53 protein-coding genes and 2 pseudogenes (1 of these 55 cut by a window edge) are annotated in these 57,040 nt (G+C 56.5%); 15 read left to right on the top strand and 40 right to left on the bottom strand.

The annotated features are described in order from the left end of the window. On the top strand, positions 1–589 hold the 3' end of the coding sequence (locus tag ACFQ95_RS14080) for a glycoside-pentoside-hexuronide (GPH):cation symporter (RefSeq protein ID WP_422831907.1). Its footprint begins 770 nt before the window's first position; the window shows 589 of its 1,359 coding nt (coding positions 771–1,359); the start codon falls outside the window, past its left edge; the stop codon is at positions 587–589. A gap of 712 nt (positions 590–1,301) precedes the next feature. On the opposite strand, the gene ACFQ95_RS14075 is transcribed toward ACFQ95_RS14080, so the two are convergent. The 4 genes from ACFQ95_RS14075 to ACFQ95_RS14060 all read right to left on the bottom strand — a co-directional run bounded on the left by ACFQ95_RS14075 (position 1,302) and on the right by ACFQ95_RS14060 (position 4,984). Beyond that, positions 1,302–2,303, bottom strand: a complete 1,002-nt coding sequence (locus ACFQ95_RS14075) for a hypothetical protein (protein WP_422831906.1) — start codon at positions 2,301–2,303, stop codon at positions 1,302–1,304. 260 nt (positions 2,304–2,563) lie between these two features. Continuing rightward, positions 2,564–3,211: a hypothetical protein gene (locus ACFQ95_RS14070; RefSeq protein ID WP_422831905.1), complete on the bottom strand. Its 648-nt coding sequence runs from the start codon at positions 3,209–3,211 to the stop codon at positions 2,564–2,566. A gap of 2 nt (positions 3,212–3,213) precedes the next feature. Continuing rightward, the gene (locus ACFQ95_RS14065; RefSeq protein ID WP_422831903.1) at positions 3,214–3,492 is read right to left on the bottom strand and encodes a hypothetical protein; all 279 of its coding nucleotides are present in this window, start codon (positions 3,490–3,492) and stop codon (positions 3,214–3,216) included. Positions 3,493–3,622: 130 nt separating this feature from the next. Further along, a complete protein-coding gene (locus ACFQ95_RS14060) occupies positions 3,623–4,984 on the bottom strand; it encodes a TniQ family protein (protein ID WP_422831902.1) in 1,362 nt (453 codons plus the stop codon). Between the two features lie 118 nt (positions 4,985–5,102). Between ACFQ95_RS14060 and ACFQ95_RS14055 the strand changes: the two genes are divergently transcribed. Next, the gene (locus ACFQ95_RS14055; RefSeq protein ID WP_422831900.1) at positions 5,103–6,020 is read left to right on the top strand and encodes a TniQ family protein; all 918 of its coding nucleotides are present in this window, start codon (positions 5,103–5,105) and stop codon (positions 6,018–6,020) included. 93 nt (positions 6,021–6,113) lie between these two features. Here ACFQ95_RS14055 and ACFQ95_RS14050 read toward each other — a convergent pair whose 3' ends face one another. The 4 genes from ACFQ95_RS14050 to ACFQ95_RS14035 all read right to left on the bottom strand — a co-directional run bounded on the left by ACFQ95_RS14050 (position 6,114) and on the right by ACFQ95_RS14035 (position 11,542). Continuing rightward, positions 6,114–7,607 carry an ATP-binding protein gene (locus ACFQ95_RS14050; protein WP_422831898.1) on the bottom strand — a complete coding sequence of 498 codons (1,494 nt, stop codon included), beginning with the start codon at positions 7,605–7,607 and terminating at the stop codon, positions 6,114–6,116. Then, positions 7,600–9,900: a hypothetical protein gene (locus ACFQ95_RS14045; protein WP_422831896.1), complete on the bottom strand. Its 2,301-nt coding sequence runs from the start codon at positions 9,898–9,900 to the stop codon at positions 7,600–7,602. Before ACFQ95_RS14045 ends, ACFQ95_RS14050 begins: the two co-directional genes overlap by 8 nt. Next, entirely contained in the window at positions 9,893–10,798 is a 906-nt protein-coding gene (locus tag ACFQ95_RS14040; RefSeq protein WP_422831894.1) for a hypothetical protein, read from the bottom strand. Before ACFQ95_RS14040 ends, ACFQ95_RS14045 begins: the two co-directional genes overlap by 8 nt. Positions 10,799–11,302: 504 nt before the next feature. Further along, positions 11,303–11,542 (bottom strand): DNA-binding protein, encoded by a 240-nt coding sequence (locus ACFQ95_RS14035; protein WP_422831892.1) that lies wholly within the window; start codon positions 11,540–11,542, stop codon positions 11,303–11,305. Positions 11,543–11,997: 455 nt separating this feature from the next. On the opposite strand from ACFQ95_RS14035, the gene ACFQ95_RS14030 reads away from it, so the two are divergent. The 3 genes from ACFQ95_RS14030 (at position 11,998) to ACFQ95_RS14020 (ending at position 13,469) form a co-directional block, all read left to right on the top strand. After that, complete coding sequence (locus ACFQ95_RS14030) at positions 11,998–12,309, top strand: HU family DNA-binding protein (RefSeq protein ID WP_422831890.1); 312 nt, start codon at positions 11,998–12,000, stop codon at positions 12,307–12,309. Positions 12,310–12,416: 107 nt separating this feature from the next. Further along, the gene (locus tag ACFQ95_RS14025) at positions 12,417–12,869 is read left to right on the top strand and encodes a helix-turn-helix domain-containing protein (RefSeq protein WP_422831888.1); all 453 of its coding nucleotides are present in this window, start codon (positions 12,417–12,419) and stop codon (positions 12,867–12,869) included. A gap of 90 nt (positions 12,870–12,959) precedes the next feature. Further along, positions 12,960–13,469: a hypothetical protein gene (locus ACFQ95_RS14020; RefSeq protein ID WP_422831886.1), complete on the top strand. Its 510-nt coding sequence runs from the start codon at positions 12,960–12,962 to the stop codon at positions 13,467–13,469. A gap of 18 nt (positions 13,470–13,487) precedes the next feature. Here the strand turns inward: ACFQ95_RS14020 and ACFQ95_RS14015 are convergent, their stop codons facing one another. Beyond that, positions 13,488–13,862 (bottom strand): helix-turn-helix domain-containing protein, encoded by a 375-nt coding sequence (locus tag ACFQ95_RS14015; RefSeq protein ID WP_422831884.1) that lies wholly within the window; start codon positions 13,860–13,862, stop codon positions 13,488–13,490. 377 nt (positions 13,863–14,239) lie between these two features. Further along, entirely contained in the window at positions 14,240–14,488 is a 249-nt protein-coding gene (locus tag ACFQ95_RS14010) for a helix-turn-helix domain-containing protein (protein ID WP_422831883.1), read from the bottom strand. A gap of 82 nt (positions 14,489–14,570) precedes the next feature. Here ACFQ95_RS14010 and ACFQ95_RS14005 point away from each other — a divergent pair, with 82 nt between their 5' ends. Both ACFQ95_RS14005 and ACFQ95_RS14000 read left to right on the top strand, forming a co-directional pair. Continuing rightward, positions 14,571–15,017, top strand: coding sequence for a hypothetical protein (locus ACFQ95_RS14005; protein ID WP_422831882.1), 447 nt, complete (start codon positions 14,571–14,573; stop codon positions 15,015–15,017). A gap of 152 nt (positions 15,018–15,169) precedes the next feature. After that, positions 15,170–15,355 (top strand): hypothetical protein, encoded by a 186-nt coding sequence (locus ACFQ95_RS14000; RefSeq protein ID WP_422831881.1) that lies wholly within the window; start codon positions 15,170–15,172, stop codon positions 15,353–15,355. Between the two features lie 265 nt (positions 15,356–15,620). On the opposite strand, the gene ACFQ95_RS13995 is transcribed toward ACFQ95_RS14000, so the two are convergent. The 8 genes and pseudogenes from ACFQ95_RS13995 to ACFQ95_RS13960 form a co-directional block, all read right to left on the bottom strand. After that, the gene (locus ACFQ95_RS13995) at positions 15,621–17,498 is read right to left on the bottom strand and encodes an amidohydrolase (RefSeq protein WP_422831879.1); all 1,878 of its coding nucleotides are present in this window, start codon (positions 17,496–17,498) and stop codon (positions 15,621–15,623) included. After that, positions 17,491–17,763, bottom strand: a complete 273-nt coding sequence (locus ACFQ95_RS13990; protein WP_422831878.1) for a XapX domain-containing protein — start codon at positions 17,761–17,763, stop codon at positions 17,491–17,493. Before ACFQ95_RS13990 ends, ACFQ95_RS13995 begins: the two co-directional genes overlap by 8 nt. 56 nt (positions 17,764–17,819) lie before the next feature. Continuing rightward, positions 17,820–18,188 carry a DoxX family protein gene (locus ACFQ95_RS13985; protein ID WP_422832121.1) on the bottom strand — a complete coding sequence of 123 codons (369 nt, stop codon included), beginning with the start codon at positions 18,186–18,188 and terminating at the stop codon, positions 17,820–17,822. Continuing rightward, positions 18,139–18,336, bottom strand: a complete 198-nt coding sequence (locus tag ACFQ95_RS13980) for a hypothetical protein (protein ID WP_422832119.1) — start codon at positions 18,334–18,336, stop codon at positions 18,139–18,141. The genes ACFQ95_RS13985 and ACFQ95_RS13980 overlap by 50 nt, the downstream gene beginning before the upstream one ends. 33 nt (positions 18,337–18,369) lie before the next feature. Continuing rightward, complete coding sequence (locus ACFQ95_RS13975) at positions 18,370–19,026, bottom strand: hydrolase (RefSeq protein ID WP_422831876.1); 657 nt, start codon at positions 19,024–19,026, stop codon at positions 18,370–18,372. Between the two features lie 30 nt (positions 19,027–19,056). Continuing rightward, positions 19,057–19,254 carry a catalase-related domain-containing protein gene (locus ACFQ95_RS13970; RefSeq protein WP_422832118.1) on the bottom strand — a complete coding sequence of 66 codons (198 nt, stop codon included), beginning with the start codon at positions 19,252–19,254 and terminating at the stop codon, positions 19,057–19,059. Between the two features lie 60 nt (positions 19,255–19,314). Then, positions 19,315–19,512: pseudogene (locus tag ACFQ95_RS13965) on the bottom strand (catalase); the annotation flags it as partial. A gap of 4 nt (positions 19,513–19,516) precedes the next feature. Beyond that, positions 19,517–20,353, bottom strand: a complete 837-nt coding sequence (locus tag ACFQ95_RS13960) for an alpha/beta fold hydrolase (protein WP_422832116.1) — start codon at positions 20,351–20,353, stop codon at positions 19,517–19,519. A gap of 711 nt (positions 20,354–21,064) precedes the next feature. On the opposite strand from ACFQ95_RS13960, the gene ACFQ95_RS13955 reads away from it, so the two are divergent. Next, positions 21,065–21,376 carry a hypothetical protein gene (locus tag ACFQ95_RS13955; RefSeq protein WP_422831875.1) on the top strand — a complete coding sequence of 104 codons (312 nt, stop codon included), beginning with the start codon at positions 21,065–21,067 and terminating at the stop codon, positions 21,374–21,376. Positions 21,377–21,751: 375 nt separating this feature from the next. Continuing rightward, positions 21,752–22,402, top strand: a complete 651-nt coding sequence (locus ACFQ95_RS13950) for a YceI family protein (protein ID WP_422831873.1) — start codon at positions 21,752–21,754, stop codon at positions 22,400–22,402. Position 22,403: 1 nt separating this feature from the next. On the opposite strand, the gene ACFQ95_RS13945 is transcribed toward ACFQ95_RS13950, so the two are convergent. Together ACFQ95_RS13945 and ACFQ95_RS13940 are read right to left on the bottom strand one after the other, a co-directional pair. Further along, positions 22,404–24,059 carry a phospholipase D-like domain-containing protein gene (locus ACFQ95_RS13945; RefSeq protein ID WP_422831871.1) on the bottom strand — a complete coding sequence of 552 codons (1,656 nt, stop codon included), beginning with the start codon at positions 24,057–24,059 and terminating at the stop codon, positions 22,404–22,406. A gap of 128 nt (positions 24,060–24,187) precedes the next feature. Next, on the bottom strand, positions 24,188–24,862 hold the full coding sequence (locus ACFQ95_RS13940; protein ID WP_422831870.1) for a LuxR C-terminal-related transcriptional regulator: 675 nt from the start codon (positions 24,860–24,862) through the stop codon (positions 24,188–24,190). Positions 24,863–25,083: 221 nt separating this feature from the next. Between ACFQ95_RS13940 and ACFQ95_RS13935 the strand changes: the two genes are divergently transcribed. After that, a complete protein-coding gene (locus ACFQ95_RS13935; RefSeq protein WP_422831869.1) occupies positions 25,084–26,436 on the top strand; it encodes an MFS transporter in 1,353 nt (450 codons plus the stop codon). Positions 26,437–26,452: 16 nt separating this feature from the next. Here the strand turns inward: ACFQ95_RS13935 and ACFQ95_RS13930 are convergent, their stop codons facing one another. The 3 genes from ACFQ95_RS13930 to ACFQ95_RS13920 form a co-directional block, all read right to left on the bottom strand. Further along, the gene (locus ACFQ95_RS13930) at positions 26,453–28,909 is read right to left on the bottom strand and encodes an ATP-binding protein (protein WP_422831868.1); all 2,457 of its coding nucleotides are present in this window, start codon (positions 28,907–28,909) and stop codon (positions 26,453–26,455) included. Continuing rightward, positions 28,906–31,797 carry an ATP-binding protein gene (locus ACFQ95_RS13925; RefSeq protein ID WP_422831866.1) on the bottom strand — a complete coding sequence of 964 codons (2,892 nt, stop codon included), beginning with the start codon at positions 31,795–31,797 and terminating at the stop codon, positions 28,906–28,908. The genes ACFQ95_RS13930 and ACFQ95_RS13925 overlap by 4 nt, the downstream gene beginning before the upstream one ends. 78 nt (positions 31,798–31,875) lie before the next feature. Then, positions 31,876–33,687 (bottom strand): ATP-binding protein, encoded by a 1,812-nt coding sequence (locus ACFQ95_RS13920; RefSeq protein ID WP_422831865.1) that lies wholly within the window; start codon positions 33,685–33,687, stop codon positions 31,876–31,878. 1,268 nt (positions 33,688–34,955) lie between these two features. On the opposite strand from ACFQ95_RS13920, the pseudogene ACFQ95_RS13915 reads away from it, so the two are divergent. Together ACFQ95_RS13915 and ACFQ95_RS13910 are read left to right on the top strand one after the other, a co-directional pair. Then, positions 34,956–35,339 (top strand): annotated as a pseudogene (locus tag ACFQ95_RS13915) (universal stress protein); the annotation flags it as partial. A gap of 109 nt (positions 35,340–35,448) precedes the next feature. After that, positions 35,449–35,535, top strand: a complete 87-nt coding sequence (locus tag ACFQ95_RS13910) for a hypothetical protein (protein ID WP_422832114.1) — start codon at positions 35,449–35,451, stop codon at positions 35,533–35,535. Positions 35,536–35,600: 65 nt separating this feature from the next. On the opposite strand, the gene ACFQ95_RS13905 is transcribed toward ACFQ95_RS13910, so the two are convergent. From ACFQ95_RS13905 to ACFQ95_RS13880, 6 genes are all read right to left on the bottom strand, one after another. Continuing rightward, entirely contained in the window at positions 35,601–36,638 is a 1,038-nt protein-coding gene (locus ACFQ95_RS13905; RefSeq protein WP_422831863.1) for a zinc-dependent alcohol dehydrogenase family protein, read from the bottom strand. A gap of 134 nt (positions 36,639–36,772) precedes the next feature. Next, positions 36,773–37,537, bottom strand: a complete 765-nt coding sequence (locus tag ACFQ95_RS13900; RefSeq protein ID WP_422831861.1) for a Crp/Fnr family transcriptional regulator — start codon at positions 37,535–37,537, stop codon at positions 36,773–36,775. A gap of 163 nt (positions 37,538–37,700) precedes the next feature. After that, on the bottom strand, positions 37,701–38,420 hold the full coding sequence (locus ACFQ95_RS13895) for a Crp/Fnr family transcriptional regulator (RefSeq protein WP_422831860.1): 720 nt from the start codon (positions 38,418–38,420) through the stop codon (positions 37,701–37,703). A gap of 578 nt (positions 38,421–38,998) precedes the next feature. After that, the gene (locus ACFQ95_RS13890; RefSeq protein WP_422831859.1) at positions 38,999–39,763 is read right to left on the bottom strand and encodes a diguanylate cyclase domain-containing protein; all 765 of its coding nucleotides are present in this window, start codon (positions 39,761–39,763) and stop codon (positions 38,999–39,001) included. Positions 39,764–39,793: 30 nt separating this feature from the next. Further along, on the bottom strand, positions 39,794–41,293 hold the full coding sequence (locus ACFQ95_RS13885; protein ID WP_422831858.1) for an ATPase domain-containing protein: 1,500 nt from the start codon (positions 41,291–41,293) through the stop codon (positions 39,794–39,796). Continuing rightward, positions 41,290–41,688: a hypothetical protein gene (locus ACFQ95_RS13880; protein ID WP_422831856.1), complete on the bottom strand. Its 399-nt coding sequence runs from the start codon at positions 41,686–41,688 to the stop codon at positions 41,290–41,292. Before ACFQ95_RS13880 ends, ACFQ95_RS13885 begins: the two co-directional genes overlap by 4 nt. Positions 41,689–42,257: 569 nt before the next feature. On the opposite strand from ACFQ95_RS13880, the gene gph reads away from it, so the two are divergent. Then, entirely contained in the window at positions 42,258–42,992 is a 735-nt protein-coding gene (gene gph, locus ACFQ95_RS13875; RefSeq protein ID WP_422831854.1) for a phosphoglycolate phosphatase, read from the top strand. 258 nt (positions 42,993–43,250) lie between these two features. On the opposite strand, the gene ACFQ95_RS13870 is transcribed toward gph, so the two are convergent. The 11 genes from ACFQ95_RS13870 to ACFQ95_RS13820 all read right to left on the bottom strand — a co-directional run bounded on the left by ACFQ95_RS13870 (position 43,251) and on the right by ACFQ95_RS13820 (position 54,849). After that, positions 43,251–43,673 carry a VOC family protein gene (locus ACFQ95_RS13870; protein WP_422831853.1) on the bottom strand — a complete coding sequence of 141 codons (423 nt, stop codon included), beginning with the start codon at positions 43,671–43,673 and terminating at the stop codon, positions 43,251–43,253. A 173-nt stretch (positions 43,674–43,846) separates the two neighbouring features. After that, complete coding sequence (locus ACFQ95_RS13865; protein ID WP_422831852.1) at positions 43,847–44,611, bottom strand: enoyl-CoA hydratase; 765 nt, start codon at positions 44,609–44,611, stop codon at positions 43,847–43,849. Positions 44,612–44,671: 60 nt separating this feature from the next. Continuing rightward, entirely contained in the window at positions 44,672–45,520 is an 849-nt protein-coding gene (locus tag ACFQ95_RS13860) for an acyl-CoA thioesterase (protein ID WP_422831850.1), read from the bottom strand. A gap of 17 nt (positions 45,521–45,537) precedes the next feature. Continuing rightward, positions 45,538–46,746: an acetyl-CoA C-acyltransferase gene (locus tag ACFQ95_RS13855; RefSeq protein ID WP_422831848.1), complete on the bottom strand. Its 1,209-nt coding sequence runs from the start codon at positions 46,744–46,746 to the stop codon at positions 45,538–45,540. Positions 46,747–46,755: 9 nt separating this feature from the next. Further along, positions 46,756–49,155, bottom strand: a complete 2,400-nt coding sequence (locus ACFQ95_RS13850; protein WP_422831846.1) for a 3-hydroxyacyl-CoA dehydrogenase/enoyl-CoA hydratase family protein — start codon at positions 49,153–49,155, stop codon at positions 46,756–46,758. Between the two features lie 21 nt (positions 49,156–49,176). Next, the gene (locus tag ACFQ95_RS13845) at positions 49,177–49,617 is read right to left on the bottom strand and encodes a DUF2147 domain-containing protein (RefSeq protein ID WP_422831844.1); all 441 of its coding nucleotides are present in this window, start codon (positions 49,615–49,617) and stop codon (positions 49,177–49,179) included. A 70-nt stretch (positions 49,618–49,687) separates the two neighbouring features. After that, positions 49,688–51,484: an acyl-CoA dehydrogenase C-terminal domain-containing protein gene (locus tag ACFQ95_RS13840; RefSeq protein WP_422831842.1), complete on the bottom strand. Its 1,797-nt coding sequence runs from the start codon at positions 51,482–51,484 to the stop codon at positions 49,688–49,690. 49 nt (positions 51,485–51,533) lie between these two features. Beyond that, the gene (locus ACFQ95_RS13835) at positions 51,534–52,235 is read right to left on the bottom strand and encodes a TetR/AcrR family transcriptional regulator (protein WP_422831841.1); all 702 of its coding nucleotides are present in this window, start codon (positions 52,233–52,235) and stop codon (positions 51,534–51,536) included. 217 nt (positions 52,236–52,452) lie between these two features. After that, on the bottom strand, positions 52,453–53,316 hold the full coding sequence (locus ACFQ95_RS13830; RefSeq protein WP_422831840.1) for a fumarylacetoacetate hydrolase family protein: 864 nt from the start codon (positions 53,314–53,316) through the stop codon (positions 52,453–52,455). 55 nt (positions 53,317–53,371) lie between these two features. Next, positions 53,372–54,118, bottom strand: coding sequence for an SDR family NAD(P)-dependent oxidoreductase (locus ACFQ95_RS13825; protein ID WP_422831838.1), 747 nt, complete (start codon positions 54,116–54,118; stop codon positions 53,372–53,374). Beyond that, entirely contained in the window at positions 54,115–54,849 is a 735-nt protein-coding gene (locus ACFQ95_RS13820) for an SDR family oxidoreductase (protein ID WP_422831836.1), read from the bottom strand. Before ACFQ95_RS13820 ends, ACFQ95_RS13825 begins: the two co-directional genes overlap by 4 nt. Before the next feature lie 163 nt (positions 54,850–55,012). Between ACFQ95_RS13820 and ACFQ95_RS13815 the strand changes: the two genes are divergently transcribed. Beyond that, a complete protein-coding gene (locus tag ACFQ95_RS13815) occupies positions 55,013–55,756 on the top strand; it encodes a FadR/GntR family transcriptional regulator (RefSeq protein WP_422831835.1) in 744 nt (247 codons plus the stop codon). A gap of 103 nt (positions 55,757–55,859) precedes the next feature. After that, a partial coding sequence (locus ACFQ95_RS13810) for a UxaA family hydrolase (protein WP_422831833.1) occupies positions 55,860–57,040 on the top strand: 1,181 nt, incomplete at its 3' end.

The raw sequence follows: 57,040 nt of genomic DNA, 5'->3' as shown, positions 1-57,040 counted from the left end.
CACCAAGTACGTCCTGCGCGACCTCTCTCAATTCGTGGTCATTATCGGCGTCACAACGATTCTCGGCACCCTTGTTTCAGGTCTGCTTACACCATTTATGGTCAAGAAACTCGGCAAGAAGACCACCTGCCTATCTGGGCTCGCTCTGACCTCAGTCGGTCATGGCGGCCTGTTCCTGTTCTCGTCGTCGGACATGGCTCAGTTGTACTTGCCCCTGGCCCTCATCGGCTGCGGACAGATGATGGTGGGCATGACCACCTGGGCACTCGCTGCGGATACTGTCGAATACGGTGAATGGCGTTCCAGCATTCGCATCGAGGGGCTGACCTACTCGGTCTTTTCTTGCGCCAGGAAGGCAGGACAAGCGTTGGGTGGTGCGCTGCCGGCATTTCTGCTCGGCTTCACCGGCTACGCACCCAATGTCGTTGCGCAAAGTGACCGGGCGCTTCTTGGCATTCAGGTCAGCGTCTCTTTGCTTCCTGCACTCGCATACCTGTTGGCGTTTCTTGTGATGCTCTGCTACCCCTTGGACGATCGGCGTTTCATGCAGATCCTCCAAGAAATTAAAACCTCTCGCGAAGCTGATTAAGTCTTTATAGTCAATGAGCCTTCGGGCTAGGATGAGTTTGAGGACGGCCGCGCTACAGATCGAAAATTGCGCTGCAAACCGCAAATACTCAACTTGCTCGCCATGACCGGTATCGACTTCACAGCAGTCGTTCCCGCGAATTTGGCCAAAGTCGGTAATCAGCCTGAAGCAGCCCACCAGCGTGTGCTCAGCCCCTCTTGATGGCGAACTAGCCGGCGAGAAAGTCGCCTAGCAGAGCCATCCCGCGCCCTAGTTCAACTAGGGCGAACCAGATCGAGTAAATTTGTTCAGAACTATTTTCTCTAAGCGACCTTGAATGAACCAAAAAAATTCAGAACTCTATTCTTCCATTCAGAACTTTATTACGTTGAACCAAGACCTGGTAAAACGGAAGAAAGTTCTGAACAGAATTTGCAAGATTTCAGTCTAGAGCGAAGTTCAAATTTTTCTGTTTAGAAGTGGAATAGTTCTGAATTCCGGCCCGGCAGCACGGCATCTTGATTTAAAGACAATAAAAAAGTCCTGAACAAGCAAGAAACGCGTTTGGCTGACGTACTTTTGCACATGCTAGGAGACCACAAGTGGCGCCCTGACTAAAGCGGCCATCTGTCGCAAATCTCCTCTCACTAACAACAGCGTGTCGCCCAATTTTCTCTAACGGATTCAGCACAAAATGCTGAATCGAAACCAGCTTCACTCCGTCTGCAATTCGTCATTCTCTAAGCGAACTTACATGCACGAGAGCTCGATTCAGCCGGCGCACCGTGGTCCTCTTGATCTCTGCCAACAGTTGATCTTTGGTTGTGGATCGAATGACTGGTGGGGCCGTCGGTAGGCTCATGGAGTCCAGTGTGACTCTTTTGAACGCCGCCTCGAAGACAACGGGGTGCGGAAGCTCAAACTGAACATCGGCAGGCCCAGAGTAGAGCCGGAGACAAGAAACAACGTTTCTTATCGATGCCGAGACCAGTAGAAGTGAGGCGGCTACGGCACTCGCGTCCCAATTCACCGCGCATTCAATTGACTGACGACTCCTGCTTCCGTTGCGGTCATTGGCGAACTTCTTGATCACACGGAAAGAGCCGCCCCACTTGCTGCTTCCAAGAGCCATCATGTTTTCTTTTTGCTGGGGGAAATTATCTGAGGCATCCAATCCGATCTCTACAGAAAATCCACCATGCGCAACGCGGAAGCCATGCTTCAAGCTGTTGTATTCGTCGATCGACGACTGTTGCGTGTGGTTTAGCGCGAGCAACTCCCATAACTTAGCAAACGAAGCGACCGCCTCTTCCACGGCATCCGTTCGCGGTGCACTACAGCGAAGAATTTCCCGAGAAATATTCGACCATGACAGCATGCGAATCCGCCTGTTTAGCATCAACAGATCATCACCCTGCTGGATCCTGTTGAGCACCGTGCGCAGTTCACTTGTGGAGCATTGAGCAACCCAGGCATGTGGACAGTTCTCGGCCTGGAGAAGAGCTCCTATCAAGAGGAAAAGCGTCTCCGCACCGTGAAAGAGTGCTAAGCGCAGACTTGTTGCCGCTCGCATTCCATGATCAGGATCCTCTAGATCGGGCGCTGATCGTTGCGCGATGTACGAAAAGTAACCGTGGTCGATAGACTTTAAGAAAGAAGTAGCCGCATGTTTGATGTCACTTTCCCAAAGGCAATACGGCTCGTCGCAGATCGCATAGATTACGTTTGTTCGCATGGATTCCTAATCTTAGGTTCAACCTTCCGCCAGCGGAAAGCGATCCCCGCGTGAGACATTCGATCGTGAGCGACCAGCAGTGCTTGGCGTCCTCGTCAAAGCACTTATGGCCCGCCCGAATGGGAAGCGGCAAATCCTGAGTTGTACCGACAGTTGCCGTGGTACGAAGCCCGCGAGGAATTCAAGAAGAGTGGGAGCTTGCCGGTGCGGCTAACCAGTGCAACCGCTACATACAAAAGGGGCTACCTGGAGGACGGTAATCAACGTCTAATTGAGTATGAATGGCGAACCACTTTAATGCCGGAAGCTGTCGGGCTAAGAGTCACGAATTCATTAACTGGTCCGGTATTTTCAAAATTTGAAACAAAGTTATATTTCACCGCCTGAGGATAATCTGCTTGAGGGTCTGGCTGTATGCTTGTTAAAACGCGACCACGCGATTTTCCGTATTTTACGTATTCTTGTTTGTATGTTTTTATGAATAGGTCCAATGGGTATGTCGATGTGTCCCCGGCTAGTTCCCAGGCCTCATTGTATTTTCCCGAGTCTAGTGCTGTGAACCATTGTTTGATAACAATGTCAAACTGAACGCTGCTTTCGACTCTGTTGGAGTTGGGTAATAGGATATCGCCCGCTTGAAGCTTTTGGGATACAGATTCTCCAAGTTTGATAGGGGCATGCCTGTTTAGCAACTCTACTGCCCATTCACGCAGTTGCTGATCGTCCTCTTTCTTTGGTTCTTTTAAAATCGATACAGCAAGTTGAACATAGTCTCTACTGACGGTTTGTGATGCGAGTTGCTGTTGAATTAACCAGCCAAATAAAGCAACAAGCAGTGGTACGGCAACTGATCCAACAATCTTAGAGGCTTGTTCCACTTGATCAAGGATCGTCTTGTTGTTCTGCATAGTTATTTGAAGTGGGGTAGGTTATCTTTGGATTTGTACTCGATGATGGCTGTGATTGTGTGGCGCAACGCATCCTTGGATAAAAATTCGACATCATCTGGGCCAAGCGGTGGTGTGGTGTTGATGAATACGGAAATGAATAGCAAGGATAGGTTCATCGCCGACAAAATTACTACTTTGATGGTTATGCGATGTAGCCCTATTGAAAACCAGAAAGGATTGTCAACCATTGCAATTATTAATTTTTTCCTCTCAATTAACTGGGCCTGAATAGCATTCATCTGGCAACTCTAGCATTGACCGAGCCTAATTAAGCGATCGCACCCAGATCAAAATTTCAGTGCCATGCCGGACCGCATTTGCAAACTCCGACATGGATATCCAGCGTGCAAACATACAGCGGGCGCATGCTTAAAAGAGGCCAAGCTGCCTCACCCTTGTGGCAGGGATAGAGGCCATGATTTGATGCAAGAGTTCTCGCCGATGCTTACGAAGCAAAGTGACGTCTTTCGGGGCTAGGTCCACGAGCGCCTCCCTCGAAATTCCAGGGAATTTTGATCGATACACAATCAACGTCAGCGCCGCCTTATCCACTCGTTCCGTCAATAAGCGACTACGCCAACACCGCCTCAGCTCCGGATCTGCTTCCAACCATCGGACGATATCTCCTCTCGACGCGCTTAACAAGGTCATGGCCTCCTCATAGCTTGCCGCCACATCGAAGGCACGACGAACATGCTCTGGAGTCGATTGGGCATTGAGGGTCGTATCGGCTGCAAACAAAAGAAGCTGTCCATTCGCGCCTTCGGAGACGCCCTTCTGGCAAATCAAGAAAGCGGATGCAGCCTCCTCAGGAGTTGACCATTCCAACGCGGCCCACGCAACGATCCAACGGATGGGATGGTCTTGCTTCTGGCGCCACAGCAGTTTGGGTAGCCATTCTCCGGATGCCAAACAACTCATACCACAGCTAGCGTTTTGGCACCAAGCTCCTATCGCCCCAGCCCTGAACCAGTGTTCAATTCGATCGTGCCTTACTGAATGCGTTGAGTGGATGATCCCAAGCCGTTGCATCCGGACTAAAGCCGCAACACGCAGCGCCCTTGTATCAATGCTTTCCATCGTGGAAATTTGGCTGGCTAGAGCGTTGATGATCGCGTCAGCGACCATGAACGAACGATCCTCCTGTGGAGTTTCCGAGCCGCCGCTGAGTGCGGAGGGAAGCAACCATTTCTTCCCCGACCCGACATACGTGTTTAGCTTCACAGCGTGACGATGACATACCATGCTTGTAGGCCACTGATGCTGCACATGCCAATAGCTTCGCCCTAAACGATCTTGATCGCAGCGAACGCAGAACTTACACCACTTCAACGGATAATCCAATGGCATTGATCTTGTGTGACACAAGAGCGTGCGCCATAACGTTTGCGCAGCCGAAACTTGGTTCCCTGATGCCCCAACTTGCTTTGAAGCCATCAGCTCGCGAATAGCCTCCTGTCTTTCGTGTGATCTTGCTGCAAAAGGGAAGAACAGCCCGGCAACCGTATGCCTCCTCAATAAATTTTCCAGCGATTGATCGCCATCCGAAAAGCGCCGAAGTAGCTCACTTGCACGACTTGGCAACACATGTTGCCTCGAAGCATGGCTGATACCAAACAGTTGCCTTGATGTGGCCTCAGAGGTCAGATTTGCACTCAAGCCATGAATGGTTGCACACCAACTGTAGACCGTCTCATCCTGCTCGATGCAGGGCACATACGCCAACGACATCGTGATCACCCTCCGATCGAATAGGTTCCTTTGGGCCTAGCGCCCAGGAAGCATGGCTGATGCTGCTTGAGCACTTCGCATTTACCTCGATACAGAAATTCCGACACCCTCTCCCGCCATGACTCAAGCGCCTCCGGAAGTTTTTCCTCGCGACAAAAAAAAGCCCTTCCACTTTCCTGTTGTACCGATGTTCCCCGAAGGAAGCACGCCATATTCCATATTGGCTGCACTCAACTATTTAAGCTTTAGAAAACGCCTCGTTGACTTCGTCAACCCGTTTCTTACGATGGGGAAATACGCCGATGCCCTAAACGGCTTGAACGCAAAGCGGATTTCAGCAGCAGCCTTTGGCAGAAACTTTCCTCTGGAGAAATTCCTAGCGAAATACACGCTTTTCCCGGTCTATGAAAAGGTTACAGGCCACACGCCTGTCCTCGACAGAAGGATCCGAAATGTCGATCAAACAAACTGGCATCACCTCCGGTTCTCCGCATTTCTTGAAACAGACAGTCATATGTCTTGGTGCAATGAATGTCTTGACGAGGACGTCCAAACTTTTGGGATGCCTCTATGGAAAGTGATGCATCAGGTTTGGTTTATCGATCACTGCCCTCGCCATAAGACACCGCTGTTAACGTCGTGCAACCACTGTGGACAGGCCTTCAAACAACATCAAAATTGCTGGCTATTGCCTTCAGAAGATTGTCAATGGTGTGGCAGCAAAGTGACGCCAGAACCCGAGCCGAATCGCTGCGACGCCTACTGGCGGCTGGTGAGATTCATCGAAAATTGCTTCTATGACGATGTCGACAATCCGATACCCTTCTCCCTCGTTCAAGAAACCTGGCATCGATGGAACACATGGGAAAGACGATGGCGTCACTTCTCACCCGAATGGGATCTAGTGGCTCCGAAGTTCTTTGACGCATGGCGTGACGATCCTCTGGCTACGCATCTTCGTTACGGTCGTCAACCAGACGAGCACGCGATACTGACCTGTCTAATCGGATCGGACGTAATGCAGAACTTGAATTAACCAATGAGGGCGAAGGTTCTCGTTCTCTTTGAAGGGTTTCGTTACGTTGCATCGGAAGCCCACTTTCTCAGCAAAAAAATCCAGAGAGAGAGCCTACGTTTTTCTCGGCTTTTTCTCCGCTACCTTGGCCTTCTTCTCGCGTGCTTGTGCTTCAACTTCCTCCTGCATTTGCTCTGCAGCGGCGAGCAATTCAGACGATACCCCTAATGCCTGCAACTCATCGGCGGAGAGCTCGCTGACATGCTGCAACTTCTTCGTAAACTTGCCCAATTCACGTGTTTGAAATTTCTTGTACTGCGTTGCCGCTTTCTTTAGCGCATCTACCGTCACCGCGCTTGGAACCTTAAAGCCGCCTTGATCTTGGAGATCCCCATCCTCGCTACCAACGATATCCTGCATGTATACAGTCGATGGATCTGTGGTCCGAACTTGTTCGGCGATCGTTAGAAGCTCCTTGAGGCTGGGCGACTTCAAAGCAAGACGGCAGTCTTCCATGGTCAGCGTGACCTCGGATCCACTGGCCCGGCGAAGCGCGACTTTCTGGCATTCAACATTGAGCTGCTGAAGCAACGCGGGAATGCCCGCACTATGTTCGAATTCAAACTTGGCGCGATCGGCTGCGTCCAGCGCGCAATGTTCCACCACGCTGAACCGGCGAATCCGTGGGCAAAGATCTTCTTTCCACCATGCCTCATCTGAGCTTTTGCTCGGCCTGAGGGTATGGATCCCGCCGACCGAGAATCGACGCATAACTTGAGAAAACATCTGAAGGTGGCGAAAGGCAAGAGGATTTCCAACCAAGAGAATGGCCACGCCTAGGTTCATCAGACTTAGATAGAAAAGGATGAATTCGTTGGACCAAGGACTGTCCTGAAAATTTCGCTCTTGTTTTTCATCGATCACCAACAAAGCGACACGATGCACTGTCAGGACCTTGCAAACGAGAACGAGCAAGGTGTCGATGTTCACTGTACGTTTGTATAGCTCTGCGTAGTCCGTTTCTGCCACATGATCCACTGCGAGCAAAATGGCCTTGAGCAATGCCCCCCGTGAGCCATTGCTCGGCTGGTCTACATATAAATAGATCACCTGACGCAATTTCTCCCACCCACAGACCGCCGAAGGACCATAGTCGACCACCTGTCTCGGTGCCACCAAGGAAAGAACTCTTTTGACTACGGCCGTCTTCCCCATCCCTGTGATACCGGCCAGAATCATGGCGGCGGCATCCAGCCTCGGGTAGCTGGTGATTTCCTGAATGCCAGGGGCAAGGCCGATCGCATTGGTTCTCCGCTGCTCTTCACGTCGCGTCGGATTTCTCTGAACAAGCGCACCTCTGATCAATCCCTGGAGCGATGCGCCAACCGGCAAGAGCATTCTGGTGGGTGCGAAGTGCTCTGTCGAAAATGCCAGCAGAGGTTCCCTGTATAAAGGCGGCAAACTCTTCCAAGGACTCTTAGACAGTGGGGTCTTCGACAGACGGTTTGCCATAACTGTCGGTGTCATGAATGGCGACAGTTCCTCAAGAAATGGATTCTCGCCCATCAGCAATTCGGGATGGTCCAGGTATTTTTGAGGATCATTCATCGTGCTGCTCCGAGGCATTCAGTTCGTCCATCGCAGACGCGTCAGGGTTGAAGGCGACGTCCTCAACGACCACGGGAGTTGGAATCGGACCAGAGACCTCCACGGTCATTTCCTTGTCTTGTTGCTCCAGCAACCTCAACAGTTCGAGCTCTTCGTCCCGGTGCTGGCGTAGGTTGGCTCTGAGCGAGCTCTTTGACGGTTTCCCTCCCAATGCACGCACTTCTTCTTCTAGCTCTTCGCCCGCCATCTTGGTGGTGTTCTCCCGTCGCAGCACACGGTCCAACGCATACTGGTCCCGTTCCCCAATTTCTGCGTCGGACCGGCGCACCATGTCCTCCAGCATCTGGACCCACTCGGTCAATGTCATCTTCTTCAGAAAGGTCGAGTCACGACATTGATTGGTCAGTGGAAACAGCCCTTCCTTGGTCGAGATCCACACCGTAGAGAGGTCCTCCGGGCTCATCTTCACTTTCAGATGAATAGGAGACCCCGTGCGCTTGACCTGTGCCATGAGCCCCATCTCAATCAGTTTCGGCCCATTGAAACGCATGCGCGGCAACATCTGCTCTCGGCCAAAAATCTTGGCTTTTAGATAGAGCCCATTTTTGCGAATCACAGCAGGCACGTCGGGTAACGTGAATGCCCGAAATGCTTCGACATCGACAGGGACGTCGAGCGCCATGCCGCGATCACGCAGCCACTTGGCAATGTTTACTCTCGTCGGCTTGATGGGCGGGTCTTCCAGTAGCATTTCAAAAGGCGCGAGATCCGGTACTTCCTCTTTGGTGTTGTGGTCCAAAATGTGGAGGATGAGCTCTCGCATGTACTCGAAGTAATTCCAGAGCGCGTCAATCGCCGGATGATCTTCTCCTCGATTTCTGCGACGCCCGTGGGTTGAGCCTGGCAGTTTGTGGTCAAGCAGTTTGTGATCCTTGTGATGCTGGGATTCGACGGGACCTTTTCGATCACCCCGCCCGGTCTCGGCGTACACGATGCCGAAAGCAAACTGCTTCTCCGCCTCCGAAGTCACTTCCGCCTTCAGTTCGCCGTGGTCGGCAATCACCATACGCATCAGCATCGCCGGCCAATCTTCACTTTTAATGGTGACGCCAAACCGAGCACAGAACGCGACCTTATCGCTGGCCGAATGCAACAGAGTCTGCAGGGCGGTGGCAGGGGAAGGAGCTTCCCATCCACAGTACACACCCGTGATCAAACCTGTTCGCCCCTCTTTCAATATTGAACGGGTCATGGGTGGCAGTTTTTTCAGCCGCCCCGAGAGTGAGCAGAGATGTGCATCGTTAGATGTCCCATCGAACATACCCATCTGGCCTAACATCGCCACCAGGTCCTGAGTAGAACCACCCCGCGCGTGATGTTTCTGTCGCCGCGCCTGAGCCGGAAGCAACATGTCTTTGGCACAGGTTTTGGAAAGCTTTCTCCCCCAGTACAGAAACTGATTTATCGTGGGCCTCTGTTCCGGAGGCCACAAGGTCACTCGCGTCCGCCCCTCACGATCAACCTCGTGCGTAGCCCAGTAGCGACTACACGTCAGGTAATAGGCATCTTGCAGGTTACGCTCAGGGCTCACTAATTTGTAGCCCTGCGCGAGCTTTTTCGCATCGCCGTCCACCAGAACATACCCCTTGGATGGGACTCGTCCTTCTAGAAACCTTGTGGATGGCCTCCCCATCTTGACCCGTTGCGTCTTCGGCTGTCCCGAATTGCCACACCGGTCATAACCCGGCAATAACGCATTGGCTTGAGACCCGCGGGCCCAGTAGAGGTGCAAATAGTGACGTACGGAAGTGGCAGATACGTTGAACAGACGTGCGCATTCGCGAATCCGCTGGCGCAGCCTTTCGGGATCGGCTAGTACCTCACTCGGTGCGAGAGAGAGATCACTTGACTCCTCACGCCTAATAAGAAACAGCACGATGGTGAGGTGAGCGTCCCGCTTGGCCATGTCGCGCTTGACCTGCGATTCGGCCGCGTCGCCTGCCAATGAAAATAGTGCACTATCCGAGAGACGTAGCTTAGGGTTTTCTTTTTGCTTGTGGACAAATACCTGCTGCAGTGAAACCCACTCACTGACGACGGTCAGCTTCTCGACAAAGGGGGCCTTGACATAGTCCTGCATCCGATTCGGATTCGCGTCACTCAAGCGCGGTAATGCAATCAACCATACTTCCCCGGCCTCATGTCGAAAGCCGAGTACCCGGCAGAGACCCGGCAGAAATTGAGAACCGTCCGCGCTCTCCAAGATGTCGTTGATGCGAACGGGGCTAGCCACGGTCGCCTCCTAACGTCATCGAGCGCTTCAGCGCTTCTCGCAGCACTCGGCCGCCAGGGATCAGCGGATGGAACAATTCCAGCGGAAGCGAGATGTCATGGTCGACGTCCTGCGTCCAAATGGCGAGATGGACTAGCTTGAAAACGGTGTCGACGTGCATGCCTTCTGCTTTGGCGACACGCATGACCGTCTCGTGGGGGGAACGGTTGGTATACCCCGAATGCAGCGCCTCGACCAGGCGTTGGTAAACGCGAGACCGCCGTGCAACCTCGACTTTGGCTCGCGACATCGGGGGAAATAGTGCATCGAGGTTCACCCCCAATGGCTTTGGCAGTTGCTCGGGATGAAAAATCTGCCGGGGAATTTCCGCCACCCGGCAATATTCGCCGGAGAGGGCTAAACGCTCCCTGATGCGCTCATTAGATTTTTTGTCTTCATAGAGATCTTGTGGCTTGCACTCGGTGGCATGCAGCTTAAAGAAGCCGTCACCATCCGGCCAAGTGCTCAAAATGTCCAGCGTCGCGACATACGGAATTGAGGTCCCGGGAAATACGCCATGGTCGATGCCAAGATCCTTGGCTATCGACAGCAAACCAGGGAGCTTACCCACGAGGTTCCTGTGACGTATCCCCTCGATGGGGTGTGGATGAGGACAGGGCCAAGCTGGGAACTGCTCCCGGATGTCGCTTGCGCCCAACCATTTCAGGAGCAGGATGGTGGTGCGCTCCCCCATCGCGAGACAGTGGTGTGGGCGACCAATATCCGGGCCGGGCAACCGACCGATGGCTGACACCGGCGAGCTGGTTTTTTTGGTAACTTGGAGCCACGCTTGGTAGGCGGCCTGGTGTCCTTGACCACGGCCAACAGCGATCCATTGCGTCAGCTTTGACCACGTCATTATTCTTGACGGGGCCAGCCGTGGTTTTGCTTTTCGCAAGCGGCCCACGTTGCCTCGGCTTTGGACAACGTTCAAACCTCCGGGCCTATGTGCCCGGGCGCCTAGACCTCCAATAAAGAGGATCAAATTTTTGCTCATTTCTCGTCCGGAAATTAACCGGTTCGGGGCGAGGCACCACCTGCCCTTGTGCCGGCATGGCTTGACATTGCCGGCAACGAGAAAGATACTTACGACCAAGGGTCCTAACCTAGGTGCAATTTCTTTTGTTACCGGCGACGCCAGTCATCTCGAAAATGACTGGCGTTTTGCTTTTGTGCTTGGCTTCGTTAGATGTATTGCATCAATGCAGGCCCTTTATTCAATTGAAGACAAATGTGATTGCGCAGGCAGGCTCGCCAGTAGCCGACCGATTAAAAACAGAAGTCATCGCATACTCTCCGCTATCGTCTTAGACGTTTTGGCTTCGGCTAGAAGACCGCGGGATTTCTAGCGTCGTGAAGACGCTCAATGTTCTGGGAATGGTTGCAGTGAGAGATTGCTGGCCACTTTTTGCCTGAGACCAAGCAACAAAGCGACTCGGTGACTTTCCCCGCGCCGACAACGACTTTTGCCGCTCAAGACAGCGTACACCGTGGATCGCTCAATGCCATGGGATGCGGCCCAGTCGCTATAACTCACGCCGTTGCTGGCAAACCAAGCACGTACTTCAGCGATGCGTTCAGGGGAGATGTCTTCGGTACTCATTCAATCGAGTTTATCTGAATCGTCTCTGTGCAAAGAACACTTTATTCAGTGCGATTCAATTAAATCGACAAAACCGGCGAAAGACTCATTTCGAATGAATGAGTGCACATTAAATAATGTGCCAACTATGGCCAATAACTTATTGAATATTCCATCAATTTTTTTATTTTATCCCTAAACAATCATTCTCGCAGCACGTCTTCCGATGCCCATTTTCTCAACTCTAGAACTCAATTGGTTTTGCTGCAAAAGTGCGTTCATCCGAGCGATCAGAATGAAAAATCTAGCTAGCCGTAGTAGCTTTTCTTTCACTTTTAACAAAGGCATGAGCACCTTCCGCTTACATTGGATGAGCAATCGGATCTCGACTGATGGATGATCTCTCTGAAGGTTGTGACGTCCGACTCACTCGAGTGCTACGGATAAACTGATTCTTTTCAACTTCTACAATTGCCATGAATCGCACCGAACTCGTCGAAATCCTCGCCTCCAAGAACGATCTGTCCAAGACCGCTGCCAATGCGGTGTTGGAGACACTCATCGAAACCATCCAGGTTGCCGTCAAGAAAGGCGATGCCGTGCAGCTGGTCGGCTTCGGCACCTTCAAGTCGGCCAAGCGCGCCGCGCGCACAGGCAAGAACCCCGCCACTGGTGCCGCGTTGAAGATCCCTGCAGCCACCGTGCCTAAGTTTGTGGCCGGTACCAAATTCAAGGCAGTGGTCGATCCCAAGGCCGCCAAACGCAAAGCTGAAAAGGCTGGCAAATAAGCCTCGTTCAGCCCTAACGCAAAAGCCCTTCGACGGCCCGGCCTCGAAGGGCTTTTGTTTTTGTGGTGCTAAGCTCCACAACCTCTTGAATAGCTCAAGCTCAGACGATGACCAATTTCTCCAGTGCCCTCCGTAACGAAATCCTGCGCGTGGCGCGCAAGGAACTCAAAACCGAGTTGACCAGTCTGCGTAAAACCGTGAGCACACAGCGTAGCGACATCGCCGCATTGAAACGCGATGTCAAAAACCTCACCTCGCAAGTTAAGAGCTTGCTCAAAGATGCCACTCGCCGTGCGGCAACCGAGAAGCCCAATTTGCCAGAAGTCGAAGCCTCCACAAGAGCGCGGCGCCAAGTTAAGTTCGACGCGCAAGTCCTGCTTACGAAGCGTGAGCAACTGCAGATCACTCAGCAACAAATGGCCCAACTTCTTCAGGCCTCGGCCCTGTCGGTGTACAAGTGGGAATCAGGCAAGGTGCAGCCGCGGGCCGCACAACTCGATCGCATTCAGGCTGTGCTCAAGTTGGGCAAGAGAAAGGCACTCGCGGCCCTTGCTCGGTAGTGTTCCCAACGTTCTGACGCGCCCTGAAGGGCATAAAGGCGGAACAGTGGGGATGTCACTGAAATCCGCACAAGAAGCTGGAGGTTCTATATGGGTGCGAATACGCCAACTCCACCGACAGGTTTTCAATCTTGGCTTGACTACGCCATCGCTACGATGGATGCCAGAGGCGCATTCTTGGATCGTGTCTTCAGCGAGGGTGAAATTCTGCCCACGGACACCATCCGCGTTGCCGCCCAAGAGGAGCTTGATCACCTCAAGCAAAGAATAGCCATGCCCTGGATCAGTATGCTGGAGAACTGGCAGGCTTCACTTTCAAAACGGCTGGGCCGTCCCGCCGAAAACGTTGTCGAGGACAACCTATTGGCCGCCGACTTTGCCAATTCCGGTGTTCACGTTCAATTCGAGGATGGTTCTGATCTAAAGTTCAGTCGAGCATTCCATGTAGGCGAAACACCGGCCGATGGGAACATTCATCGAGTTGCCGTGTTCTCCGGTCACTGCGGATACCACGAGTTCTGGATCGGACCCGGTGATCAGATTTCGACAATTCCAATATCTGCGGATGGAAATTGGGGCCCTGACGAAGATCAGACTTAGGGGCGAATTTTGGCTCCTTTAACCGTGGGTAGCGCCCAGGTTGCCAATCAGCACTTCTGCTGAGATGCCGAGAGTCCTCAACCGCCGAATCATGGCCAATGAAAGCGGGCGAGTCCCATTGAGAACTTCGTACACGCGGTTTGGCGGGCCAATGTATGGTCTCATATCTGCAACGGTCATGCCTCCTTGCTCCATCCGGAACTTGATGGCCTGGATGGGAGATGGGGCGGCGATAGCGTAGCGTTTGCCTTCATAGCTTTCGACCAGCAGGCCCAACACCTCCAAGCGCTCCCCCTCAGGCGAATTGGGATCAGGATCCATGTCGATCAATCGAGAAACCGTCGCCAGCATGGCCCTGTAGTCCCTTTCGGTGCGGATGGGACGAACGTCCATAACGGTTCCTTTCATTTGCCCTGGTCCAGAAACGCCTCATTCATTGCGCCGTAAAGAGCACGCGTGCCGATGAGTTTGACATATGGCCACAACACACTGGCCATTTGATATCCAATTTAAGCCCGCCAGAAGTTTTTGGTGGTCATCAACTGATTGGCCAGGCTACGCAGATTACTCCAGCATGTTGTTCTAGGCCCGGCCGTCTCTGCGTAGACCTGTTCAACAACTCTAGCCAGCAAGGGCAATGACAACTCGTCTAAAAGTGTCGCCATGTGGGCGACATACTTCGGCGGCGCTTCGCCCGTGCGGACGGCCACGGCAAGGACGTCCGCCGGCAAACACCGTGCATAGCTGGTGCTCGCGGTTCGAGCCGCCAGCTAAAGAGCAGAAGACGGCCCCTCATGTTTCCGTACTCTCGGGTGCGCAGGAGAAATCTTCAGCGACAAGCCCAGCGAAGTCAAAAGCGCGTTGATTCGCGAGATGCTGAGGTCTTTCATGGTTCCTCGTTCCACTTGGTTGATCGTAGTCCTGGACAGCCCCGACATCCTGGCCAGCGTTGCCTGAGACCAACCGACGTCTAGTCGCCGGGTCCTCACAGCTTGACTCAGTTCATGAACAGAAAACATGACTCCAGAATCGCACCCAAGGGATGCGATGTCAAATATATTGAACACGACGTTTGCGTCTGGTCGTCGCGCCTCTACGCACATGAAAACTGACGGTACCAAGCTTGCTGGACTTGAAAGTTGGGAGCGACTTCCGTTAGGCTCTCCACAAGTCGCGTATGGTTGGCTTCAGTACAGGGTGGCAAGGATGATTTATTTTGAGAACGAACGAGATGCACCGCCCGTGGAGCAGCAGCCCCGCGTCGGTCTGACGAGCTGGCGGATCTTTGAACTGGCTGACGATACGAAACGCATCCTGACGTGCCTGCCCACGGGGATCGCACGCATCACGACGAGAATCGTGGGGATCAATCCCAAGATCCGCATTGCGGTCACATCCTCTGGGCGCGTGTATGAGTTCTTAGCGGCGCCCGAGATGGATCCCACTAACTACTCAGCGCTCGTTCTGAATGCGGTTCGGGTCGGAGTCGGTCCTGCGACTGACATCAGCGACGACGTCTGGGCCCTGTTTCAATCGCACGAACATTAGCGCGGCATGCCCAGATCACACATCGCACTACGGTTTAACCACAACGTAAATATCCGAGATCAAGCCCCCTCGTCGCTTGTCGTTAACTGAAGAGCCCTCTCACCCAACCCTTGCACACTCGGTGAGAGTCACGATTCTTTTGGAGAAACGATATGACCATCCGACATAAATTTAAAAGTCCTGCCTTCGATGCGATCTATCACGCGGCCGCCGATCTCCATAGCGTCCAAGCCATCGATGATGCATCGATGAAGCGTTTCGAGACATCCTGCCTGGTATCCGCTTCAGGCCTCACCCCCGCGCAGATCAAAGATCTGCGCACCAGGTTCAAACTTTAGCGAATCCATGTTCGCGGCATTTCTGAACACCGATCACTCGACGATCCGAAGATGGGAGTCCGGGCAACAGCGGCCCAGTGCTATGGCTCAGAAGCTACTGAGCGTCGTCGACAAACATGGGTTAAAGGTATTGATGGCGTGAAACTTTTCAACGACCTTCGGTGTCAGAGTGACGCACTCAAGATTGAATGCCCTGCATCACGTTTGGACTTCGCAATAGGCCTGCCAAGTGCTGACCTCTTAACTGAATCAGGAAACATGGTGCTTACACAGCCCAGCAGGCACACCCTAGTGCTCCCCAGAAGCTCTTGAATTCAGAAACAGGCGCATCGCTGGCCCATGACTTCGCGTGCTGATGTCCATGCACTTGACAGGCGGTAGCACAAGCGCACGCAGTGTTCTGCATCGCGGCCTGTAGGGGTTTGCCTTCGGCCTCGCCCCAAGCGCCATAACCTCTAAACGTGCGGACCGGTGACCAATCTGGCATTGCCAGCGGCGGCTCTGAATCGTCGTGCGTCGCGAAGTCGCCCGCACCCCACACCACGCGGCCACCCACCACGGTCAGCAGAGAAGTCGTGTCGATCAACTCGCTCTCCGCGCAGGTGAAGAAGTCGCGATCGGGCACCATCAGATCGGCAAGCATGCCTTCTTCGATCCGGCCCTTCTTTCCTTCCTCATTGCTGAACCAGGTCACTTTCTCTGACCACATCCGTAGCGCGGTCTCGCGATCCAAACAGTTGCGTTGGGGATAGAGCTGCATCCCACCGACAGTCTTTCCTGTGATGAGCCAAGAGAGCGAAACCCATGGGTTGTACGAAGCCACCCGCGTCGCATCCGTGCCTGCGGAAACCTTCAAACCCTTTTGCAGCATCTTTGCCACCGGAGGCGTTGCTTCCGCGGCGCCATGCCCATACCGCTCGACGAAGTATTCCCCTTGGTACGCCATGCGGTGCTGCACGGCGACGCCGCCGCCCAGCGCGGCAATGCGGTCCATCGATTGTTCGGAGATAGTCTCCGCGTGATCGAAGAACCAGTTCAAACCTTCGAGGGGAGTGTCCTGGTTGACCTTCTCGAAGACATCCAGCGCACGGCTGATCGTTTCATCGTAGGTCGCATGCATGCGCCATGGCCAGCGGTTCTGTGCCAGGATACGAACGACCTCTTCCAGGTCGTCCTCCATCTCCGACGGCATGTCAGGGCGAGGTTGGCGGAAGTCTTCGAAGTCCGCGGCCGAGAACACCAGCATCTCGCCCGCACCGTTGTGGCGGAAGTAGTCGTCACCTTGCTTGTACTTGGACCCGGCGGTCCATCGCAGGAAGTCGTCTTTCTCTTGCTTGGGCTTTTGGGTAAACAGGTTGTAGGCCAGTCGAATGGTCAACTGTTTCTCTTTCGACAACTGTTCGATCACCTCGTAATCTTCGGGGTAGTTCTGGAAGCCACCGCCGGCATCGATCGCGCCCGTCACACCCAGCCGGTTGAGCTCGCGCATGAAGTGCCGCGTGGAGTTGACTTGGTACTCCAGGGGAAGCTTCGGGCCTTTGGCTAAAGTCGCATAGAGGATGGCCGCGTTCGGCTTGGCCAGCAAGAGTCCATTGGGGTTGCCCGCACTGTCGCGCAGGATCTGCCCGCCTGGGGGCTCGGGCGTGTCCTTGGTGTAGCCGACTGCGCGTAGAGCCGCTGCGTTGAGCAACGCGCGGTCATAGAGGTGAAGGATAAAGACAGGCGTGTTCGGCGCGACAGCATTCAGCTCCTCGAGAGTAGGAAGGCGCTTTTCTGCAAACTGGTGCTCGGTGAACCCACCGACGACGCGGACCCATTGAGGAGCGGGCGTGACATCCACCTGTCGCTTCAACATCGCCATGGCATCTGCCAAGCTGCGCACGCCATCCCAGCGCAACTCCATGTTGAAGTTCAAGCCACCGCGGATGATGTGGAGATGGTTGTCGATCAAGCCGGGCAGCACACGCTTACCCCTGAGATCGATGACCTTGGTTTGTGGGCCTGCGAGGGCCATCACTTCATGGTCACCACCGACGCGGAGGAATCGACCGTCTTTGATGGCGACCGCTTGTGCGGTCGGCTGTGCGCGGTTCAAGGTGGTAAACAACCCACGGTGAAGAATCAGATCAGCAGTTTCAGACATGTTCGGAACCTTTCGTTGACTTAGCCTCAGCGCATTTCGGTAGTTCGCCGAACATGTGCGGTGTCACTTGGTGACGCAGCCAGGACGTCTGCACACTTTCGGTCTTGAAGACCTGTTTGACGAGTGGTGGAATCTGCTCGCCAAGCAAGATGCCGAGAAGTCCGACCAACGCGATCACCGGCGGTGCAGGCGAGCGAACGTTGAACAAGGCATAGATCACACCGACGAGTAGACCGACGGCCAGCGAAACCAGGTATGTTTTCATGACGGGGAGTGAGTTGGTTGGAGATTGAGGCGCGCTGAAGGGGCATCTCGTTTGTTCTAGTGAGATGGTGCTTGCGGCATCGTGCGTTGATAGAGATCGTTCAGCGCAACCAACACGAGCCCGCCGCATAAACCGAGATGTTCGAAGAAGGCGTTCATGACCATGCCTCTCTCTGCGCCGGGTATCTCCCAGAATCGGTTCGCGAGAAAGGTCGCCGCCAGAGTGAATGCAGCAAGTGCAAACGCGCCCAACCATCTGTACTTGCCCGAGAGAATGAGTGCACTAGCACCTAGCTCCAGAAGAATCGTGTCGATCGCAGCCAATTCCGCCGGGCGTAGCCCGAAATGCTTCATTTCTGCTACTGCACCTGGGAAGTCAAAGGCTTTGACGAGGCCTCCTTGAAGGTAGGCACCGCAAAGGGCCAGCAGTGCAATGCGATAGACCCAGCGTGTGAAATCTGTTCGAGCAGCGGTTCTCGATTCGCCAGTGATTTGCATAATGCGTCCAAGCAGCAAGCTGTGATTGATAGACCGACGGCAGCTTTTCGCCGACGAGAATGCCTAGAAGCCCCACAAGTGCTATCACCGGTGGGGCGCGATCTTTCACTTAGCCTTCGTGGGCACCGAACATCGTCTTGGCGTAGTTGATGCCGATGCCGTAGCTTCCGCCGACCTTCTTGGCGATTCCAGTCGTCAGATCGTAGGTGTCGCCACGAGCCCAGTCGCGTTGCAGTTCCAGCAGATACTGTAGTGACGTCATTGGCTGTGCACCGGCTTGCACCATGCGCTCGACGGAACGCTCGTGGGCTTCGGTAGAGACGTCACCGCAGGCATCGGTGATGACATAAACCTCGAAGCCCTGATCCAGCGCTGAAAGTGCCGGGCCGACGATGCATACGCTCGTCCACAAGCCAGCGAGCACGATGCGTGGCTTTCCAATGCGATTGACTTCGGCAATGACGGCGGCATCTTCCCATGTGTTCATGGAAGTCCGGTCCAGCATTTCCTTGCCGCCAAATGGGGCCGTCACTTCGTCGAACATCGGTCCAGAAAAGCTCTTCTCGGCAACCGTCGTCAGGATGGTCGCAACTTTGAAGCCAGCGGCAGCTTGCGCGACCAGCGACGCATTGTTGCGTAGCTCAATAGCAGGGATGGAATGCGTAGCAAAAGCCATCTGCGACTGAAAGTCGATCATGATGAGCAAGTGATCGCTAGGGTTCAGAAGTTTCTTACCGGGAACTGCTTTGGCGGTGGGGGTACTCATCAATAGCTCCTTAGAAAGTTTTGGGAAAAGTTAAATTAGGCCAAGCGCCATTGCGACGCCGGCGCCGTAGATGGGATCGATGCGGCAGCAGTTCTCTACGTGGCGGCTCTGCACCTCAGGGCTCGTGCCGTGCATTGCGCGGGCCGTGTCATCAAACAAACGCTGACGCTCTTCGGAATTCATTAAGTTAAACAGCGCGGCGACTTGACTGTAGTCGTCCGCGTCGATGCGATGCTCTCCGTGCGTGGCCGAGCCATGCAGCTCGGGTGCGGGCTCTGCAGCTTGCTGGGTGTCGGGCCATAAACCATAAGCCCCTGACCCCTTTGCTTGCATGCGCCGCTCGGCGATAACCTCACGGTTGAAGTTCGCAAGCATTTCGAGCATCCAGAGGTCTTGAAGCAGTGCTGGCCCACGAGGTTCAGCGGTCTGGATGTTGACGTTGTCAGCCACCGGCGCACCGTTGGCGTGGGTCAGGCACTGCTTCATCGCATCAACCCTTGATGAAGGCCAGCAGGTCAGCGTTGAGCACGTCTGCATTCACGGTCAGCATGCCGTGCGAGTAGCCCGAATAGACCTTCAGGGTGCCGTTCTTCAGCAGCTTAACGGCTTTCAGTGCCGAGTCGTGGATCGGCACGACTTGGTCGTCATCACCATGCATCACCAGTGTGGGAACGGTGATGGCCTTCAGATCTTCAGTCTGATCGGTTTCAGAGAATGCCTTGATGCCTTCGTAATGGGCTTTGGCGCTACCCATCATGCCCTGACGCCACCAGTTTTGGATCACACCTGGCAGTGCCTTGGCACCGGGTCGGTTGAAACCATAGAACGGACCGGCAGGCACATCTTGGAAGAACTGCGCACGGTTATCTGCAACGCCCTTACGGAAGCCATCAAAGACTTCCAATGGCAGGCCTTCGGGATTGCTGGCGGTCTTCAGCATCAGTGGAGGGATGGCTGCGACCAGAACCGCCTTGGCAACGCGACCGGCAGGTTGGCCATGTTTTGCGACATAACGAGCCACTTCACCGCCACCAGTGGAATGGCCGATGTGAACGGCGTTACGCAGGTTCAGGTGCTCGACGACGGCGAAAGCGTCGGCAGCATACGCGTCCATGTTATGGCCTTCGCTGACTTGGGCGGAACGGCCATGACCGCGACGGTCGTGTGCGACAACACGGTAGCCACGTTGCACAAAGAACAGCATCTGCGCATCCCAGTCATCGCTGGACAGCGGCCAACCGTGGTGGAACATGATGGGCTGCGCGGTCTTGGGACCCCAGTCCTTGTAGAAGATGGTCGTGCCGTCCTTGGTGGTGATAGTGCTCATTTCTAGTCCTTTCGGGGGTTGGGAAGTGGTGGGAGTTGCTGCCTGCGCATCGCTTGCAGGTGTCAACGATGCAGCCAGAGGCAGGGCGATTGCAGTGCCGAGGCCGGCACCTAACGCGAGTACCTGGCGGCGTCGGGGAGCGATGGGTTCGAAGTCTTCGAAGTTCATATTCAGTCCTGTTCTCAAGTAATTAACTGAAGGGGATGTTAGGTAGCAGTGACTGCATCACCCAGCCCCTTTCGATGCGATGTTCATCTCTCTGTTGAGGCAGAGCTTTAACGACTCGATGCGTTGTGGCCGCTTTAATCCAAGGAGTCCCTTTCAATGCGGCTTCTATGAAGGGCCTCTCATGAGCGGGGGGCTTCCAGCTAGCACTTGTTAATGCGTCACTTCAGGACTGTCGATGTTTCCGCTCTATCCATTGAAGCTGCGCGAGTGGACTGGCTAGGCCGTAGCACCATTGAGAGCAAAGCTATCTTTCAAAGGAGAGATGAAGAGATAAGGTGAAAGCCATAAGCTCAAACCGGAGGGGGGCAAATTTTTTGTGTGGGTGGTTTGTGCCGACATAAAGAAGTATTTCTAACCGCCCTTTGTTGAACCTCAGTCTCCATCCAGTCAACCCAGTGATCATCCGAAACATGAGTTTGAGAACAGTGGTTGGAGGCGGTGGCTTCGGAGTCTCTGTAAATAACCTGATCTAAAGGACGTTCTATGAAAACCCAAAAGCTCTATTCAATCTGGGCGGTCGCATTCGCTGCAATCTTTTCTTCTGCCGCGTTTGCAGCGGATGACGGTGGTCTGCCAAAGCCAAGCCCTGACACGGCTCCCGCAAAGTCTCGTGTTGAAGTAAAGAGCGAGCGAGCCAAGGCAGCGAAAGCCGGTGAACTTTCGAAAAACTCGAATGCATATCCCGTCGCTTCGAAGGCAGAGCCTGCTTCGAAGAAAACACGCAGCGAAGTGAAGGCTGAGACCGCTGCAGAGAAGAAGGCGAATGGCGGTTCACTGAAGACACCTCGCGAGTAACCGAGCCGTTCAGTCATCGCAGTGAAATACCTGCCTGGTGCTGTACTAAAACAAGAGCCTCAAAACACTAGTGCCATCACGGCATCCGGGCAATTTCCAATGTGCCCTTCTGGGCACATCCAAGCGTGAATCACCCTTGACGAATCGCTCCCCGCGAATAGCGTGGTCAGTCATTCGCACTCGTTGTGCTCACGCTCGCAAAGGCCGAAGCTCTCCAATTCATAGAAGTGCATCGACTACGAAGCTGACGCAACAGGGTGCGACGTCAGAGCTCTCTGATCGATAGCCAGCCCTTCTCTTGAAGGCCGCACGCGGTGTCAACATGAGCTTCCTCCATGACCCAGAAAACACTCCGAGATAGGAAGTAGAACGATCATGAGAAACATGCTTGTCACGTTGAGTGTCGTTTGCTTTTTTGCAGCGTCTTCGAACGCGAGAACAAATCAATCTCCATCTGTCGCCCCAGAAGCTCCGGCCGGTTTCGGTGGCCCGCCGCAGCCTGGAGGAAACTATGTCCTAGACCCCACCCATACTTTTGTTCTGTACGAGATGGGCCACTATGGAACCAGCACGAACCGAGGTCGCTTCAGTACGAAAGATGGCCTGGTGCGTGTTGATAGTTCGGGCAGTCTGGCGAGTATGGAGATCTTGATGGACATGGCGAGCATCAATACTGGCGTGGACATGTTGAATCGCCATTTGCAGAGCACCGATTTTCTGAACATCGCGGAGTACCCGATTGCGCGATTTTCGGCAGACAACGTGAGGCTCGACGCGGAGTTCAAATCGGTTGAAGGCCGGTTGGAAATGTTGGGGCAAACACATCCCGTCATGCTTCGAGTCGTGCGGTTCAACTGTTACATCAGCCCCGTTCACAATCGCCAGGTTTGCGGGGGCGATTTTCAAGCTGACATCATGCGCAGCCAGTGGGGAATCACATGGGGATTGCAGTTTGGCTTTGAAGATCGTGTTCGATTGCTCATTCAAGTCGAAGCAGTCTTGGTGTCAGCGAAGCACCCCCGTTGAGTTAAAGAAGATCTTCCGGCACGAAGGGCGCAGTGATTTCGAGGCGCAGCAGATCCCACCAACTCGCGTCTGGTTCTGAATGTAGAACCGTGGCTTCACCCTTGTGGATGCCGTGCCATTCCACCCCCCCCATGGGGCCTGCTTTAACTGTCCAAACACCTTGTTCGCGCAACACCTGCGCTAAACGGAGCATCTGGCTCGAAAGTGTCTGGCTCTGGATAAAGAGACCAAGCTCAGTGTTGGAACGGTCCGATCGAGGATCAAAGTTCATTGACCCGACGAACAGCAGCTCTGCGTCGACGACTGCGGTTTTGGTATGCAAGCGACCAATTGACGAACCGAAAAGCGGAAGGCGTGGGCTATCGGCGATCTTTCCACTGTTGATCTCGTCGACTTGCACACCCATAGCAACGAGCTTGGAACGATAGCGCCGATAGGCTGTGTGGACCAAGGGCTCGTCGTTTGAAGAAAGAGAGTTGGTAATGAGTTCCACACGTACGCCTCGACTGCGAGTGTCCTTCAGAACCTGCAGTCCATATGGACCAGGAACAAGATAAGGCGAGAACAGCAGGACAGACTTCTTTGCCCGACGGATGGCCTCGACAAACGTATAGCGAACGCTGTCGACATCTTGTAGTGGAACCCCGCCGTACTGAGCTTTATAACCTCTCGCTCTATCTGGGGAATCGGCATACGCGTCCGCCTGAGCCCATATCAAGCTGAGGCGCCTGGCTTTCAGCTCTTGTGAAACAGGGGCATAGCCTAAGAGGTCATTTGGTGAAGGCGGTCGTGGTGGCGGAGTGGTCGAAGCGCTCGTGAGCGCCTGGAAGAGTGTTAAGCGTTCACCATCCGGCCGATTCGGTGCGACAAGCGTTTGGAACGACACCGCGCTGGTGCTATTCCAGAATTTGTCGAATAGCTCCCCTAGCCTCGGAACCAATGCTCCGGCGACCAATATGTCTAAGTCCAGGAAGTTCTCTCCCGGAGTCTGGTAGTAGTAACGGCTGCCAATGTTGCGTCCACCTGCAATCGCAATTGCACCATCGACGATGAGCAATTTGTTGTGCATCCTTCGCTGCACCTTGTCGAATTGAAGTAACGAACCGAGCATTCGGAAGGCAACGTTTGCGCTACGAACTGGGATCGGGTTGTATAGCTTGAGTTCGACGTTGGGTGTCGCCGAGAAAGCGTCGAGTAAGACGTCGTCACCCCCGGTGTACAGGTCGTCAAGCAATAGACGAATACGCACGCCTCGCATTGCCGCCTCATGTAGTGCCTTGAGAAAGTAGCGGCCAGTCGCGTCCGCTTCCAAGTGGTAGTACTGGACGTCTATCGAATGCTGCGCTCGTTCTATAAGGGAGAGGCGAGCGTCTAACGCAAAGTCCCCGCTCGGAAAAAGGCGGAAACCACTAAGCTCCTTGTCGGGTTGACCCGCAGCGACGATTTGAGCAAGGGGCGCGGAAGGGCCGGCGACCCGAAAGTGTGATGTTGTGTCCGCGGCATCTTTTTCCAGGTTTGCGCAGCCGATGACAAAGATGGCAATGAAGAACAGCCCGCAAACCTTCATGAGCCGGTCTCTGGCGTGCGCTAACTTAGCCTCTTTCCAATTGATGAAGCGATCGTGGCTGCTGTTAGCTGGGCTGCGTCTATTGGTCAATCTCTGTTTGAGGCATAAGCCAGATCGACCGCCTTGGGTCATCGGGGGGCGCTGATTCAACGATACACGCATGGGGTGGGACGCGATTACCTGGCGTATGGGTTAGTCCACGGACTCGCCCCCGGGTACTACGCGCGCAAAGCCACCTGTTCTTTTCCAGCCGGTCTGGGCTGTCTACTTACGTCATAAGTTCCGCTATCGATTGATATCGACGGAAGCTTTAGCATACCTCGGCGCTCGGCAACTGCCGCTGCGGCGGTTCGCGAGCTGCTGTCGAGCTTATGCAAAATGGCTTTCACGTGCGATTTCACCGTTCCCACAGAGATATCCAAGTCTCGTGCAATTGTCTTGTTGGCACAGCCTTCAGCCACCAAGCGCAGAACTTCAAGCTCGCGAGAGGTCAGTTTTTCGAAGTCTATTTCTTCGGCCAATTTCGCGGCCGCCGCAGCGCTTAGAAATCTCTTGCCACTATGAACGTTCCGAATGGCTGCCGCCACTTCAGCAACCCCGCAGTCCGCCGTGAGGTAGCCCCTTGCTCCGGCAGAAATTGCATGGCGGATTTCGCTGCATCCGGCTCGATGAGAAAGGACCACAATGGGTTTCGCCATCGCCTTTTGACGTGCATCGAAACTGGTCGCCGTCAACATTTTTAAGGCGGGCTCATAGTCGGCGACGATCACGTTGGCCTCTGCATCCAAATCTACGACCTTCAGCTCCTCTCGTCTCAAGGTAAATTTGACACCTTCTGTGAGCAGCGTTTCTCCGCAGAAAACAGCCACTTTAATTTGCTCAGAATTAAGCATGTTTGCCCTCTATTTTGTTCTAGCGAGCATCCATTAGTTGGATCAAATTGGCTAGTAAATCGATGTGAGTGAACGTGATCTGATCACTCAGGGATGGCGCATTGGACTCACGAGTGTTAATACTTGTTAGATTTTGGGAGACCCGCAGTGTTTGAGGCGAGTGACTGAACAGGCCTCGGATAAGCTCCGGCCTTCTTTCTCGCTGTTCCTAGAAGAATTCAATGCCCGTCTCTCCACTCGAGAAGCGCGCGATCGCACATCGTCTTGATGCTTTGCCGATTACGTCGCTGCACGTTTTGATAATCGCACTCTGCTCTGCCGGGTTTGCTTTCGATTTACTGGAGATGGCACTTGGAAGTGTTCTGTCTGCGGTGTTCTCTGCGACACCGCAGCAAAGAGGCTCTCAGGAGCTCGCTTGGCTTCTCTCATCTGTTTACGTCGGTGCTGTAGTCGGGGCACCGCTGTTGGGATGGGTGGCCGATCGACATGGGCGCCGCAAGGTTCTGACCGGTGTTCTGCTGTGGCTTGGGGTGTCGTCCTTTGGTGCAGCCATCAGCGCGGACATTACTCAGTTGACCTTGTTTCGAGGCGTCTCTGGTTTAGCCCTAGGCGCCTTTCCTCCCTTGGTGATCGCCTATCTGACGGACTTGCTCCCGCCAGCAAGACGGGGGGCGCTGATCTTCGTGACCATTGCCCTTGCAGCCCTCGGCCCGGCCATCGGAATCTTTGTAATCCGCTGGTTGACGCCGATGAATCTGTTAGGCCTGGAGGCGTGGCGTTGGGGTTTCATCATTGGAGGCGCGGGGGCACTCTTAGTTGGTGCGCTTTCTGCTGTTCTTCCTGAATCTCCGCGCTGGCTTGAGTCCCAAGGACGCCTCGAACAAGCTTTAGCGGCGCTGGGACGGTTTGAGCGCTCAGCTCCCCTATGGAAGAGCCCTACTGATGTGCGACCTGGGAACAGTTTGCCGGCAGAAGCTGTGCCACTGGCCAATCCCGAGGAAGGGATGGCGAAGCATAAAAAATGGGCGCTGGTCGGTTTGTTGTTCTTGCTTAGTCCTTGGTCAACCGTTGCGTTTCCTTTGCTGACTGGCGCGGTCTTAACTCAAAAGGGGTTCAACTTGGCTGACACCCTTCTGTATGTTGGCTTGGCTACTTTTGGTCCGCTAGTCGGCTCGCTACTTACAGCGCATACCGTTGATCGTATCGAGCGTCGCCTCGCGCTGGGTCTGTGCGCTGTTTTTATGGCGATTAGCGGTGGCTGTTTTGTGATGGTCAACACTCAAGCTTGGCTGATCTTGAGCATTGTGAGCTTCAATGTTTTTTCATCGCTCTATGTGTCTGTGCTGAATGTGTACGGAGCAGAGCTGTTTACAACCGCATCTCGGGCATCGTCAATTTCGGCCGCCTGGGCTATGAATCGCATCGGTGCGGTTGCCGCGCCGCTGTTACTGATTCCGCTACTGCGCAGTGGAGGGGCGAACACCATGTTTGGTGCAATAGGCGTTGCTTTAGCCCTAAGTCTGGTGCTGCTGGTCGTTATGCCAAGAGGACGACAATTAAGGGCGTTAATCTAGTCTAGAAGGCATTGCTCTAGAGGCCTTGCAACAAGGCTCTCGCGGCTATCAAGTCAGCGGTGTCCTGCCCTTCGGTGAAGCGCGCCGTTACGGTGCCGAGGATAGTGGCAGCCATTTCTACCCGGTTGCCGATTGCAAGTAGTCTCGCCTTGCTCATTGTTGCACGCAGCTCCCACGCCAGGGCTTGTTGGCGTTGAGCAATTGCAATGGCTTCAGTGAAGCAAGCTTCCGCTGCCGATGCTACGGAAGAAATTGTTGCGCCACCATTCAGCAACATACGCTCTCCAAATCCGCGTATGACCTCTGATGCACACCAGCCGACAGCGCCGGAGCGGACTCGATCCATGGAGGTTGAACTCCAGAAAATCGGATCGATGGAACAGATGTGATCTGACAGCTTGTTTGCGTTAGCCCCATAGCTGGAAGCCATCCCGGCACGAGGCTCATTGTGTCGTCCAACATGGGTCTTCAGCGTCGCTTCGTAGCGCGTGCCCCAGGCCATCCAATACTCGAATCCGAATTCAGCGGCATGAGCCTTGAGTTGAGCAACAAGCGTGGATGCTAGAGCGGTGTCTCCGCGCCAGATTGCAATTGGGATGGCTGCCAGTCCAAGCGCCTGAACCAAGGCTGTGGGTGAATCTTTGGCGGCCGCTTCAAGGCACGCCGACGCTTCGGTGGATGCCTGAGTTGCAAGGCCCTGCATCCAGTGGATGCGGGCGATCAGTATTCCCATGGAAACGCGTAGGTCTACGGCTGAGGGCGTGTAGCCTAGCGGAATGCGCTGCCAACCCTTTTCGCGAACGTGCTGAGCCAAGCGCAGCGCATCGTTGTGTTGGCCAAGAAAGTGCAGTGATTGAGCTTCAGTTCGTTCCGACGTGAGTTGTGCGAATGTGTCTGCATATTCGCTCGCCACTTTTCCCATGCGATTTGACCAGGTGAGCGCACGAGGATAGTTCCCATGCTGGAACGCTGTACTCCACAGGGCCAATAGTGGACCGATCTGATGTTTGACAGACCCAGTCGTGCGCGCGACGTTGAAAGCAGACTCCAACTGCGTTTCCATCTCGGGCTGTTCGATCTGCTTTCGCTGATAGACCAAGCCAATGGCCGTTTTCAGCCGCATTTCATACCATGGCAGTGGATGAAGCAGCGTGGACAAGACCTTCAGCGCTGTGTCGATTTGGATGTCAAGATCTGTCATAAGAGAGGTCTTGTCTGCCAAAGGAAAGAAATCGACAGTCAGTTTGATTCCGAGTTCCGGGTCTCCCCCTTCAGAATATGCCCAATGCAAGGCTGCCCGCACGTCGTCCAGCCATGAAACATACTCTGCTCGCCATTGCGCAATTGGCATCTGCTCCCAATCACGCTCCACGCGCGAAAGGATGTTGCGTATGTGCTCCGCATGGATTCGCTTTGCGATACTGCGCTCGGCATCAGATTCAAGCTGTTGAGACGCATAGGCTCGAGTCGTGTCTAGCAAGCGAAAACGTCCATCACCTTTCGTGTTGGCGTTACTGACGAGTGACTTTTCGATCAGACGGAACACGATGTTCGTTGCCGCTGCTTTCGTGCTGGCTTGATGTGCGACAACCGCAACTGCCGACTCGATACTGAATGTGCCGCGAAAAACAGAAAGCCGCCGAAACGCGCGTTTTTCGCTTGCGTCTAGTCTTTCGTAACTCCAGTCGAACATGGCGCCAAGCGTTCTGTGCCGCGCGTGCGTTGTTTGATTGTCATCCTCTAGAGCCAGTACATGCTCTCCAAGTTGCGAAGTCAATTGTTCGACCCCGACTTCGCTCATCGCCGCAGCAGCGAGTTCGATGGCCAATGGGATACCGTCAAGCCTCATGCACAGGTCGACGACGCTCGCGACATTGTGTTCGGTCAGTTCAAACGCCACGCCCCGGCTGCCCGCGCATTTCGCAAACATGGCAATAGCGGGGAAGGAAAGGGCCTCGTCAGGGGAAATTCCCTTTAGATCTTTTGGTAGACCGATGGGGGCTAAACGATGCACCCACTCGTCTGAGGTCAGTAGTGGCTCACGACTAGTGGCGAGCACCTGCATGTATTGTGTGGCCCCCAGTAACGACTCCACTAGTTCAGCTACCGCTTCAATTTGGCTTTCGCAGCTATCGAGTACTAGAAGAATTCGCTTCTCTTGCAAATAAGCCAAGACTTTGGCCTTGACGCTTTTGACGTCGATCATTGAACTCACAGGGAGATCCAATGCTGCCGCCAGCGTACTTGCAAGAAGGTTGGGGTCGTAAAGGGCTGCTAACTCAACGCCCACAATGCCGTCGGGCCATACATGTGATATTCGTTTGGCTAAAGCGTGGGCAACTGTTGTTTTACCAATGCCACCGGACCCTACAAGCGTGACAAGTCTGCGCGATGCAAGTTGCGTCTCCAACTCTTCGATCACGGCATCTCGACCAAAAATGGGCTGGAAAATCTGATGTGATGCTTCTGTCACAAGGTGATTCTCGCTCGGGCATGTAAAGCTGGTTTCGTCTTTTTGCCGACGCTAGGGTTCGCGCCATGCTCATCTTGAGCGATCTTCTGCAAGATGGCTTTTGCCCGCAGCGGATCCTTTGTCTCGGCCCCCTCAGCACAGCGCTCAAGTGTGCTGGTTAACAAAGCTCGCGCATCGTCTGAAAAGCCTTGTTTGTGCCAAAGATCGGCCAAGCTTGTTGCGATCCGCAGCTCCCATGCCGGAGCATGCTGATCACTTGCCAGCTTCAGAGCACTCTGCAATAACGCCTCGCCTTCTGCGTTGGCTTCTGCATCGTCCTTTCGTAGCAGTCGTACGCCATGAACGCGGAGAATTTCGGGCGCACACCAGAGCGCCTCACCCGCCGTTGCTCGCGAGACTGTTCGCGCTGTGACGAAGTCCTCAACGAAGGTGCCTAGATGGTCTAATTCTTTAGCGTTCTCAGGAGGCTCCCACCGCAAGGCTGAATGTTGTTCGTCACGATTCCCCCACATAAGAACGGCCTCATAGCTTTGGGCCCACGACATCCAATAGCTCAGCGATACCCGCGTGGAGATTTCTTTGAGCTTGGCAACATAGTCCGTCACACGACCAGTATCGCCCCGCCAGAGAGCGATCGGCAATACGGCTAAACCCAATGCTTGGCAGGCTGCTAGAGCATGCTCGACGCCTCCGATATATGCATGCTGTATGGCCTCTTCGGCCTCGCTTTCAGCTTGGTCGGCGTAACCCCGTAGCCAGAGGATGCGTGCGCGAACAATCCTCATGGATACTTGCAGCGGTATCTCGGGAATAAATCGCCTTTGAATTCCTTCAAAATTAGCGGCCAACACTCGCTTTGAGAGTTCCTGGGCTCTGTCGTGCTCGCCGAGATAGTGGCTCACAAGAACACTGAGGCGGTCTACAACTGCAACGCTCACAGGGTGCCATTCGCCTACTGTGATCTGGCCCAGGCGTTCTAATAGTCTCTGTGCGTCTTGATAGCGACCTGCACCAAACGAAGCGACCGTTGCCCCAAACAAGGCTGCGATGCGTTCATCCGTAGGGCCCGGTAGCGCGCTTAACTGAAGAGTACGCGCAACCAGGTCTGAGTATGAGCGGCGCACTGACGTGGTCTGCCCGCTGGCTGCGCAAAGTGCTGATAGCCCATAAAGCTCGAGTTCTGGCTCGGGATGATCGGAGCGCTCTAGTTGCTGGAGTACCTGGTCGAGATAGCGGCCATATTCGTCGAAGGAGAACCCTGTGCGTTGTGATGCGTCAATAGCGGCCACCGCTAAACGGACACCTACGGCCGCGCTATCTGTTGTTGAGGCTGCCCAGGAAATTGCCGCGCGAATATCGTCTGACATTCGGCGGAGTGCGCACACCCGTACAGCAAACGGCGCGATGGTTGTCGACGCGACCAGTTCGAGAACCGAGTCCAAAAAATGGGCCGCATGGCGTCCGGCGACAACAGAATCCTCGCTAAATTCTTGTGCCTTCGCCGTGGCGTAGGAGCGCGTGGAAAACAGGTAGCGATAAAAGATGTGTTCTCCGCTGGTATCGGTCGCAATAAGAGACTTTGATACCAAGCTCAACACAGAGTCGATCACATCATTAGGGCGGATCTGATGAAACGCTGCGATGCGAATGGCGCTCTCAAGCGAGAAACTGGAGCAAAACACCGCTAGTCGACGAAACACGATGCGCTCCGTCGCCGTTAATAGCTCGTAGCTCCAATCCAGAAGGGCCAATAGAGTGCGGTGCCTTGGCAGTGCCGACCGCCTGCCACGAGTCAGCAGGCGAAACCGATCATCGATCCGATTCGCTAGCGCACTCAGTCCCAAGGAGTCGACCTGGCTCGCAGCCAACTCGATGGCGAGAGGAATGCCGTCGAGTTGTCGGCAGACCTGTACCACCGTTTGCATGTTGTGCCGCGTCAGACTGAAACTGTCTGCGTTGGCCATCGCTCGCTCGACAAAAAGTTGAACAGCCGGCGAATGCTGTACCTGACAGAAATCGTTTTGGAGATCTTCCGCGGGCAGCGCTAGAGCCGCGAGTTGATATACAAACTCACCTTCAGCGCGGAGAGGCTCGCGACTCGTTGCCAAAATGTGCACTGCAGGCGCAGATTTAAGAATGGTTTCGACAAAATGGACCGCCGCCTCGACCATGTGCTCGCAGTTGTCGAGCACCAGCAGCATCCTTTTTTCTGCTAACCCGTTCACCAACCCCTTCATTGGGTCCTCGGAAAACGGCAAGGTGCCGACGTCGAAAGCGCTCCAGGCGGTAGTCGGCAACAGCTCGCCATCTTGGACTGGCGAAAGATCAATTAAACGAACCCCGTCATAGAAAGACTCTGCCACTTCTTCTGCGATGGCGAGTGCGACGGTGGTCTTCCCCATTCCTCCGGCTCCGACAATGGTCAGAAGTCGTTGATCTTTGAGGCGCGCGATGACGTCTGCCGTGGCGCCGGCACGACCAAGCATTCTGGTCAGCCGCGAAGGCAGATTGTGAACTGCCGAGTGAAGCCAGGTGCCTTCCAATGCACCAGACTCCTCAACTTCATCTCTTTCGACGCGTGCGACAAATCGATATCCGTGGCCGGGCTCATTGATGATGTAGCGCGTGTCCGTTTGACCATCGCCCAGCGCCTTGCGCAGCGCAGACATGTGGACGCGCAAATTTGCTTCTTCTACGATCGTCGTGGGCCAGACGATTGAGATGAGTTCTTCATGACTCAGAACTTCGTCGGAACGGGTTACCAATGCGACGAGTAAAGCAAAGGCCCGACTGCCGAGACGCACAGGTTTGTCTCGCTCCAGCAGCAGTTTGCGTGAGGGATAAAGTTCGAAGGGGCCGAAACGTAAAAGCAGCTCGGCTTGGTTCATCGTGTATTGCTGGATTTCATATAGAACGCGCTTCTACGCCCTACAGATGGCAGTGGTGCAGCCACTGAATTGGTGGTTTTAACCGGCGCCGACAGTCGCTGGCCACGGCCTCAAATAATCCGCCTCCTCAGGCGCCACTTTCGTGGGTTGAGGTATGGGGCGGCGTTCAACTGGACGACGGGCGTTCAGGCATTCCAAAGCATCTGAGAGGTCAATTGCCAGGGCAGTATTGCCATCGGCTGAAGAGGCCCATTCTATTGCCGCGCTAACGTCTGGCTGCAAGCGCTTAAGTTCTGCCTGCGTCGGATCTTTTGCGGAGGCCGCACTCACTCTTTCCATGCGGCGCATGGCGTACAGTGCATGCGCATACTGCGCGGTCCGAGACTCGCCGCATTCGACCAGTTTGTGCCGAGCAAAACCACGGGTGGTGTTCTGAAGCCGATAACTCGCACTTGCGACTGAGGCGTCACGCACGATCAGCGACTTGGTGACTAACTTCATCAGGGCGTCCACCACGGACGACTCGTCCAGAGGTGGGGAGTCGAGATTCTCTTCAAAGCCAAATCTCACTATTTCGAAAGCGCAACGAAGGTCGAAGTCTCCACGCAGTACAGAAAGTCGGCGAAAGACAATCTGTTCGGTTTCGGCCAGCAGGCCGTAACTCCATTCAAGAGACTCCATCAAACTGCTGTGACGCCGATGCGCGGTTCGTCTTCCGCGCGATAGCAATTCCGCAAAATCATCGGCGCGCGCGACTAATCCTTTGACGCCAAGGCTAGAAACACGGATGGCAGCCAATTCCAGTGCAAGGGGATTACCGTCCAACAGTCGACATAGCTCGACAACTTCTCTCAGCGTGTCTTGCGTCAGTACGATTTCGTTCGAGTGTGCATCTGCACGCGAAACAAATAACTGAATACCGCTGAACATCAAGGCTGCCGCCGGCGACGCTGGCGCATCGGTTCCCGAGATGGATAGAGGTGGAAGGCGATGGACCCATTCGCTCTCTGCATCCAAGGCCTCGCGGCTGGTGGCTAGGATTGAGACCCCAGGCGCAACCCTCAACACACTTTCTGTAAGACGAGCTACTGCATCAATTAAGTGCTCACAGTTGTCTATCACCAGTAGCAAACGACGGGAGTGGAGCGTCATGCAGATGCCGGACCACAGATCGTGGATGGAAGTCCCTGCGCAGCTTCCCGCGTTGGCTTCGACACCGATCGCATCTGCCAGCGCCCTGTGCACGTCCGCCTGATCAGAAAAATCAGAGAGGTCTACTAGATGGACCCCATCGGCATAGGATTCCACCAAGCGTTTTGCAACTTCAAGTGCGACAGTCGTCTTACCAACACCACCTGAACCCACGATCGTGACAAGGCGTCGCTGTGACAGCAACGAAGAAATGGTTGCGACCGAATCATCCCGTCCAACAACCGGGGTCAACCTGGACGGCAAAGGTCGCGGGGCAAATACATAACGTGTTTCGCGGGCCGTGCACTTTGAGCCCTTAACAGGGTCAGGCTTGACCGTCTGAAGAGGCTCAGTGGAGTGGCGAATTGGAGCGACAAAGCTGTAGCCGCGTCCAGCAACGTTTGTGATGTAGCGAGCCCCGTTCCGCCCGTCTCCGAGCACTTTACGCAAGGCGGAGATATGAAAACGCAGACTGGTTTCTTCAACGACGGTGGTCGGCCACACTGACTTTAGAAGTTCGTCTCTCCCAACGACTTGGCCGGACCGATCAACGAGGGTCAGAAGAAGATCGAATGCACGCGACCCCAGGGCAAGAGGTTCGCCTTCGTCGAGTAGTAAACGCTCAACAGGGCGCAAGCAAAATCGGCCGAAAAATAATTCCGGCTGATGAGACGCATTACGCATGGTTGGGGCATTCACAATGACGATATGCAGTGATGTAAGTCTTGTAATTTAGCTTTAATTTTTTCGCAGATTCTAAATTGGATGTGCAATCCAGGAATTCAAATATTTGAATTCAGTTTTCACAATCTGTCAGCGTAGAGTAAGAACTCAGGCTGTCCACATGCTCCGCAAAGAAAACATGCCTGATACGACATCAGGAGCAGAAAAACTCGAGGCAATTCGCGAGCCCGGCGTTTTAAACCGCGCGAAAAGAACCGCAGTAGCCACCAAGAGGCAAGCAAGAATCAAGCCTTAGCGCAGATCAAATACGGGTCGCGGCTAATTCTGACTCTTTAACCTGATCTAACAATCTCCCAAAAGGGGCAGAACCTTGAGTCAGTGCGGTTTTGGTCAGGAAGCCAATGATTTGCGGCTCATCTGCAATCGTCAAAGCCTTCTTATGTCTACCTTGAGCCGCCTCTTGGGTCAACCTGATAGGTCGCCGACGCAGTTGATTCGAAGAAGCAGCCAAGTGAAGGCTCGGGCACATAAACGCTGCGACCTTGGCCCATTTCGTGCGAACTCATTGCGGATTTCCACACAGCCCTAGCCTGTACTTGCCTTCTTCAGCCGACGGCAATGCAGCGGAAGCGGACATCTTGCGCGGCGAAACGACGGGCCGCTTGTGTCAGTAGAAGCGGCCAATCAGCGACAAAGCCAACAGCTCTTGTTTACTAAGCGTCGGTGAACTGAGGAACGTCCAAGTAGCTGTCCACTGACATGGCGTTGGTGGAGGTCTTGTTGATCTTCTCGTAAACGGGCAGTGTGATGGGTGCGCCATTTCCCTGGAGTGCCACACCCAGGGGACCGCAGCCGCCGAGTAGGCGGTGGTCATGGCCGCGTCGCGGTACAACTCATACGGGGAGAAGCTGGATCCGAGCTTCATCGCGCGCGAGCCTGTCCTATCGGTCTAAAGCCATCGGCTTTCGACGTACTGAAAGTCACGCGATGGAACAGATCCAACGAGTTGATAGGCACAGATCAAGCTGCAGAAGCTGTGGGTGTAGAGAGAGGAGGACGGCATTCCCTCGGTGGAGTTGATGATGAGATGGACAGTGCCATTTTGTGGTTCAGCGTGTTGCACAAGCTGTTTTATTGGAGTTTGTCTCGCTGCCAGCCTGGTTCATCATTAAAGTTCCGTAATGTTTGCCAGCGTACAGACCGGCGTTTGCGGCGCGCGCACCATGTTCCGATAGGTGAATTTTTTCACGGCAAGGTGTCGCGACCTATTTGCTGGGGGAGGTATGTACGAACGAATCGTGGTCTGCGTCGATGGAAGTTCAACATCTAATAAAGCCCTCGTTGCGGCGCTGCAGATGTCCACCGGGTCCGGTGGTCGAGCGCAACTGCGGCTGGTGTATATAGCGGATGAAAGTCCGTTTGTCTTGGGCCTTGACCAGACGGGAGACTACTCGGCCGATCTCTTCAAAGTAGTGCAAGACCAGGGCGGCAAGATCCTCGACGATGCCATGGCCATCGTGAGTGCGGCCGGTTTCGGAGCCGACCATGTGCTCTTCGCTACCTTCGGCCAGCGGCTCGGCGACACCGTGGCCAAAGCGGCAATCGACTGGCCTGCGGACTTGATCGTAGCGGGGACGCACGGCCGCCGTGGTGTGGTGCACCTCTTTCTCGGAAGCGGAGCGGAACAAATCATTTGCTTGGCGCCAGTCCCGGTATTGGTGGTGCGTTCGCCGGAAAAACCACCCGGTCGCGCGCGAAGAAAAGGCAGATCTGATTATGATGGGCTCACACGGGCATTCGGCGCTGGGGAATATGGTCATGGGTCATGGGATCCGTTGCGATGTCGGTGATGGCACGTTGTAGTACGCCCGTGTTGCTGATCCGGTAAGGCGCACGGATTTCGATGTACGCTCCTTCTATCAGCGCTTTTAAGCCTCGATGATGACCTTCAAGGCCTTGGTGCTGGCTGCGTTTGCAAAAGTGTCATAGGCCTCCAGTATCTGGCTTAACTTGAAGCGATGCGTAATCAATTGCCGAGCGTCAACCCGCTTTGACTGCACGGTTTTCAGCAGTATAGGGATAGAGTTCGTGTCCACAAGTCCGGTGGTAATCGTGACGTTGTGCGACCACAGCTTTTCAAGGTGTAAATCGACCTTGACGCCGTGCACACCAACATTGGCGATAGTGCCCCCCGCTGCCACGATATCTTGACAAATCTTGAAGGTCGCGGGAATGCCCACGGCTTCAATCGCCGTGTCTACACCGCAATTGTCTGTGAGCGCCATCACTTGTTGTGCGACATCGCCTGCGCTGCTGTTCACCGTCGCGGTGGCGCCAAAGTGCTTACCGACAGCAAGCCGGTTGTCATCTAAGTCAATCATGATAATTTCGGCCGGCGCATAAAACTGTGCCGTGAGCAAGGCAGCGAGCCCGATGGGCCCCGACCCCACGATGGCGAGACTTGAGCCTACCTTGACTTTGCCATTGAGCACGCCGCACTCGAAACCGGTGGGCAGGATGTCGCTGAGCATCACCAAAGCTTCTTCGTCGGCGCCTTCAGGGATTGGATACAGGCTGGTGTCCGCATGGGGGACCCGCACAAACTCAGCCTGCGTGCCGTCGATGCAATTGCCAAGAAGCCAGCCGCCGGTTGTGCAATGCGAATTCATGCCCTTGCGGCATGCTACACAGCGCCCGCAGGAGGTAATACAGGAGATCAGCACCCTATCGCCAGGTTTGAACGTATCGACCGCCGCCCCCACCGAATCCACAATGCCGACGCCTTCATGACCCAAAATGGTTCCCGGCAGGCAGCTTGCCACATCACCCTTGAGGATGTGTAGGTCAGTACCGCAGATGGTGGTTTTGGTTATCCTCACAATAGCGTCGCCGGGAGCTTTTATCTCGGGCTTGGGGTGCTCCTGGAGAGTTTTCAGGCCTGGGCCTTGATAGACAAGCGCACGCATGGTGGAGCCCTTCCTGAGGCAATCGATTTAGCGATCACCAGGTGTGAAGGCGCGGCGCGCCCAGCCTTTTAGCATGTGCCACGAGACGATTCTTGTCTGTACGCTAACGCACCGTACATGGGCTCACACGCGTTTTACCCAACGCTCTTGTGTGCCGCACGAAGGCCACGCTCAACATGCGTTTTCGTGGAGAGCTGGGCTTGTTTAGCTTGAAGAAACTGGTCATAAATGCTCCGATCTCGGGCGTAGCAGCTGCACGCCACCCCTTCAAGACCACCTCGATCAAGTACGGTCAGCATTCCCCGGCTGTATGCAATAAAGCCTTTACTCTGCAATACCCCGGCAGCAAGTGTGACGCCTACGCGGCGCACCCCCAACACATGCCCAAGTCCCTCGTGGGTCGCAAGAAAGCTGTCTGATTGCGCTTGGTCATGCCGCATCAGTAGCCATCGGGCCAGCCTCGCGCCGAGCAGATGAAAACGCTGACATCCCATCGACGAGGCAGACTGCGAAAAAATTACATAGGTGTAGCGCCCAAGAGTGTGCTGCAAAGCAGCGCTACGGATCAGCTCGGTTCGAAAAATGCTGCAGTCGAGGCGCAATGCACGCCCCGCCCCTGTCACCACCGCGTGCAAAGGGGCAATGGATACCCCAAACACCAGGTGCGCTCCAATCATGCCCTCACGCCCGACCATGCCCACCTCCAGTCCAGCGCGCCCATCGATGGCGCTCACTAAAGAAATACAACAATTGTTCGGAAAATAGACATGGCGCATGTATGCGCCCGACTCGCACAACACCTGTCCTAGCGTCAGTTCAACCTGCTCACAAACGGACAATAAACGCTGTCTATCTTTGCGGGGAAGCAACTCGACGAGGTGATTTTCAGCTTGGAACAATGCAGTCTAACGGTGCGTTGCCAAGCAACGAGACATTTAGTCTGCGCCGTATTTCAAGGCTATGACTGTCTGATAACGCACATACAGCCTCAGGATCGCGTGTTTTTAGCCGCCGGCGTTCATCCGCCAAAATCTCGCAGATCTTCTGTCGCAACAGGCTGCTCTAGGAAGCTATTTTTGGCGGTAGCAAGCGGTCGTATTCTTTCTTTACCACCGCATAGCACTCGCAGGATCGACGTTCCAAACCAGCGCGATCGAGCACTGTAATGTGACCGCGAACGTAACGAATCAGACCCGCCCTCTGAAGCTTGAGTGCGGCTTCGGTCACACCTTCTCGACGCACACCTAGCATGTTGGAAATCAACTCCTGCGTCATCAGCAGTTCCAATCCCTTGAGGCGATCCAGACTCAATAACAACCAGCGGCATAACTGCTGATCCAGTGAGTGGTGGCGATTACAAACTGCGGTCTGCGCCATTTGGGTAATCAATGCCTGGGTGTAGCGCAGCAGAAGATGCAACACAGGACCACCGCGATCAAATTCCACCTGCATGGCGGTCGCGGGAAGCCGATAGCCATGCCCAGCGCTCTGTACCACGGCGCGACTCGGCGTGGAACCGCCCCCCATGAACAACGAAATACCGACAATGCCCTCGTTGCCCACAACGGCGATCTCCGCCGAAGCACCATCTTCAAGGACATACAACAGAGACACGATCGCAGTCGTGGGAAAGTAAACATGCGTCATGACGAGGCCGGATTCGTAAAGAACCAGACCGAGTGAGAGCTCGATCGGTTCTAGATCCTGCTTCCAGCGCTGCCACTGCGCAGGGGGAAGCGCAGAGAGCAGTTGGTTTTGCACCGAATCGATGAGGTTCGACATGGCGGCAACTCCTGGGTAGTGTTCTCAGGGATCCCGCAATAAGCTGAACGAAGGCCGCGAGATACCAGACATTCATCTTATGTTTCTTGGCTCCTCTACTTGTTCCCTAGCGAACATACAGAATAATAGATGACACCCGCCACGGTGCAAAGATGCGTTGCCGGCGGAGCGACCTTCTTCCGAAGCTTCGTGACGCCCTCACTCAAGCCCACCGAAGGCGTCCGCAGCGAACTCGCTGGGTGCATCCAAAAAATTCCCGTCGCGGTGGCATCCCAGGGATTCAGTTCGCACCATATAAAGCGTAAAGCCCAATTATCTTTAGCCTTGGCACCTCGCCTCCAACTCTCCAGACGCGTAAACGCCCGCTTGACGGGCGCACTTAGAAATGGGCTTGGACTCTTACGCGACCTACGTAAATGGACACTCTTGTGCAGAGTCCTATTTTGTACCGTCAGGAAATCACCTTCTTGAGGTGCCGTCGTGATATTCGGCTTTAAATGGCCAGGCATCTCGAAGGCGGCATCTGCGTTTGGAGATAAATTGGGTTAACAAGGGCGGCCAGCGGAAGTGGAAAGCCCCTAGCCCCCGCTACCTTTGCGGCTTGCTGAACTCAGGGCCTTTAAATGCTTCGCTTGGTACATCGCGGCATCCGCATGTTTAACGAGTGTTGCTTGCTCTAAGCCATCTTCAGGATAGAGTGCAATACCAATGCTGATCGACAGACGCAGCTTCCATTTTTGGATCACCATGGGCTCGCCAACGGCGAGACACAATTTATCCGAAACCAATTCCGCGTCAGACCTCTGAGCCACGTCGGACAAAAGAACCAGGAACTCGTCGCCGCCGTGGCGGCTGACCGTATCAACGTCTCGTACCGCGCTCACCAGGCGGCGCGATATTTTTTGGAGAACCTCGTCGCCAGCGTCATGGCCTAAGCGGTCGTTGATTTTTTTGAAATCATTGAGGTCGATGAAGAGGATAGCGAGCTGCATGTTGTGACGTTTCGCACCGGCGATAGCCTGCGTGAAACGATCATTCATCATGGCCCGATTCGGTAATTGCGTGAGCACGTCCAACTGCGCAGACCGAGTAAGTGTTTCAAGCGCTTGCATTGCGGAATCCGTATCCTCTTGGTTGCGCATCGCGGCCTCCACCAAGCGGGCATTCATCTCGCGCAACTGCGCATCGCTGCGCGATTTTTTAACTTTGCGCGCTTCGAGGATTTCCTTCTGCAGATTTTCCAAAACTAATCTTGCTTCGGCAATGTTTTGGCGAAGCGCGGCCAGTTCCTCAGTGAGCGGCTGAGTAGATGAATTTAGTTGGGACTTTTTGAATAAACCCAAGTCAAAATTCCTCGGTCGCTGCGTGCCGAGTTAGAGCATTCGAGCTTCATTCGCCGGTTGAGACTCAGAATGTTTTTTTGGTAGGCAAAGTGTGGGCCGCCCGCCAAGTAGCCCCTCTCTTTCTCCAAGTGTTTCGCCTAGCTGAATGCCATTGCCATTGACGCTGAACAAGCGCAGTTCGTCGGAATGCGCACTGCCCCGAACTTTCACCACTGCCATCATCCGCCGCAACCGACTGTCGAGTTCAATATAGCGCTGCACAATGATGACGTCAGTCAGGAAGGCTGTGCCGTAGGGGCTGAAACGTAGGTCGTTGTACCGGTCTTCGAGTTCGCAGGTCATCATCACCGTAACGCCCGTGCTCGCGAGCCCTGTGACCAATCGCATCAAAGATTCGCGGAAGTCCTCTCGAAACGTCGGCGCCAACGCCAATTCGAAGCCGGAGAGGGAGTCAATGACCACCCGCGTAGCCTTCAGGCGCTGGATTTCTTGCACCAACTGCAACAAGATTTCGTCTATGGATAAATCCTGTGCCCGACTGTCGACGAGCCCTAGCGAACCGGCGGCAATCAAGTCGGCCAAAACCGGGTTACGTGACCCGCTGGGTTGTTGCTCGAATGCGGCGATTACGCCGGTTTCGCCCCGCCGCGCACCTTCGGCCAAGAAGGCCGTGGCGAGTATGCTTTTGCCGGAACCCGATGGGCCCGAAACCAGTACGGAGTAGCCGCGTGGCAAACCGCCACCCAGCATCAGATCAAGGTCTGGAACACCAATGGACAAGCGTTCACTGCCCAAACCCTCCGCCGATGGTTCTGGTCGGGCAAGGCGTTGAAGCATGGGCGCGAAGACCTGGATGCCGGACTGATCGATGCGAAAAGTATGCAAGCCAGGCAAGGTTGGTTGCCCGCGCATCTTCAGAATCTCCATCTTGCGCACCATGGAATTGCGCTGCACGCTCTGGCGTACCCAGATCAGGCCATCCGACACCGTGAATACGGGGTTGGCGTCCGTTTCGTTGAAATACTCGCCGATCAAGAAGGTGGTGGCCTGCCAACTGGTCATCAGCATGCCGAGCTGTTGAATGAAGCGCTGAAGTTCGCCGCTGTGTTTTCCTTGCGCCTGGCTAGCAAGCACCACGGAGCGGAACGAGTCGACAAACACGAGTGCTGGATTCTTCGCCTGAACCTCATGCGTGATTTTTTCTAGGACTGCGTCCAAATCGCCCAGCGCAGTTGAGTCGGACAAGTTAATGAAACGAATCGACTGGTTGACTTTGTCGTTATCGAAAAAAGCGAACTGTTGTTGGTAGCGCAGCATCTTCAACGGTGGCTCGCCGAGTACCGTGAAATACAGCGCAGTGCGTTCGGGAGAGGCCAACGCGAACATCATCTGGTGCGCGAGAGTCGTCTTGCCGCAGCCTGGGGGGCCAGCCAGCAAATTGAATGAGAACTCAGGAAGACCTCCCCCGAGCACTTCATCCAAGCCAGGTACGCCTGTGGCAAGACGGTTGATGGTCACTTTGGAGGTCATTTAGATTTTTCCTGCGCGGGCGAGCCGCTGAAAAGAGGAGACCACACGCTGCCGAGCAATCTTTGGGTCAAGGACTTGCCGATCAAACTGTCCAACAGCTCGTGAAAGGTTTCGATAGATACATCAGTGGCGGCGGCCGCAGTGTCTGCCGTTTGCTGCATGAGCACTTGGCGTAACGCGATAAAAGTCACTGGTTCTATCGTTTCCTGCGCGTCAAGCAGGCACGGATGGCTGCGCCCAGCAACATGCAGCGTGCGCCGGTAGAGCGCAGCTACTCCACGTTGGCCCAGCAACGGAGTGAGAGCCTCCACGATGGTTTGCCAACGGGCCACCGCGGCATTGGCGACGAAATCGACGTCGCCATTAGCCCGATCACTGGAGTCAACGGAGCGCATAGGCAGGCCTTTCTTTTAATGGCCTGATGAAGGGTCTCGGGCTGTGGCTAATGTCGAAGCGGTCGATGCCGCTCCATTAAGGCCTAAGTGTCGGTTAGCGTTTGCCGCCTAAATTACCTTAGTCATCGAGCAGCATACAGTAAGCACGGACTGCGGTATGTACGGCAACGCACATATAAATAGGTAGCCGTTACCAACACGCCCGACCACACTTTGGCGGCAGCGTCCGATCGAACCGCCTAATAGCAAGGAACGCGCCTTGCCATGTGGTGCCCCGGGAGCGCGGTATCTAGCCTGCCAAAACATCCTGCTAGTGCTGACGCTGCCGCTCGCCCAATCATTTGGGCACCAAAAGATGCCCAGACTGGGAGTCTTAGCAGTCATTCGCAACTTTCCTGCGTATGGCCGCAATCAGCCTGAAGCAGCCCACCAGCGTGTGCTCAGTCCCTCTTGATGGCGAACTAGCCGGCGAGAAAGCCGCCTAGCAGAGCCATCCCGCGCCCTAGTTCAACTAGGGCGAACCAGATCGAGTAAATTTGTTCAGAACTATTTTCTCTATGCGACCTTGAATGAACCAAGAAAATTCAGAACTCTATTCTTCCGTTCAGAACTTTATTACGTTGAACCAAGACCACATCCGCGCCGCCATCGTTGACCTCGACGGCACCATGGTGAACACCTTAGGCGACTTCAGCGCCGCGCTCAACGGCATGTTGCAGGAACTGCAGTTGCCCGGTATTGCCGCCCAGGCAATTGAAAACATGGTGGGCAAAGGTTCTGAGCATTTGATTCTCTCGGTATTGCAAAAGGTGCTGACAGAAACCGGTGAAGCGGATGTGCAGGCCGCCTGCAAACACTTTTATCCCGCCGCCTGGGCACACTACCAGACACATTACCTCGCCATCAACGGCCAGTTTGCCGACGTCTACCCCGGCGTGGTGGAGGGCCTGCGCGCCATGCAGGACAGGGGCTGGGCCCTGGCCTGCCTGACCAACAAGCCGACCTCATTTGCGCGTCCGCTGCTGGAACGCAAAGGCCTGAACGTTTTCTTTCGTCATGTGTTTGGCGGCGACGCGTTCGAACGCAAAAAACCCGATCCGCTACCGCTGCTCAAGACCTGCGAAGCCCTGGGCCACTTGCCCGCCCAGACCCTCATGGTGGGCGACTCCAGCAACGACGCCCAAGCCGCACGCGCGGCTGGCTGCCCGGTTGTGCTGGTGACCTATGGCTACAACCACGGTGAGCCTATAGAGGCGGTAGACGCCGATGGCTTCGTACCGTCGCTGGCGCAGTTGCTGCTGTAAGCGCCAGGCCTACGCCGGCACACGCTGTGGGCTGACTGGTTGCTTTAGCCGCCGCCCACATGGCGGCCAGTGGCGGCTGCTTAAGCTACCTCCATACAAAACCTTACAAACTTAACCGTATTGGAGGCTCTATGGAATGGATGGAATTGGTCGTTGTGGCTACCTTCGGTAGCTTGGTCCTGGTCATGCTGGGCAATGCACTGCACGAGTTACTGGATAACGACAGCCTCTAGGAACGGGTTTACGTTCCGCGTGGGTTCAAGCCTGGGGCGACGATGCCGGGTTGGCGCTGGGATCCATGTAGGCCAGCTCCCAGATGTGGCCGTCCAGATCTTCAAAGCCGTGCGAGTACATGAAGCCATAGTCTTGCGGCTGGCGTGGCACGGTGGCACCGGCGGTACGGGCCTTGACCACCAACTCATCTACCTCCGCACGGCTGTCGCATGAAATGCAGACCAACACCTCGGTGCTTTTCTTGGCATCGGCTATGGGTTTGTCGATGAAGGTTTTGAAAAAGTCTTCGACCAGCAACATCACGTAGTTGTGATTTTCACTGAGCACCAGGCATGCGCCTTGGTCGTTGGTGAACTGCGGGTTGAATGCAAAACCCAAGGCGGTGAAAAACGCCTTGGAGCGCGCCATGTTTTGAACGGGCAGGTTGACGAAGATCTGACGGCTCATGGGTTGTCTCCAGTATGGTCGTTGGACTCGCAGAATAAACCAGGCCGCCAACACAAACTGTAACCATCGTGCGCACCATGGAAACACCGCAAAACCGCACAAAATCCTGCTGGCATTGTGCCCTGCAAGGGCGCTGCGCAACGCCCCTCAGTGAAAACAGCGGGCAGCCGGTTCTAGACTTTTGAAAAGTCCGGACGGCGTTTTTCCATGAAGGCGCCAAAAGCCTCACGCGCCGCAGGCTCACGCAACATGCGGCCAAAACTCAGCAGCTCTTCATTGATCTTGGCCGTGACTTGCGCCGCGGTGCCGCTCTTCATCAGACGCTTGGTTTCCACCAGCGCACTCAGCGGCTTGGCCGCCAGTTTGCGGGCCTGCGTTTGGGCGATGCCGTTGGCTTCGGTCGGTGGCACCACGCGGTTCACCAGGCCCACTTCCAGGGCGGCTTCGGCCATAAAAGGCTCACCCAACAGCAGCGCTTCACATGCGCGGTGGTAGCCCATCATCTGCGGCACCAGCAGGCTGGAACCCGCTTCCGGGCACAGGCCCAGGTTGACAAAAGGCATGGAGAACGCCGCGTTGTCACCCGCATAAACCAGATCGCAATGGAACAGCAGCGTGGTGCCAATGCCCACAGCCGGGCCGCAGACCGACGCCAGCACCGGCTTGGCAAAGCTGGACAAAGCGTACAGGAAGCGGATCACCGGCGCGTTTTCACCGGAAGGTGGGTTGTTCAGGAAGTCGGCAATGTCGTTGCCGGCACTGAAGATGGTTTCATGGCCCTGGAACACCACCACACGCACGGCAGCGTCGGCGCTGGCGGCGTCGAGTGCATCGGCCAGCGCGCTGTACATCGCGGCGGTGATGGAGTTCTTTTTGTCGAGCCGGTTGAAGGTGATGGTGGTCACACCGCCGTCGGTGTGGGTGAGGATGTCGCTCATGGTGGAGTCTCCAGGGGATTCAAGTGTTGGGATCGCGTTCACTCAAGCTTCGGCCAAAGCCTATGCCTTGTAGTAGACGATTTGGTGCGAGGTGGCGAGCAATGTACCCGCCGGGTTCCACAACTGTACCGCCTGGTCGAAGAAGCCATTGCGAAAACCTTGGCCGCGCGCCTGGCCCAGCAAAAAGCTGTCGCCGGTGGCGGCCAATTGTGCGGCGCTGGCGTGGAAGTAGGTGGTGATGGACACCGTGCCTGCGGGCACCATGATGGCGCGGCGCAGCCACACACGCGGGTAGAACACATCGGCGAACGCGGCCAGCGACGCGAAGTCTAGCGGGCGCGGTGGCACGTCACGCACCCACAGACGCGACAGGCTGGCCTGCTCGGGTGGCAAGGGGTTTTCAGCGCCGTCCCACGCAGTCGGCACAGCACCGGCCACCGGGCGCATCTCGTAGCGGAGCAGCCATTCCAGCGGCATTGGGCCTTTGATCGCTTCAACCTCTTGGGCGTGGGGCACCTCGGGCATGGGGCTGTCGCTGCCGCCCCAGGTCTCGCGACGCACGGCGGTCACCGCCGTGGCCGTGGTCAGGACCTGCGGCACACCATCGGCGTCGGGCTGGGTCATCTCCACCGTCCAGTGTTGCGTGGAGCGGTTGGTTTTGGCCGCACGCGCGGTCACGGTGTAGGCGCCCTGCCCCAGGGCAGCAGCAAAGTTCACCGTGAGCGCAATCGGCTCACCCAGACAGTCTGGGTGTTGCAACACCGCCTGCAGCATCACCGCTGCGGTGGCGCCGCCAAACGGCCCCACCATGTTCCAGTAACGCGGGCTTGCGGTACCGGTGCTCACACCGTCGGCGGCAGCGCCAACGGGGGTGAGTTGCAGGGCCTGGTCGAAGTCGTGCATGGCCATGGTCTAAATCAAAAGATTTAAACGCGCTCGAAGATACCAGCTGCGCCTTGGCCCATACCCACACACATGGTGACCATGCCGTAGCGCAGTTTCTTGCGCTGCAAGGCATGCACCACCGTGGCGGCACGGATGGCGCCGGTGGCGCCCAGCGGATGGCCCAAGGCAATGGCGCCGCCCATGGGGTTGACCTTGGCGGGGTCGAGACCCAGCGTGTTCATCACCGCCAGCGACTGCGCGGCAAAGGCTTCGTTGAGTTCGAACCAGTCGATGTCATCGGCCTTGAGGCCGGCGTAACGCAGCGCGGCGGGAATGGCTTCGATCGGACCAATGCCCATGATGTGCGGCGGCACGCCCTTGGCGGCATAGCTCACAAAACGCGCTAGCGGTGTCAGACCAAAACGCTTCACCGCCGATTCGCTGGCCAGGATCAGCGCACCCGCGCCGTCCGAGGTCTGCGAGCTGTTGCCCGCCGTGACCGAGCCGCGAGCGGCAAACACCGTGCGCAGCTTGGCCAGGCCTTCCACCGTGGTGTCGGGGCGTGCACCTTCGTCCAGGCTCACCACACGTTGGCGAATGCTGACTTCGGCGGTGTCGAGGTTGACCGAGCGTTCGTCCACCGTCACGGGCGTGATCTCATTGGTGAACTCGCCAGCCTTTTGCGCCGCCAGGGCACGCATGTGCGACTGGTAGGCAAAAGCGTCCTGTGCGTCACGGCTGACCTTCCACTGCTGCGCCACCTTCTCGGCCGTCAGACCCATGCCATAGGCGATGCCGTAGCTCTCGATATCGTCAGGGTTGCTGAAGATGGTGGGCGACAGGCTGGGCGAGTTGCCCATCATAGGCACCATGCTCATGCTCTCGGTGCCGGCGGCAATCATCACATCGGCTTCGCCCACGCGGATGCGGTCGGCCGCCATTTGCACGGCCGACAGGCCAGACGCGCAGAAACGGTTGACGGTGATGCCGCCCACCGACTTGGGCAGGCCCGCCAGCACCGCGCCAATGCGCGCCACATTCAGGCCTTGTGCACCTTCAGGAATGGCGCAGCCGCAGATCACGTCTTCGATGGTGGCCGGGTCCAGGCCCGGCACTTGTGCCAGCGCCGAGCGCAGCACGGTGGCCAACAGATCGTCGGGCCGCGTGTTGCGGAAAAAGCCTTTGTGCGAGCGGCCGATCGGCGTGCGCGTGGCGGCAACGATGTAGGCTTCTTGAATTTGTTTGCTCATGGTGATTCCTTAATTCCGTACCGGCTTGCCCGTGCTCAACATACCCAAGATGCGCTCTTGCGTCTTGGGGTTGACGATCAGCGAGCAGAACGCTTGGCGCTCCAGCGTCATCAAATACTCTTCGGTGACCAGGGTGTTGGCATCCACGTCACCGCCGGTGACCACACCTGCGATCAGGCTGGCGATGTGGAAGTCGTGTGCGCTGATGAAGCCACCGTCGCGCATGTTGACCAACTGGCCCTGGATCGTGGCCTTGGCCGAACGCCCCGCCACCGGGAACATACGGCGCTGGGGCGCACGGTAGCCGCTGTTAAACATGGCCTTGGCTTCGGCCAGCGCCACGTAGAGCAACTCGTCCTTGTTCGGCACGATGATGTCGCTATCGAGCACATAACCGAGCTGGCGGCTTTCCAGCGCGCTGGTGCCGACCTTGGCCATGGCGGCGGCAGTGAAACCTTCGGTCAGGCACTTCAAGATGTCTTTGTCGGTAGAGAGCGCGGTGTTCTCGGCCGCACGGCGGGCGATGTAGGTCAAACCACCGGCGCCTGGCACCAGGCCCACGCCCACTTCCACCAGGCCGATATAACTTTCCATCGCCACCACACGGCGTGCCGAATGGATGGCCAGCTCACAGCCGCCGCCCAGCGCCAGGCCACGGATGGCCGACACCACAGGCACGCTGGCGTAGCGCAGGCGCAGCATGGTTTGCTGCAGGTGGTGCTCGGCGTCTTCAATGGCGCTCACACCCACGGCCATGAAGGCGGGCATCATGGCTTGCAGGTCGGCACCGGCGCTGAACGGATCGTCGCCCGACCAGACCACCAAACCTTGGTAACTTTGCTCGGCCAAGTCCACGGCACGTTGCAGGCCTTCGGCCACTTCGGGGCTGATGGCGTGCATCTTGGTTTTGATGCTGGCAATCAGCACCTCGCCATCCAGACTCCACAGCCGGATACCGGCGTCTTCGTGCACCGTGGTGCCTGCCTTGGAGAACGGCACGGCTTGGCTGCCCAACACGGTTTCGGGGAACAGCTGACGGCCATGCACCGGCAACACACGACGCGCTTCAAACTTGCCAGACGTGGGGTTCCACGAACCTTCAGGCGTGTGCACACCACCGGCCTCGGCTACCGGGCCCTTGAGCACCCAGTCCGGCAGCGGCGCATTCGACAGCGTCTTGCCAGCGGCGATGTCTTCCTGAATCCACTGCGCCACTTGCAGCCAACCGGCTTCCTGCCAAAGCTCGAACGGGCCTTGCTGCATGCCGAAACCCCAGCGCATGGCGAAGTCGACATCGCGTGCGGTGTCGGCAATCGAAGCCAGGTGCACGGCAGCGTAATGGAAGCTGTTGCGCAGCACCGCCCACAGGAACTGGCCTTGCGGGCCTTCGCTCTCGCGCAGCAGCTTCAGGCGTTCACCCGCAGGCTTCTTCAGCATGCGGCCATACACCTCGTCGGCCTTCTGGCCACCGGGCACGTATTCCTTGCTTTCCAATTCGAAGCGCAGCACATCACGGCCGACCTTCTTGTAGAAACCGGCCTTGGCCTTCTGGCCCAGGTTGCCCATTTCCAGCAGCGTCTTCAGCACGGCGGGCGTGCCAAAGCTGGCGTAGAACGGATCGGTTTGTTCGGTCAGGTTGTCTTGCAGCGTCTTGATGACGTGGGCCATGGTGTCCAGGCCCACCACGTCGGCGGTGCGGAAGGTGCCCGAGCTGGCACGGCCCAGCTTCTTGCCGGTGAGATCGTCGACCACGTCGTAGGTCAGGCCGAAGTTTTCCACCTCTTTCATCGTGGCCAGCATGCCGGCAATGCCGACGCGGTTGGCGATGAAGTTGGGCGTGTCCTTGGCGCGTACCACGCCCTTGCCCAGGCCGCTGGTCACAAAGGTTTCCAGGTCGTCGAGGATGGACAGTTGTGTGGTGGGGGTTGGGATCAACTCCACCAGGTACATGTAGCGCGGCGGATTGAAGAAGTGAATGCCGCAGAAGCGCGGCTTGATTGCATCGGGCAGGGCCTCGCTGAGCTTGGTGATCGACAGACCCGAAGTGTTGGACGCGACGATGGCGTGTTTGGCCACAAACGGCGCGATCTTTTGGTACAGGTCGAGCTTCCAGTCCATGCGCTCGGCAATCGCTTCGATCACCAGATCGCAGTCCTTCAGCAGATCGAGGTTCTCTTCGTAATTGGCGGCCTGGATCAGGCTGGCATCAGACGCCACACCCAGCGGTGCGGGCTTGAGCTTCTTGAGGTTGTCGATGGCGCGCGTGACGATGCCGTTCTTTGGGCCTTCTTTGGCCGGCAGGTCGAACAGCACCACAGGCACTTTGACGTTGACCAGGTGCGCAGCAATCTGCGCGCCCATCACGCCTGCGCCGAGGACGGCGACTTTTTTCACTTGGAATCTGGACATGGTGTGAATCTCTTGAATGGTTTACTGAACGCGGGTCCAGGTTTGCGTACGCCAGAAGGGGCCGAGATAGCCGCGCACTTCGAGCTTGTTGCCGCCTTCAATGGGCGTGAAGCTCGCGCGGTATTCCTTGCCGTTTTCGGGGTCGAGGATCTTGCCGTTTTCCCAAACATCCTTGCCTTCGGCCTTCTTGCCGCCGCGAATGATGTCGAGGCCCACCACGGGCTTGCCCTTGCGCTCGTCGGTGCACTCGTCGCACTTGGCGTCGGGCTTAGCATCCTTGCGCAGGGTTTTCTCGATGCGGCCTTCAAGTGCACCGGCCTTGTCGGAGATGCGGATCTCGGCCTTGGACTCGCCGGTCTTGTCATCGACGCTGCGCCACAAGCCTACGGGGCTCATTTGCGCGGCGGCGAAGCCAGAGGTGGCCATCAACAGCAGGGCGATGAAAGATTTTGGAATGCGCATGTTGTCTCTCTCTTCTGTGGAAGTACGCGGACCATGCCCGGGTTAACTTAGCAACCCGGGCGCCAGGACATCAGGCCAAAGCGGCGTCGGTGTCCATCAACACCTTGCTGCCCGCACGAGCGGTGCGCATCAGCGAAGCGGTTTCCGGGAACAGCTTGGCGAAGTAGAAACGTGCGGTCTGCAGCTTGCCGACATAGAACGGGTCGGTGTTACCGGCCGCGATTTCGCGCAGCGCCACTTGCGCCATACGCGCCCACAGGTAGGCAAACACCAGGTGACCGGCGACGCGCAGGTAGTCGACGGCAGCAGCACCCACTTCATCGGGGTTCTGGAAGCCCTTGAAACCGATCTCGGTGGTGAACTTGGTCATCTGGTCACCCAGGTAGGCCAGCGGGCTGATGAACTCGGCCATCTTCTCGTTCACGCCTTCTTCCATCACCAAGGCGCCCACCAGCTTGCCAAACTTCTTCAGCGTGGCGCCGTTGTTGCCCAGCACCTTGCGGCCCAACAGGTCGAGCGATTGAATGGTGTTGGTGCCTTCGTAGATCATGTTGATGCGGTTGTCGCGCACAAACTGCTCCATGCCCCACTCTTTGACAAAGCCGTGGCCGCCGAACACCTGCATGCAATGGTTGGTGGCGATATGGCCGTTGTCGGTGATGAAGGCTTTGACGATGGGGGTCAGCAGCGCCACCAGTTCAGCCGATTCCTTGCGCACCTTTTCGTCCGGATGCTGACGCTCTTTGTCGAGCAGCAACGTGCAGAAGATTTGCAGCGCGCGGCCACCTTCGGCGTAGGCCTTGGCGGTGAGCAGCATCTTGCGCACATCGGGGTGCACGATGATGGGGTCAGCGTCCTTGTCCTTGGCCTTCACGCCAGAGAGGCTGCGCATCTGGATACGGTCCTTGGCATAAGCCAACGCGTTCTGGTAGGCCACTTCGGTCAAGCCCAGCGACTGGTTGCCCACGCCCAGACGAGCGGCGTTCATCATCACAAACATCGCGGCCAGGCCCTTGTTGGGCTCGCCCACCAGCGTGCCGATGGCGCCGTCAATGACGATTTGTGCCGTGGCGTTGCCGTGTATGCCCATCTTGTGTTCCAGGCCACCGCAGTAGATAGGGTTGCGTTCACCCAGCGAGCCGTCGGCCTTGACGTGGAACTTTGGCACCACAAACAGGCTGATGCCTTTGCTGCCCTTGGGTGCATCGGGCAGGCGCGCCAGCACCAGGTGCACGATGTTGCTGGTCATCTCGTGTTCGCCGGCCGAGATGAAGATCTTGTTGCCGGTGATCTTGTAGCTGCCGTCGGCCTGTGGTTCGGCCTTGGTGCGCAGCATGCCGAGGTCGGTGCCGCAATGGGGTTCGGTCAGGCACATGGTGCCGGTCCATTCGCCGCTGGTCAGCTTGGGCAGGTACAGCTTCTTTTGCTCTGGCGTGCCGTGGGCATGCAGGGCTTCGTAGGCGCCGTGGCTCAGGCCGGGGTACATGGTCCAGGCCTGGTTGGCGCTGTTGAGCATTTCGTACAGGCACTGGTTCATCACCGATGGCAGGCCTTGGCCACCGTATTCCGGGTCGCAGCTCAGCGCCGCCCAGCCGCCTTCCACGTACTGCGCGTAGGCTTCCTTAAAACCTTTGGGCACGGTCACCGTGTGGGTGGTTTTGTCCAGCGTGCAGCCCTCTTCATCGCCGCTGATATTCAGCGGAAACGTCACCTCGGAGGCGAACTTGCCGGCCTCTTCCAGCACCGCATTGATGGTGTCTGCGTCCACTTCAGCAAACGCCGGAATGGCCTTGAATTCATCGGCAACATTAAACACTTCATGCATGACGAATTGCATGTCGCGCAGCGGTGGGTTGTAGGTCGGCATGGTGTTGGCTCCTTGGGGATGGGTTTGAATAGAGAAATGGCTTGGCGGCTCAGGCGCCAGTCTTGCCGGTTGATTTAGCGGAAACTTTGCGCGCCGTCTTGGGCACGACGGCAACATCGGGTGCAGGCACGGCACAACGCGCCAGGATGTTGTCGAAGCCGGTCATGGCGCGTTGCAGCGAGCCCTCCTTGCGCAGGAAGCGTGCTTCGTAATGGAGCACCAGAATCAGGCCGTGGATCTCGAACAGCATTTGTGATTCATCGAGGTCGGCCTTCAGCTCGCCCTCTTCTTTGGCCTGGGTGATGGCGCGCTTCATCGCGCTGTGCCAGGTCATCACCGACTCGGCCAGCGCGTCGCGCACGATGCCGGGGCGGTCGTCAAACTCCACTGCGCCGCTGATGTAGATACAGCCCGAGTCGATTTCGACCGAGGTACGTTTCATCCAGTTGGCAAACATGGCGCGCACACGCGCCAGGCCACGGGTGGACTTCAACGCGGGGTAGAACACTTCGTCTTCAAAACGCGTGTGGTACTCGCGCACCACCGAAATCTGCAGCTCTTCACGCGAGCCGAAATGGGCAAACACACCCGACTTGCTCATCTGCATCAGCTCGGCCAATGCACCGATGCTCAGCCCCTCCAGCCCTATCTGCGCCGCCAGGCCCAGGGCGGCATCAACGATGGCGGCCTTGGTTTGCTGCCCCTTTTGCAGGCTTTTAGACGGTTTCGCACGAAGCGCGGTGGCAGACATTGCATTTCAGAAAATAAAACGAACGATCGTTCTATTTTGCAGGATTTTTTGACATTCGCACAAGTTTTTAATCTGCTCGCTGTCACCTGTGCGGGGGCCTACCCCGAAATCACGGGTAAACCCTGATGGCGCCGCCACAAAACAAAACAGCGGCGTCTCGCGAGAGATCGCCGCTGCTTAGGGTTGCCGGTGGCAAAACCGGCGGGTTCGGCTCAGCTTAGAGCTTGAACGGCACCACGGTTTGGCGTTGGTCACCCAGGCCTTCGATGCCCAGGGTGATGACGTCGCCCTTCTTCAGGTACACGGGCGCAGGCTTGCCGTCCTTCTTGGCACCCATGCCCACACCTGGAGGCGTGCCGGTGGTGATCACATCGCCGGGTTCCAGCGTCATGAACTGGCTGACGTAGCTGATGATCTTGGCCACGCTGAAAATCATGGTCTTGGTGCTGCCGGTTTGCTTGCGCTCGCCGTTCACGTCCAGCCACATGTCGAGCTTTTGCGGATTCGGCACTTCATCACGTGTCACCAGCCAGGGGCCGATGGGCCCGAAGGTGTCGCAACCCTTGCCCTTGTCCCAGGTGCCGCCGCGCTCGATCTGGAATTCACGCTCGCTCACGTCGTCGATGGTGCAGTAGCCGGCCACATAGTCTAGGGCCGACTTTTGCGACACGTGGCGTGCTTGTTTGCCGATGACCACGCCGAGTTCCACTTCCCAGTCGGTCTTGACCGAGCCCTTGGGCAGCATCACGTCGTCGTTCGGGCCTTGCACGCAGCTATTGGCCTTCATGAACACCACCGGCTCCTTGGGGATGGGCAGGTTGGATTCGGCAGCGTGGTCGGCGTAGTTCAGGCCAATGGCGATGAACTTGCCGACGCGGGCCACGGGGCAGCCGATACGCGGCTTGCCACGCACCAGGGGCAACTTGTCGGTCTTGATCTTGCGGATTTTGGCCAATGCAGCATCGCTGAGTTGGTCGGGCGTGAAGTCTTTGATCACACCGCTCAGGTCACGCAGCTTGCCATCGGCATCTACCAGGCCCGGCTTTTCTTTGCCAGGGTTGCCATAACGCACGAGTTTCATCCAGGGTCCTTTCAGTTGGGATGTTTGATTAGAGCACTAAGCCCGTTGCTCAAATTTAGTAAGTGGAACGTCCACCCGACAAGTCGAATACCGCGCCGGTGGAGAACGAACAATCTTCGCTGCACAGCCACGTCACCATGGCCGCCACTTCTTCAGGTGTGCCAAAACGCCCCATGGGGATTTTCGACAGCATGAAGGCAATGTGCTCGGGCGACATCTGGTCGAAGATAGGCGTCTTCACGGCGGCGGGCGTCACACAGTTCACACGTATGCCGGTGTCGGCCAGCTCTTTGCCCAGCGACTTGGTCAGCGCCATCACGCCAGCCTTGCTGGCGCTGTAGGCGCTGGCGTTGGGGTTGCCATCTTTGCCGGCCACCGAGGCAATGTTGACGATGCGGCCGTAGTTGCGCGTGCGCATGTGCGGCACCAGTTCGCGGCAGCAGAAAAACAAGCCGTTGAGGTTGACCTGCTGCACCTGCATCCATTGCTCGGGCGGGTAGTCCCACAGCTTGACATTGGGGCCGGTGATGCCGGCAGAGTTGACCAAAATGTCGATCGCCGGGTTCAGCGCCAGCGTATCGCGCACGGCATCGACCACACTGGTGTGGCGCGACACGTCTACCGCCACGGTCGTGACACCCTGGCCCAGTTGTTCCTTGGCCGTGGCAAGCGATTGCTCGTTCATGTCCCACAGCGTGACCGTGCCGCCCGAGGCCAGCATGCGCTGCGCAATGGCATAACCCAGACCCACGGCACCGCCGGTGATGACCGCGTGGCGGCCCTTCAGGTCGAGCTGGTTCATATGGTCATGCCACCGTCGATGGAGAACACCTGGCCGGTGGCAAACACCGACTCGTCGCTCGCCAGGTAAACCACGATGGGCACGATCTCGTGCGCCTGCGCCAGGCGACCCATGGGCTGGCGTGCCACAAAGGCCTTGCGCGCGGCTTCGGGGTCGGCGTTGGCGTTGATGCGGTCGTGCAGCGAAGGGGTGTCTACCGTGCCGGGGGCGATGGCGTTGCAGCGAATGCCCTGCGCCACAAAGTCAGCCGCCACACATTTGGTCATGCCAATCACCGCCGCCTTGGTGGTGCCGTAAACAAAGCGGTTGGGCAGACCCTTGATGCTGCTGCATACGCTGGCCATGTTGATGATGCTGCCGCCGCCACTCTTCAGCATGCGTGGCAACGCCGCCTGGATGGCCCATACCTGGGCGCGCACATTGAGGTTGAAGGCAAAGTCCAGGTCGGCATCGGTGGACTCGAGCGCCGAGCCGTTGTGCACCACGCCCGCGCAGTTGAACAACACATCGATGGCCGGCATGCTGTCGATGACTTTGCCTATGGCGGCTTTGTCCAGCACGTCAAGTGGCAGCGCCTTGACGTTGGCCACACCTTCATACGACGCCAGCAGCTTGGCGTTCACATCGGTGGCCCAGACAGTGGCGCCCTCTGCCGCCAAGGCCAACACCGCGGCCTGGCCAATACCTTGCCCAGCCGCCGTCACCAATGCCGTTTTACCTTTGAGCCTCATTGCATCTCCATGGGGTTGTGCGGCCAGTGGGAGTTGGCGCGCGAAGGGTTTCAGGGTTTTGCCCAATATGTGGCCAAAACTAACTATGGGAATATTAATTGGCCTTACCACTTGGCCAATTAAGGCCTAACCCTAAGCCGCCCATCACTGGATCTGTTTTTCTATGCCCCTGCACAGTCTCGAACCCCAACGCCTGTACCGGCAGATTGCCGGGCAACTACAAGCGCTGATCGAGTCGGGAGAGTTCCCGGTGGGCGCGCGCCTGCCCGCCGAACGCGAACTGGCCGTGCAGTTGGGCGTGAGCCGCCCTTCGGTGCGCGAGGCGCTGATTGCGCTGGAAGTGGAAGGCTGGGTGGAAGTGCGCACCGGCTCGGGCGTTTATGTGCTGGCCCGCCAGGCCGATACACGCAAGCAAGCCGTGCCCTCTTCCGAATGGGGGCCGCTGGAATTGATCCGTGCACGCCGCGTGGTCGAAGGCGAGATTGCCGCCATCGCCGCCGTACAAGCCCGCCCTGCGGACCTGACCGCCATGGCGCAAGCCATTGCCGCGATGCAGCGCGACACCGACAAGGGCGTCTTGCCCATGGCCGGCGACCGCGCCTTTCATCTGGCCATTGTGCAGGCCTGCGGCAATGCGGTGTTGACCGAAACCGTGCTGCAGTTCTGGGACTCGCGCCGTGGCCCGCTGTTTGAGCGGCTCGGCGGCTACTTTGAAACCGTGGCCTCGTGGCGCGCGGCGATTGGCGAGCACCAAGAGATTTACGCGGCCATCGTGGCGCGCGACGCCGACCGCGCGCGCCGCGCCATGCAAGAACACATGGATCAATCACACCAACGCTTCAGCGCCAGTTGGTCCGAGGCGCAAGCCACGCCACCCAAAACCCGAGAAACCGCCGAACAGCGCTAGCCCGAGCACAGCCCACCGATCTCCAGCCTGCCGCCATTGGTATTGCTGTTGCCCAGAATATTCCTCTCACACCCACAAGTCACCACAAGAAACGAGACACACGATGACGCCCTTTATCCGACTCCACCCCGCCGATGACGTGGTCATCGCCCGCGCCCAATTGGTGGGCGGCACCACCATAGAAGACTTCACCGTGCGCGGCCTGATCCCCGCCGGGCACAAGGTGGCCAGCCGCGCGCTGGAAGCCGGCGCTCCGGTTCGCCGCTACAACCAGATCATCGGTTTTGCCTCGCGCCCCATTGCGCAGGGCGAACATGTGCACACGCAAAACCTGAACATGGGGCCGGACAAAGGCGACTTCTCGCGCGACTACGCCTTTGGCGCAGACGTCAAGCCCAACCCCACGCCGCAGAAGGCGACCTTCATGGGCATCAAGCGCCCCGATGGTCGCGTGGCCACGCGCAACTACGTTGGCATTCTCTCCAGCGTGAACTGCTCGGCCACCGCCGCACGCGCCATTGCGGCGCACTTCTCACGCCAGACCAACCCATCGGCCCTGGCCGACTTCCCCAACATCGACGGCGTGGTGGCACTGACGCACGGCACCGGCTGCGGCATGGACAGCGAAGGCCTGGGCATGCAGTTGCTGGAGCGCACCCTCACCGGCTACGCCACACATGCCAACTTTGGCGGCGTGGTGGCGATTGGCCTGGGCTGCGAAGCCGCACAGATCAGCGCCTGGCTGGCCCACGCATCGCTGCGCGAGGGTGAAAACTTCCGTGTCTTCAACATCCAGGATACGGGCGGCACACAAAAGACGGTGAAAAAAGGCATTGAGCTGATCACGGAAATGTTGCCACGCGTCAACAAGGTGAAGCGCGAGCCGTGCGACGCCTCACACATCACCATAGGCCTGCAATGCGGCGGCTCGGACGGTTACTCTGGCATCAGCGCCAACCCGGCGCTGGGCGCGGCGGTGGACATTTTGGTGGCCCACGGCGGCACCGCCATCCTGAGTGAAACCCCCGAGGTGTATGGCGCCGAGCACCTTCTCACGCGCCGTGCCGTGCGCCCCGAGATTGCCGACAAGCTGGTGGGCCGCATCAAGTGGTGGGAGCACTACACCGAGATCAACGGCGGCGAAATGAACAACAACCCCTCGCCCGGCAACAAGGCCGGTGGCTTGACCACCATTCTGGAAAAGTCGCTAGGCGCCGTGGCCAAGGGCGGCACCTGCAACCTCGAAGGTGTGTACGAATATGCCGAGCCGGTGACGGCGCACGG

Source organism: Variovorax sp. HJSM1_2 (genome assembly GCF_049316285.1).
In the GTDB taxonomy this organism is placed as follows: Bacteria; Pseudomonadota; Gammaproteobacteria; order Burkholderiales; family Burkholderiaceae_C; genus Rhodoferax_B.
The sequence above is the reverse complement of the archived record's forward strand: the minus strand, read 5'-3'. Positions and strand labels throughout refer to the sequence as shown.

Bases quoted from the DNA above. Each gene is read 5' to 3' on its own strand.
- ACFQ95_RS13840 (WP_422831842.1), bottom strand. From the start codon at position 51,484: ATGCCGACCTACAACCCACCGCTGCGCGACATGCAATTCGTCATGCAT.
- ACFQ95_RS13825 (WP_422831838.1), bottom strand. From the start codon at position 54,118: ATGAACCAGCTCGACCTGAAGGGCCGCCACGCGGTCATCACCGGCGGT.
- ACFQ95_RS14025 (WP_422831888.1), top strand. From the start codon at position 12,417: ATGACCAATTTCTCCAGTGCCCTCCGTAACGAAATCCTGCGCGTGGCG.
- ACFQ95_RS14020 (WP_422831886.1), top strand. From the start codon at position 12,960: ATGGGTGCGAATACGCCAACTCCACCGACAGGTTTTCAATCTTGGCTT.
- ACFQ95_RS14035 (WP_422831892.1), bottom strand. From the start codon at position 11,542: ATGAGTACCGAAGACATCTCCCCTGAACGCATCGCTGAAGTACGTGCT.
- ACFQ95_RS13955 (WP_422831875.1), top strand. From the start codon at position 21,065: ATGAAAACCCAAAAGCTCTATTCAATCTGGGCGGTCGCATTCGCTGCA.
- ACFQ95_RS13820 (WP_422831836.1), bottom strand. From the start codon at position 54,849: ATGAGGCTCAAAGGTAAAACGGCATTGGTGACGGCGGCTGGGCAAGGT.
- ACFQ95_RS14030 (WP_422831890.1), top strand. From the start codon at position 11,998: ATGAATCGCACCGAACTCGTCGAAATCCTCGCCTCCAAGAACGATCTG.
- ACFQ95_RS13885 (WP_422831858.1), bottom strand. From the start codon at position 41,293: ATGACCTCCAAAGTGACCATCAACCGTCTTGCCACAGGCGTACCTGGC.
- ACFQ95_RS14015 (WP_422831884.1), bottom strand. From the start codon at position 13,862: ATGGACGTTCGTCCCATCCGCACCGAAAGGGACTACAGGGCCATGCTG.
- ACFQ95_RS13830 (WP_422831840.1), bottom strand. From the start codon at position 53,316: ATGAAACTCGTGCGTTATGGCAACCCTGGCAAAGAAAAGCCGGGCCTG.
- ACFQ95_RS14050 (WP_422831898.1), bottom strand. From the start codon at position 7,607: ATGAATGATCCTCAAAAATACCTGGACCATCCCGAATTGCTGATGGGC.
- ACFQ95_RS13870 (WP_422831853.1), bottom strand. From the start codon at position 43,673: ATGAGCCGTCAGATCTTCGTCAACCTGCCCGTTCAAAACATGGCGCGC.
- ACFQ95_RS13835 (WP_422831841.1), bottom strand. From the start codon at position 52,235: ATGTCTGCCACCGCGCTTCGTGCGAAACCGTCTAAAAGCCTGCAAAAG.
- ACFQ95_RS13960 (WP_422832116.1), bottom strand. From the start codon at position 20,353: ATGAGCACTATCACCACCAAGGACGGCACGACCATCTTCTACAAGGAC.
- ACFQ95_RS14060 (WP_422831902.1), bottom strand. From the start codon at position 4,984: ATGTCGTTGGCGTATGTGCCCTGCATCGAGCAGGATGAGACGGTCTAC.
- ACFQ95_RS13845 (WP_422831844.1), bottom strand. From the start codon at position 49,617: ATGCGCATTCCAAAATCTTTCATCGCCCTGCTGTTGATGGCCACCTCT.
- ACFQ95_RS14040 (WP_422831894.1), bottom strand. From the start codon at position 10,798: ATGACGTGGTCAAAGCTGACGCAATGGATCGCTGTTGGCCGTGGTCAA.
- ACFQ95_RS13995 (WP_422831879.1), bottom strand. From the start codon at position 17,498: ATGTCTGAAACTGCTGATCTGATTCTTCACCGTGGGTTGTTTACCACC.
- ACFQ95_RS14075 (WP_422831906.1), bottom strand. From the start codon at position 2,303: ATGCGAACAAACGTAATCTATGCGATCTGCGACGAGCCGTATTGCCTT.
- ACFQ95_RS13850 (WP_422831846.1), bottom strand. From the start codon at position 49,155: ATGTCCAGATTCCAAGTGAAAAAAGTCGCCGTCCTCGGCGCAGGCGTG.
- ACFQ95_RS13905 (WP_422831863.1), bottom strand. From the start codon at position 36,638: ATGCGTGCGCTTGTCTATCAAGGCCCAGGCCTGAAAACTCTCCAGGAG.
- ACFQ95_RS13910 (WP_422832114.1), top strand. From the start codon at position 35,449: ATGATGGGCTCACACGGGCATTCGGCGCTGGGGAATATGGTCATGGGT.
- ACFQ95_RS13940 (WP_422831870.1), bottom strand. From the start codon at position 24,862: ATGCTTAATTCTGAGCAAATTAAAGTGGCTGTTTTCTGCGGAGAAACG.
- ACFQ95_RS13935 (WP_422831869.1), top strand. From the start codon at position 25,084: ATGCCCGTCTCTCCACTCGAGAAGCGCGCGATCGCACATCGTCTTGAT.
- ACFQ95_RS13990 (WP_422831878.1), bottom strand. From the start codon at position 17,763: ATGAAAACATACCTGGTTTCGCTGGCCGTCGGTCTACTCGTCGGTGTG.
- ACFQ95_RS14055 (WP_422831900.1), top strand. From the start codon at position 5,103: ATGACTCAAGCGCCTCCGGAAGTTTTTCCTCGCGACAAAAAAAAGCCC.
- ACFQ95_RS13975 (WP_422831876.1), bottom strand. From the start codon at position 19,026: ATGAGTACCCCCACCGCCAAAGCAGTTCCCGGTAAGAAACTTCTGAAC.
- ACFQ95_RS14010 (WP_422831883.1), bottom strand. From the start codon at position 14,488: ATGTTTTCTGTTCATGAACTGAGTCAAGCTGTGAGGACCCGGCGACTA.
- ACFQ95_RS13815 (WP_422831835.1), top strand. From the start codon at position 55,013: ATGCCCCTGCACAGTCTCGAACCCCAACGCCTGTACCGGCAGATTGCC.
- ACFQ95_RS14065 (WP_422831903.1), bottom strand. From the start codon at position 3,492: ATGAATGCTATTCAGGCCCAGTTAATTGAGAGGAAAAAATTAATAATT.
- ACFQ95_RS14005 (WP_422831882.1), top strand. From the start codon at position 14,571: ATGAAAACTGACGGTACCAAGCTTGCTGGACTTGAAAGTTGGGAGCGA.
- ACFQ95_RS13880 (WP_422831856.1), bottom strand. From the start codon at position 41,688: ATGCGCTCCGTTGACTCCAGTGATCGGGCTAATGGCGACGTCGATTTC.
- ACFQ95_RS13895 (WP_422831860.1), bottom strand. From the start codon at position 38,420: ATGTCGAACCTCATCGATTCGGTGCAAAACCAACTGCTCTCTGCGCTT.
- ACFQ95_RS13855 (WP_422831848.1), bottom strand. From the start codon at position 46,746: ATGAGCAAACAAATTCAAGAAGCCTACATCGTTGCCGCCACGCGCACG.
- ACFQ95_RS14000 (WP_422831881.1), top strand. From the start codon at position 15,170: ATGACCATCCGACATAAATTTAAAAGTCCTGCCTTCGATGCGATCTAT.
- ACFQ95_RS13860 (WP_422831850.1), bottom strand. From the start codon at position 45,520: ATGGCCATGCACGACTTCGACCAGGCCCTGCAACTCACCCCCGTTGGC.
- ACFQ95_RS13950 (WP_422831873.1), top strand. From the start codon at position 21,752: ATGAGAAACATGCTTGTCACGTTGAGTGTCGTTTGCTTTTTTGCAGCG.
- ACFQ95_RS14070 (WP_422831905.1), bottom strand. From the start codon at position 3,211: ATGCAGAACAACAAGACGATCCTTGATCAAGTGGAACAAGCCTCTAAG.
- ACFQ95_RS13865 (WP_422831852.1), bottom strand. From the start codon at position 44,611: ATGAGCGACATCCTCACCCACACCGACGGCGGTGTGACCACCATCACC.
- gph (WP_422831854.1), top strand. From the start codon at position 42,258: ATGAACCAAGAAAATTCAGAACTCTATTCTTCCGTTCAGAACTTTATT.
- ACFQ95_RS13925 (WP_422831866.1), bottom strand. From the start codon at position 31,797: ATGAACCAAGCCGAGCTGCTTTTACGTTTCGGCCCCTTCGAACTTTAT.